General features: G+C 69.0%; 56 protein-coding genes (1 of these 56 cut by a window edge). 27 read left to right on the forward strand and 29 right to left on the reverse strand.

The genetic code is table 11. The features are described 5' to 3' along the window. The 13 genes from H074_RS17715 to rsmD form a co-directional block, all read right to left on the reverse strand. Window positions 1–20 carry the start of a hypothetical protein gene (locus tag H074_RS17715; RefSeq protein ID WP_007031412.1) on the reverse strand. It extends 544 nt beyond the left edge of the window, so the window shows 20 of its 564 coding nt (coding positions 1–20); it begins with the start codon at window positions 18–20; the stop codon falls past the left edge of the window. After that, window positions 21–461, reverse strand: coding sequence for a helix-turn-helix domain-containing protein (locus H074_RS17720; protein WP_007031413.1), 441 nt, complete (start codon window positions 459–461; stop codon window positions 21–23). A 67-nt stretch (window positions 462–528) separates the two neighbouring features. Then, window positions 529–1,389, reverse strand: a complete 861-nt coding sequence (gene mutM, locus H074_RS17725; RefSeq protein WP_007031414.1) for a bifunctional DNA-formamidopyrimidine glycosylase/DNA-(apurinic or apyrimidinic site) lyase — start codon at window positions 1,387–1,389, stop codon at window positions 529–531. A gap of 82 nt (window positions 1,390–1,471) precedes the next feature. After that, window positions 1,472–2,830 (reverse strand): polysaccharide lyase 6 family protein, encoded by a 1,359-nt coding sequence (locus tag H074_RS17730; protein ID WP_039922716.1) that lies wholly within the window; start codon window positions 2,828–2,830, stop codon window positions 1,472–1,474. Window positions 2,831–2,941: 111 nt separating this feature from the next. Further along, window positions 2,942–3,688, reverse strand: coding sequence for a ribonuclease III (gene rnc, locus H074_RS17735; protein WP_007031416.1), 747 nt, complete (start codon window positions 3,686–3,688; stop codon window positions 2,942–2,944). Between the two features lie 15 nt (window positions 3,689–3,703). Then, window positions 3,704–3,886 (reverse strand): 50S ribosomal protein L32, encoded by a 183-nt coding sequence (rpmF, locus tag H074_RS17740; protein ID WP_005160412.1) that lies wholly within the window; start codon window positions 3,884–3,886, stop codon window positions 3,704–3,706. A 72-nt stretch (window positions 3,887–3,958) separates the two neighbouring features. Beyond that, complete coding sequence (locus H074_RS17745) at window positions 3,959–4,576, reverse strand: YceD family protein (RefSeq protein WP_007031417.1); 618 nt, start codon at window positions 4,574–4,576, stop codon at window positions 3,959–3,961. 113 nt (window positions 4,577–4,689) lie between these two features. Continuing rightward, window positions 4,690–5,415: a DivIVA domain-containing protein gene (locus H074_RS17750; protein ID WP_007031418.1), complete on the reverse strand. Its 726-nt coding sequence runs from the start codon at window positions 5,413–5,415 to the stop codon at window positions 4,690–4,692. Window positions 5,416–5,541: 126 nt separating this feature from the next. Further along, complete coding sequence (locus H074_RS17755; protein WP_007031419.1) at window positions 5,542–6,306, reverse strand: hypothetical protein; 765 nt, start codon at window positions 6,304–6,306, stop codon at window positions 5,542–5,544. Beyond that, window positions 6,306–6,821, reverse strand: a complete 516-nt coding sequence (locus H074_RS17760; RefSeq protein ID WP_007031420.1) for a SigE family RNA polymerase sigma factor — start codon at window positions 6,819–6,821, stop codon at window positions 6,306–6,308. Before H074_RS17760 ends, H074_RS17755 begins: the two co-directional genes overlap by 1 nt. 67 nt (window positions 6,822–6,888) lie before the next feature. After that, window positions 6,889–7,587 (reverse strand): ribonuclease domain-containing protein, encoded by a 699-nt coding sequence (locus tag H074_RS17765; RefSeq protein ID WP_039922720.1) that lies wholly within the window; start codon window positions 7,585–7,587, stop codon window positions 6,889–6,891. Window positions 7,588–7,686: 99 nt separating this feature from the next. Then, complete coding sequence (gene coaD, locus H074_RS17770) at window positions 7,687–8,169, reverse strand: pantetheine-phosphate adenylyltransferase (protein ID WP_007031422.1); 483 nt, start codon at window positions 8,167–8,169, stop codon at window positions 7,687–7,689. 62 nt (window positions 8,170–8,231) lie between these two features. Then, window positions 8,232–8,786, reverse strand: a complete 555-nt coding sequence (gene rsmD, locus H074_RS17775) for a 16S rRNA (guanine(966)-N(2))-methyltransferase RsmD (protein WP_007031423.1) — start codon at window positions 8,784–8,786, stop codon at window positions 8,232–8,234. A gap of 122 nt (window positions 8,787–8,908) precedes the next feature. Here rsmD and H074_RS17780 point away from each other — a divergent pair, with 122 nt between their 5' ends. Beyond that, entirely contained in the window at window positions 8,909–11,023 is a 2,115-nt protein-coding gene (locus H074_RS17780; RefSeq protein WP_007031424.1) for a HelD family protein, read from the forward strand. A 265-nt stretch (window positions 11,024–11,288) separates the two neighbouring features. On the opposite strand, the gene H074_RS17785 is transcribed toward H074_RS17780, so the two are convergent. Further along, a complete protein-coding gene (locus H074_RS17785; RefSeq protein WP_476692303.1) occupies window positions 11,289–15,110 on the reverse strand; it encodes an nSTAND1 domain-containing NTPase in 3,822 nt (1,273 codons plus the stop codon). A gap of 174 nt (window positions 15,111–15,284) precedes the next feature. Here H074_RS17785 and H074_RS17790 point away from each other — a divergent pair, with 174 nt between their 5' ends. The 12 genes from H074_RS17790 (at window position 15,285) to H074_RS17845 (ending at window position 26,855) form a co-directional block, all read left to right on the forward strand. Next, window positions 15,285–16,280: an LLM class flavin-dependent oxidoreductase gene (locus tag H074_RS17790; RefSeq protein WP_200865788.1), complete on the forward strand. Its 996-nt coding sequence runs from the start codon at window positions 15,285–15,287 to the stop codon at window positions 16,278–16,280. Window positions 16,281–16,923: 643 nt separating this feature from the next. Further along, on the forward strand, window positions 16,924–17,718 hold the full coding sequence (locus H074_RS17795; protein WP_039922721.1) for an MlaE family ABC transporter permease: 795 nt from the start codon (window positions 16,924–16,926) through the stop codon (window positions 17,716–17,718). Then, window positions 17,718–18,569 carry an MlaE family ABC transporter permease gene (locus tag H074_RS17800; protein ID WP_007031428.1) on the forward strand — a complete coding sequence of 284 codons (852 nt, stop codon included), beginning with the start codon at window positions 17,718–17,720 and terminating at the stop codon, window positions 18,567–18,569. The genes H074_RS17795 and H074_RS17800 overlap by 1 nt, the downstream gene beginning before the upstream one ends. Then, the gene (locus tag H074_RS17805; protein ID WP_039922723.1) at window positions 18,566–19,831 is read left to right on the forward strand and encodes an MCE family protein; all 1,266 of its coding nucleotides are present in this window, start codon (window positions 18,566–18,568) and stop codon (window positions 19,829–19,831) included. The genes H074_RS17800 and H074_RS17805 overlap by 4 nt, the downstream gene beginning before the upstream one ends. After that, window positions 19,828–20,835 carry an MCE family protein gene (locus H074_RS17810; protein ID WP_007031430.1) on the forward strand — a complete coding sequence of 336 codons (1,008 nt, stop codon included), beginning with the start codon at window positions 19,828–19,830 and terminating at the stop codon, window positions 20,833–20,835. The genes H074_RS17805 and H074_RS17810 overlap by 4 nt, the downstream gene beginning before the upstream one ends. Continuing rightward, the gene (locus H074_RS17815) at window positions 20,832–21,821 is read left to right on the forward strand and encodes an MCE family protein (RefSeq protein WP_039922822.1); all 990 of its coding nucleotides are present in this window, start codon (window positions 20,832–20,834) and stop codon (window positions 21,819–21,821) included. Before H074_RS17810 ends, H074_RS17815 begins: the two co-directional genes overlap by 4 nt. Beyond that, complete coding sequence (locus tag H074_RS17820) at window positions 21,818–22,810, forward strand: MCE family protein (protein ID WP_007031432.1); 993 nt, start codon at window positions 21,818–21,820, stop codon at window positions 22,808–22,810. Before H074_RS17815 ends, H074_RS17820 begins: the two co-directional genes overlap by 4 nt. After that, window positions 22,810–23,865, forward strand: coding sequence for an MCE family protein (locus H074_RS17825; protein WP_007031433.1), 1,056 nt, complete (start codon window positions 22,810–22,812; stop codon window positions 23,863–23,865). Before H074_RS17820 ends, H074_RS17825 begins: the two co-directional genes overlap by 1 nt. Next, window positions 23,865–25,058, forward strand: a complete 1,194-nt coding sequence (locus H074_RS17830; protein ID WP_007031434.1) for an MCE family protein — start codon at window positions 23,865–23,867, stop codon at window positions 25,056–25,058. The genes H074_RS17825 and H074_RS17830 overlap by 1 nt, the downstream gene beginning before the upstream one ends. Then, complete coding sequence (locus tag H074_RS17835; RefSeq protein WP_007031435.1) at window positions 25,043–25,546, forward strand: hypothetical protein; 504 nt, start codon at window positions 25,043–25,045, stop codon at window positions 25,544–25,546. The genes H074_RS17830 and H074_RS17835 overlap by 16 nt, the downstream gene beginning before the upstream one ends. Continuing rightward, window positions 25,543–26,133, forward strand: a complete 591-nt coding sequence (locus H074_RS17840) for a hypothetical protein (protein ID WP_007031436.1) — start codon at window positions 25,543–25,545, stop codon at window positions 26,131–26,133. The genes H074_RS17835 and H074_RS17840 overlap by 4 nt, the downstream gene beginning before the upstream one ends. 62 nt (window positions 26,134–26,195) lie before the next feature. Next, window positions 26,196–26,855, forward strand: a complete 660-nt coding sequence (locus H074_RS17845; RefSeq protein WP_007031437.1) for a hypothetical protein — start codon at window positions 26,196–26,198, stop codon at window positions 26,853–26,855. 63 nt (window positions 26,856–26,918) lie between these two features. Here the strand turns inward: H074_RS17845 and H074_RS17850 are convergent, their stop codons facing one another. Continuing rightward, on the reverse strand, window positions 26,919–27,833 hold the full coding sequence (locus H074_RS17850; protein ID WP_007031438.1) for an RCC1 domain-containing protein: 915 nt from the start codon (window positions 27,831–27,833) through the stop codon (window positions 26,919–26,921). 345 nt (window positions 27,834–28,178) lie between these two features. On the opposite strand from H074_RS17850, the gene H074_RS17855 reads away from it, so the two are divergent. Then, window positions 28,179–28,805, forward strand: a complete 627-nt coding sequence (locus H074_RS17855) for a DUF6801 domain-containing protein (protein ID WP_007031439.1) — start codon at window positions 28,179–28,181, stop codon at window positions 28,803–28,805. A gap of 72 nt (window positions 28,806–28,877) precedes the next feature. Then, window positions 28,878–30,254: a DUF6801 domain-containing protein gene (locus H074_RS17860; protein WP_007031440.1), complete on the forward strand. Its 1,377-nt coding sequence runs from the start codon at window positions 28,878–28,880 to the stop codon at window positions 30,252–30,254. Between the two features lie 67 nt (window positions 30,255–30,321). Here the strand turns inward: H074_RS17860 and H074_RS17865 are convergent, their stop codons facing one another. From H074_RS17865 to H074_RS17885, 5 genes are all read right to left on the reverse strand, one after another. Further along, window positions 30,322–31,605, reverse strand: a complete 1,284-nt coding sequence (locus H074_RS17865) for a PucR family transcriptional regulator (RefSeq protein WP_007031441.1) — start codon at window positions 31,603–31,605, stop codon at window positions 30,322–30,324. 231 nt (window positions 31,606–31,836) lie between these two features. Further along, window positions 31,837–32,631, reverse strand: coding sequence for an arginase family protein (locus H074_RS17870; protein ID WP_007031442.1), 795 nt, complete (start codon window positions 32,629–32,631; stop codon window positions 31,837–31,839). 93 nt (window positions 32,632–32,724) lie between these two features. Next, on the reverse strand, window positions 32,725–36,102 hold the full coding sequence (locus H074_RS17875) for a pyruvate carboxylase (RefSeq protein WP_007031443.1): 3,378 nt from the start codon (window positions 36,100–36,102) through the stop codon (window positions 32,725–32,727). 88 nt (window positions 36,103–36,190) lie between these two features. Next, the gene (locus tag H074_RS17880) at window positions 36,191–37,114 is read right to left on the reverse strand and encodes a S8 family peptidase (protein WP_007031444.1); all 924 of its coding nucleotides are present in this window, start codon (window positions 37,112–37,114) and stop codon (window positions 36,191–36,193) included. A 45-nt stretch (window positions 37,115–37,159) separates the two neighbouring features. Continuing rightward, window positions 37,160–38,320, reverse strand: a complete 1,161-nt coding sequence (locus H074_RS17885; RefSeq protein ID WP_007031445.1) for an erythromycin esterase family protein — start codon at window positions 38,318–38,320, stop codon at window positions 37,160–37,162. Window positions 38,321–38,351: 31 nt separating this feature from the next. Between H074_RS17885 and H074_RS17890 the strand changes: the two genes are divergently transcribed. Both H074_RS17890 and H074_RS17895 read left to right on the forward strand, forming a co-directional pair. Then, complete coding sequence (locus H074_RS17890; RefSeq protein ID WP_007031446.1) at window positions 38,352–38,960, forward strand: TetR/AcrR family transcriptional regulator; 609 nt, start codon at window positions 38,352–38,354, stop codon at window positions 38,958–38,960. Window positions 38,961–39,067: 107 nt separating this feature from the next. Further along, complete coding sequence (locus tag H074_RS17895; protein ID WP_007031447.1) at window positions 39,068–39,475, forward strand: hypothetical protein; 408 nt, start codon at window positions 39,068–39,070, stop codon at window positions 39,473–39,475. A 75-nt stretch (window positions 39,476–39,550) separates the two neighbouring features. Here H074_RS17895 and recG read toward each other — a convergent pair whose 3' ends face one another. Continuing rightward, window positions 39,551–41,704 carry an ATP-dependent DNA helicase RecG gene (recG, locus tag H074_RS17900; protein ID WP_007031448.1) on the reverse strand — a complete coding sequence of 718 codons (2,154 nt, stop codon included), beginning with the start codon at window positions 41,702–41,704 and terminating at the stop codon, window positions 39,551–39,553. A gap of 4 nt (window positions 41,705–41,708) precedes the next feature. Further along, window positions 41,709–43,292, reverse strand: a complete 1,584-nt coding sequence (locus H074_RS17905) for a DAK2 domain-containing protein (RefSeq protein ID WP_007031449.1) — start codon at window positions 43,290–43,292, stop codon at window positions 41,709–41,711. A gap of 132 nt (window positions 43,293–43,424) precedes the next feature. Here H074_RS17905 and rpmB point away from each other — a divergent pair, with 132 nt between their 5' ends. After that, window positions 43,425–43,616 carry a 50S ribosomal protein L28 gene (gene rpmB / locus H074_RS17910; RefSeq protein WP_007031450.1) on the forward strand — a complete coding sequence of 64 codons (192 nt, stop codon included), beginning with the start codon at window positions 43,425–43,427 and terminating at the stop codon, window positions 43,614–43,616. A 276-nt stretch (window positions 43,617–43,892) separates the two neighbouring features. On the opposite strand, the gene H074_RS17915 is transcribed toward rpmB, so the two are convergent. From H074_RS17915 to H074_RS17925, 3 genes are all read right to left on the reverse strand, one after another. Then, window positions 43,893–44,570, reverse strand: a complete 678-nt coding sequence (locus tag H074_RS17915; RefSeq protein ID WP_007031451.1) for a uracil-DNA glycosylase — start codon at window positions 44,568–44,570, stop codon at window positions 43,893–43,895. A 256-nt stretch (window positions 44,571–44,826) separates the two neighbouring features. Next, entirely contained in the window at window positions 44,827–45,348 is a 522-nt protein-coding gene (locus H074_RS17920) for a gamma carbonic anhydrase family protein (RefSeq protein ID WP_007031452.1), read from the reverse strand. Between the two features lie 8 nt (window positions 45,349–45,356). Next, window positions 45,357–45,827: a GNAT family N-acetyltransferase gene (locus H074_RS17925; RefSeq protein ID WP_039922725.1), complete on the reverse strand. Its 471-nt coding sequence runs from the start codon at window positions 45,825–45,827 to the stop codon at window positions 45,357–45,359. Between the two features lie 110 nt (window positions 45,828–45,937). On the opposite strand from H074_RS17925, the gene H074_RS17930 reads away from it, so the two are divergent. Further along, window positions 45,938–46,681, forward strand: coding sequence for a GNAT family N-acetyltransferase (locus H074_RS17930; RefSeq protein ID WP_007031454.1), 744 nt, complete (start codon window positions 45,938–45,940; stop codon window positions 46,679–46,681). A 6-nt stretch (window positions 46,682–46,687) separates the two neighbouring features. Here the strand turns inward: H074_RS17930 and H074_RS17935 are convergent, their stop codons facing one another. Next, window positions 46,688–47,644: a thiamine-phosphate kinase gene (locus tag H074_RS17935; protein WP_007031455.1), complete on the reverse strand. Its 957-nt coding sequence runs from the start codon at window positions 47,642–47,644 to the stop codon at window positions 46,688–46,690. Window positions 47,645–47,777: 133 nt separating this feature from the next. Here H074_RS17935 and H074_RS17940 point away from each other — a divergent pair, with 133 nt between their 5' ends. Both H074_RS17940 and H074_RS17945 read left to right on the forward strand, forming a co-directional pair. After that, a complete protein-coding gene (locus H074_RS17940) occupies window positions 47,778–48,011 on the forward strand; it encodes an Lrp/AsnC family transcriptional regulator (RefSeq protein ID WP_007031456.1) in 234 nt (77 codons plus the stop codon). A gap of 19 nt (window positions 48,012–48,030) precedes the next feature. Further along, complete coding sequence (locus tag H074_RS17945) at window positions 48,031–48,576, forward strand: DUF3515 domain-containing protein (protein ID WP_007031457.1); 546 nt, start codon at window positions 48,031–48,033, stop codon at window positions 48,574–48,576. Between the two features lie 48 nt (window positions 48,577–48,624). Here the strand turns inward: H074_RS17945 and pdxR are convergent, their stop codons facing one another. Further along, the gene (pdxR, locus tag H074_RS17950; protein ID WP_007031458.1) at window positions 48,625–49,983 is read right to left on the reverse strand and encodes a MocR-like pyridoxine biosynthesis transcription factor PdxR; all 1,359 of its coding nucleotides are present in this window, start codon (window positions 49,981–49,983) and stop codon (window positions 48,625–48,627) included. A 90-nt stretch (window positions 49,984–50,073) separates the two neighbouring features. Here pdxR and H074_RS17955 point away from each other — a divergent pair, with 90 nt between their 5' ends. After that, complete coding sequence (locus H074_RS17955; protein WP_007031459.1) at window positions 50,074–50,727, forward strand: pyridoxamine 5'-phosphate oxidase family protein; 654 nt, start codon at window positions 50,074–50,076, stop codon at window positions 50,725–50,727. 44 nt (window positions 50,728–50,771) lie between these two features. On the opposite strand, the gene H074_RS17960 is transcribed toward H074_RS17955, so the two are convergent. After that, window positions 50,772–52,208 carry a sensor histidine kinase gene (locus H074_RS17960; protein WP_007031460.1) on the reverse strand — a complete coding sequence of 479 codons (1,437 nt, stop codon included), beginning with the start codon at window positions 52,206–52,208 and terminating at the stop codon, window positions 50,772–50,774. After that, window positions 52,205–52,900 (reverse strand): response regulator transcription factor, encoded by a 696-nt coding sequence (locus H074_RS17965; protein WP_007031461.1) that lies wholly within the window; start codon window positions 52,898–52,900, stop codon window positions 52,205–52,207. The genes H074_RS17960 and H074_RS17965 overlap by 4 nt, the downstream gene beginning before the upstream one ends. 182 nt (window positions 52,901–53,082) lie before the next feature. Between H074_RS17965 and H074_RS17970 the strand changes: the two genes are divergently transcribed. Genes H074_RS17970 through H074_RS17990 form a run of 5 tightly spaced genes read left to right on the forward strand, consistent with a single transcriptional unit; the run spans window position 53,083 to window position 56,868 of the window. After that, on the forward strand, window positions 53,083–54,438 hold the full coding sequence (locus H074_RS17970; RefSeq protein WP_007031462.1) for a ferredoxin reductase family protein: 1,356 nt from the start codon (window positions 53,083–53,085) through the stop codon (window positions 54,436–54,438). A 17-nt stretch (window positions 54,439–54,455) separates the two neighbouring features. Beyond that, complete coding sequence (locus H074_RS17975) at window positions 54,456–54,884, forward strand: FMN-binding protein (RefSeq protein ID WP_007031463.1); 429 nt, start codon at window positions 54,456–54,458, stop codon at window positions 54,882–54,884. Further along, window positions 54,881–55,618, forward strand: a complete 738-nt coding sequence (locus H074_RS17980) for an FAD:protein FMN transferase (protein ID WP_007031464.1) — start codon at window positions 54,881–54,883, stop codon at window positions 55,616–55,618. The genes H074_RS17975 and H074_RS17980 overlap by 4 nt, the downstream gene beginning before the upstream one ends. A 42-nt stretch (window positions 55,619–55,660) precedes the next feature. Beyond that, the gene (locus H074_RS17985; protein WP_007031465.1) at window positions 55,661–56,041 is read left to right on the forward strand and encodes a VOC family protein; all 381 of its coding nucleotides are present in this window, start codon (window positions 55,661–55,663) and stop codon (window positions 56,039–56,041) included. After that, the gene (locus H074_RS17990) at window positions 56,038–56,868 is read left to right on the forward strand and encodes a class I SAM-dependent methyltransferase (protein WP_007031466.1); all 831 of its coding nucleotides are present in this window, start codon (window positions 56,038–56,040) and stop codon (window positions 56,866–56,868) included. The genes H074_RS17985 and H074_RS17990 overlap by 4 nt, the downstream gene beginning before the upstream one ends. The last annotated feature ends 33 nt before the right edge of the window (window positions 56,869–56,901 follow it).

Below are 56,901 nucleotides of genomic sequence, written 5' to 3' on the forward strand. Positions count from 1 at the left end.
TCCTTATGGCGGCGGTCCACTCACGCCTCCTTCTTCGGTCCGCCCCGTCCGGATTCCCTGCGGGCGATCGCGTCGATCATGTCGCTGATGGTGTCGAGTCCGTCGGGGGAAAGCGTTACGGCCCGCAGCGCGACGTCGCGGACACCGGCGTCGCGGAGGGCACCGAGGAGCGCGAGTTCCTCGGCGATCTTGGCGCTCTGCTCGTCGTCGAAGAAGTATGCGGGCGAGACGCCGAAGAACTGGGCGAGCGCCTCGAGGTGGCGTTTCGTCGGATTGTCGCGACGACCGGTGCGCAACTGCCACAGGTACGTCGTCGAGAAGCTTTCGCCGGTGGCCTCACGGCAGGCCTTGGCGACCTCTTCATGGCTGTACGGCTCGCGATCGGGTCTCAGCACGATCTGGAACAGCTTGTCGATCTTCTCGGCGAGCGTCGTCTTACCGGGCTCGGTCGCGGCCACCATCCCACTCCCTACATGTCGTGCCCGTTCATGCTAGTTGACGCGACGCCCGCGTCGTACACGACAGTTTTCACCTCGCGCGCGGCTTCGGCTGACAGCGCGGGCAGGAGAACGACGAACGGTTCATGAACGGGTCGCGCCGGATGGCCGTCCCGCACCTGCCGCAGGGCAGTCCTTCCTGACCGTAGGCGTCGAGCGAGCGGTCGAAGTACCCGGACTGGCCGTTGATGTTGACGTAAAGCGCGTCGAACGAGGTCCCGCCGGCGACCAGCGCCTCGGCCATCACCTCGCTGGCGGCGGTGAGCACGGTGCGGCCGTGGGCCGCGGTGAGCCTGTCGGTCGGGCGGGCCCAGTGGAGCTTGGACCGCCAGAGGGCTTCGTCGGCGTAGATGTTGCCGATACCGGAGACGAGGGTCTGGTCGAGCAGGGCGCGTTTGATCTCGGTCCGCCTCGACCGCAGCGCGCGGACGGCCTGGTCGAGGTCGAACCGCGGGTCCATCGGGTCGCGGGCGATATGCGCGATGGTGCCCGGCAACGCCGTCCCGTCGACCTCGGTGAGTTCCGCGAGCGCGAGCCCGCCGAAGGTCCGCTGGTCGACGAAGCGCAGCTCCGGTCCGTTGTCTGCGAAGCGGAACCGCACGCGAAGGTGCTTCTCGTCGGGCGCGTCGTCGGGCTGGACGAGCATCTGACCGCTCATGCCGAGATGCGCGAGCATGGCCTGACCGTCGGAAAGCTCCAGCCACAGGTACTTACCGCGGCGGCGGGCGGCGGTGATCTTGACACCGGAGAGCCGTCCGCTGAAGTCCTCGGCGCCGAGTTCGTGGCGGCGGATCGCGCGGGCGTGGAGAACTTCGACCTCGGTGATCGTCCGGCCGGAGACATGCGCCTCGAGCCCGGCACGGACCACCTCGACCTCGGGGAGTTCGGGCATGACGTCGATTCTCCCACTGGACGGCGGACGCCCTCGTGAGTGGTGAGGACGGTTCTAACCGTCCTCACCACTCACGAGGTGCTCAGGGCGCGAGCGGCCCGACATCCGCCTTCGTCAAGGCTTTCCGCGCCCCGCCCGGCAGCAGTTCGTCGGCCCCGACGTCGTACTTCCCGGACCGCGTCTGCAGATCGAAGTCGGTTCCCGCGTACGGGTAGGAGCCGACACCGGCGTCGACCGCCGGGCTTCCGGAGGACAGCCGGTACAACCCGTCCTGAACCAGCTTCGGATCGACGGCTTTGTAGCCACCGGACGGCATTCCCGCGGGTCCGCCCCAAGCGATGTTCCCCTCGTACTTCACGTCCGAACCGCCCGGCATGCTCACGAGCTTTCCCGTCCCCTGCAGGATGTTGTTCGCGAGCACGCAGTCCTTGGGCTTGAAGTCACCGCCGTCGCCGTGGATCGCGTCGGTGGTCCCCACGACGGTGTTGTACGCGACCACGACCCGGTCGGGCCGGTCGTGGAGTTTGCTGTCCGGCCCGCTGTCCGCCTCGTTGCCCGAGCCGAACACGATCCCGCGGTTCGCCGTGGTGTGCACGTAGTTGTTGACGATCTTGTGATCGTTGCCGTGGAAGCGGATCCCGGACCTGCCCAGCAGGATGTTCCCCTCCACCACGCTGCGATCCCCGTGGCGCAGCACGATGAAGCCGCGGCTGTCGCGGATCGTGTTGTACCGGATGACGTTGTCCGACGACTTCACGGAGATCGCCTCGGAATCCCCGTCGGCCTTCTCGAACAGGTTGTACTCGACGACGCCGCCCGCCGAATACTTCTGGTGGTGGCTCAGCCCGAACCGGATCGACTCGCCGCCGTTCGAACCGGTGAACCCGTGGTTCGAGAAGTAGTTGTGGTGCACCTTGACCCGCTTCGCCATGTCCTTCGCCGGGCCGAGCACCTGGAGGAAGACACCCTGGGTGGTGCGGTTCTGCAGCACGTTGTGGTCGAACTCGGTGTCGTCCCCGTTGAGCGTGACCCAGTTGCCGCCGCCGGTGAGCTGGACGTCGAGCCGGGTCAGCCGGTTGTGCGTGCCGCCCACCGGCACGCTCAGCGAACCACCGTGCCGGAGTTTGAACCCGCGCAGCACGACATGCGAGGCCCCGGAGGAGAACGAGAACCCCGTCGATCCCTTGATCTCGGCCTTGCCGACGTGTTCCGCGGTGATCGTGATCGGCGCGTTCGCCGTTCCCGACCGTTTGATCGCGATGGCCGAGCCCGCCGAGTAGCTTCCGTCGGCCAGCCGGATTTCGTCGCCGGGACCGGCCTTGTCGATCGCGGACTGCAACGCGCTCAACGACGTCACCCGGACGACCTGGGCACCCGAAGCAGTGGCAGGACCTGTCACCAACGCCAAAACCGTTGCTGTGACAAGGCAGAAATGACGCATCCGCCGACCTCTCGACAGGCGACCTGAACGGTCGCGTCAGTGGCGGCGGACTGCGATGACGTTACTGATTCACCGACTCCTGCGTCAACGAACCGTCCCGCTGAAGAGGACTCAGGTCGTCTTCGGCGGCTGTTCGATGTCGAGTTCGGCCGAAAGCTGTCGCCAGGCCGTCTCGGCGGCCTTCTGCTCGGCTTCCTTCTTGGTCGTTCCCGAGCCGTAACCGAGTTCACGTCCGCCCACGAGGACGGTGGCGCTGAACTCCTTGCGGTGATCGGGGCCGGTGTCCTCGACCTTGTACTCGGGCACGCCGAGCCCGGCCGACGCCGTCAGCTCCTGGAGGCTGGTCTTCCAGTCCAGGCCGGCACCACGCAGCGGCGCCTCGGCGAGCAGGTCGTCGAACAGATGGTGCACGAGCCCGCGCGCGACGTCGATGCCGTGCTGCTGGTACGCGGCGCCGATGACGGCTTCGAGCCCGTCGGCGAGGATGCTCGCCTTGTCACGGCCGCCGGTGAGCTCTTCGCCCTTGCCCAGCAACAGGTGCCTGCCCAGCCCGCCTTCGCCGAGACCGCGCGCGACCCTGGCCAGCGCGTGCATGTTGACCACGCTGGCACGGAGTTTCGCGAGCTGACCTTCGGCCAGTTCGGGATGGGTGTTGTAGAGGTGGTCGGTGACGACCAGGCCCAGCACCGCGTCCCCGAGGAACTCCAAACGCTCGTTCGGCGGCAACCCACCGTTCTCATAGGCATAAGAACGGTGGGTCAGCGACAGCGTCAGCAGCTCGGGTTCGATCGTGATCCCGAGTGCTTCGAGCAGTGGTGCGGGGTCCGCGGGTGGTCCACCGGCCGACTTGCCCCCCATGTCGTCAGCTGCCGATCAGGCGGGCTCGACGACCTGGCGACCGTTGTGCTGGCCGCAGGCCGGGCACGCGATGTGCTGGAGCTTCGGCTGCTTGCAGGCGCGGTTGGAGCAGGGCACCAGCTGAACCGGAGCCGCCTTCCACTGGCTGCGGCGCGCGCGGGTGTTGGATCGCGACATCTTCCGCTTCGGGACGGCCACGAGTAGATCTCCTTCAGACGGTCTGCCCGCGGTCGCGAGCGAACTTGCTTCTCCGGAACGAGCTGGTGCTCGTCAGGCTTGCTTTCCGGGGCCATCGGCCTGGTCATCGCCCGTTTCGTTGTCGAAACGATCGACCAGCGCGGCCCACCGAGGGTCTATCTTCTCATGCCCGTGTCCGGGCGGGAGATCGGCCCACTTGACACCGCATTCGATGCACAGACCCTGGCAGTCCTCGGTGCACAGCGGGGCCAGCGGCAGCGCCAGCACCACCGCGTCGCGGACCGTCGGTTCGAGGTCGATCCGGTCGTCCACCAGACGCGGGATCTCGTCCTCGTCGGTGGTCTCCTCGGTCGCGGAGCCGGGGTAGGCGAAGAGCTCGGTCAGGTCGACCTCGACGTCCTCGGTGATCGGGTCGAGGCACCGCGAGCAGTGCCCCGTCGCGACGGCGGACGCCGTGCCGCTGACGAGTACGCCCTCGACGACGGACTCGAGCATCAGGTCGAGTTCGAGGCTGGAGCCGGCGTCGATGGTGATGACGTCGGGCACACCGAGCGCGGTCTCGACGGGGATCGAGCGTTGGACGGCCTTGCTCAGGCCGGCATGACGGCCGAGTTCGCGGGTGTCGAGCACCCACGGGTTCCGGTCGTCCAGTTGCGCAGGCCTGGCCTGCGGCGACTTGTTCTCAGACATCGGTCATCAGGGTACGCAGGCCCCGCCACTCACTTTCGGGCACGGTCCGCCATCGGTCCGTGAAGGCCTCCTTGAGGGACTCTGGGTCCCTCAAGGAGGCCTTCACGGACTTGTCAGGACTGGTAGTCGTACAGCGACGTCCGGCTGTTGCCCGGCAGGTTGACCGGGGACCGCAGGTGGTTGCGCCCTGAATCGACCGTCCGCAGCGTGGTCGCCAGCAGTTCGGAGAACTCGGCCAGCTTTCCGTCGACGTAGGCGTCGCAGTCGCCGCGCTGCTTGTCGGCCTCGACGTGCGCCTCGTCGACGATCCGTGCCGCCTCGCCGTGCGCGGCCTGGACGACCTCGGTCTGGGCGACGAGCCGGGCCTGTTCGGCGCGGCCGTCCTCGATGGCGCGCTCGTAGGCGTCGCGGCCCGCCTGGATCATCCGCTCCGACTCGGCACGGGAGCGGTCGGTGAGGTTCTGGAACTCGGCCTGTCCGGCGGCGACCATGCGCTCGGCTTCGGCGTGCGCGTCGCTCATCATCTGCTCGGCGCGGGCGCGGGCGTCGGCGAGGATGCGCTCGGCCTCGGCCTGCGCGTCGGCGACCGTGCGGTCGGCCTCGGCGTTCGCCGTGGTGACCGTCTCCGCGGCTTCGGTGCGGGCGGTCTGGATCAGCTGGTCACGCTTGTCGAGGACGTCCTGCGCGTCGTCCACTTCACCCGGAAGGGCGTCGCGGATGTCGTCGAGCAGTTCGAGCGTGTCCCCGCGCGGGACTACGCAACTGGAGGTCATCGGCACGCCGCGGGCTTCCTCCACGATGGTGACGAGCTCGTCGAGCGCCTCGAAAACCCGGTACACGGCCCACTCCCTACCTACTGCTACAGCGATCCCCACATTCCCTGAGTCCAGTTTGCCCTCATCGGCGCGGTAAGGGGTGAAAGCGCGCGGTACCGGGCGTGTCCCGCCCGGTACCGCGCGCCATGATCACCGCGGGACGAACGCCGGATCCAGGATCAGCGCCAGCAGCTGCTGGTCGCTCAGGGAGGGGCCACCGCGGGGGCCGTCGTCCAGCGTGCCGAGGTCGAAGATGTTGACCGAACCACCGCCGGACGGGAAGGCGATCGCGTTGCGGGTGGCGACCTTCCCGGTCGAGAAACCCTGGCCGACGATGATGTCGCCTTCCCATTCGTCCACCGACTTCGGGGCGGTTTCGGAGATCACGGCGAAGCTTCCGCCCGGTTGGGGAAGTTCCACGCACCGCATCGGCTTGCCGTCCGGCCCGATCCCGTCGGCGACGGTCTCCGGCTTGCACCGGCCTTCGCGCGGATACGCGTCCTTCGTGCTCACCGGACCGGCGATCGTGAGGTTGATGCCCCGCGGCCGCCCTTCGGCGTCGGTGTACCTGACTTCCGCGGTCTTCAGGTCCCCGTACCCCGAGAAGTCGCCGACCGCGATGTTCTTCGCGCCGGTGATCACCTGCGGCACCACGTCCTTCAGGTGCTGGAGGTCGTCCTTCGGCGTGGGCGGGGCCTGCCGCGACGCCGCCGGCGCGAGTGGCGCGGGGCCTTCTCCCGGCACCACGAACACCACCGCCGCCGCGATCACCGCCAGCGTGGCGGCCCCCGTCGACGCCGCCGCCCGCCGGTTTCGCACCTTCTTCGCGGCGGTCCCGGCGACCTCGTCCGGGTCGAAGCCGAGCGGCGGCTCGGCCAGTGTGATCCCGCGCAGCCTGTTTTCGAGTTCGTCCATCACGCGCTCCTCCCGGAGACAGCCTCGTCGTCCTGTCTCTGCAGGGCCGCGCGGAGGACGTCGAGTCCTCGCGCGGCCTGGCTCCTGACCGTCCCTTCCGAACAACGCAGCGCGACGGCGACCTCCGCGACCGGGAGATCGGCGCAGTAGCGCAGCACGACGGCGGCGCGCTGTTTCGGGGGAACTTCGGCGAGGGCGCGAAGCAGCGAATCCGAGATCCCGGCATCGGCCGGGGCAGCGGGCTCTTCGGGGACGACGCCGTCGCGGTTCTCTCTGCTCCGCCAAGGTCGCCGCCGCTCGTCGAGCCAGCAGCGCATCAGGATCTGCCTCGTGTAGTTGTCGACGGGCCCTTTCCGGCGGACCTTCGGCCAGACCCGGTAGAGCCTGATGAGCGCGGTTTGGACCAGATCCTCCGCGAGATGCCAGTCGCCGCAGAGCAGGTACGCCGTCCGCCTGAGCGGCAGCGCCTTGTCCCTGGCGAACTCCCTGAAGCTCGCATCGTCCCCAGACCGCATCGTGCCTCCTCGTCCGTGTTCCGGTGTATCTCACGGACGAGGAGGCACGAAATGTTGCACGGGCGGGTCAGGCGCCGGGATTCACCAGCTTGAAGGTCGCGTAGCGGTCCGGCGTGTAGACGATCTCGCCGCCCTTGCCTGAGATCACGCGGTCGCTCGTTCCCACCGGGAACAGCTGGTAGTAGCCGGCGGCGCACGACGGCAGCACACCTTCGCGGTTCTCGTAGACCGTGCCGGTCGCGCCGCCACGAGCCTTGTCCACCACGGACTTCGCCGCGGACGACAGCGTCGAGTAGCCGATCTTCGTCAGCTTCGAGGTGTCACCACAGGACGGCGCCGGGGTGCCGTCGACGTCGATCACGGAGAAGGTCTTGTAGTGGTCGCCGGTGTAGAAGAACTCGCCGCCGTCACCGGTGACGATACGGCGCGCACCGCGGTCCGGCGAGCCGGGCGTGGGGACCGTGTACTCGTGGTAGTAGGCCGAAGCGCACTTCGGGAGGATGTTCTCCCGGTTCGAGAAGACCGTGCCGTCCTTGTCCGGGTACGGGAACGGCCCGCCCTTCTTGATGAGGTCATACGTCGTCGTCGCCTCGGCGGGCAGCGACGAGAGCGACGAGTGCTTGAACCCGGTGAGATCCCCACAAGGGTTCTGCTGGACGGAGACGGGCGCGGCCTGGGCGGCACCTAGCCCGCCACTGATCCCGCTGAAAAGAGTGACGAGCAGAACGAGCAGCGCGGCGGCGATCCGCGATCGTTTGTTGGTCATTTTCGGACCGTAACCCGATCGCGTGTTCACCAGAAGGCGTCGAGATGAACTCTCCACCGCCGCTCACGACTGCCCGACCAACGGCTTCCGCCGTTCGGGTCAACCTCGTTCGGAGTACTTCTCCGTGAGGCGTTTGAACACTACGGGCGGCACCAGGTGCTCGATGTCGCCACCGAGCGCGGTGACCTCCTTGACCAGCGAACTCGACACGAAACCGTACGCCGGATTGTTGGCCATCAGCAGGGTTTCGAGCCCGGTCAGCTCGCGGTTCATCTGCGCCATCTGCAGTTCGTAGTCGAAGTCGCTGACCGAACGCAGCCCCTTCGCGACCGCGACGATGTCGTTCTCGCGGCAGTAGTCGACCAGGAGGCCCTGCCAGGAGTCGACGCGCACGTTCGGCAGCTTCGCGGTGATCTCGCGCAGCATGTCCATCCGCTCCTCGGTGGTGAACAGGCCTTTCTTGCTCTTGTTCACCCCCACCGCGACGACGACCTCGTCGAACAGCTTGGCCGCCCGCTCGATGATGTCGAGATGTCCATTGGTGGCCGGGTCGTAGGACCCGGGACAGACCGCACGCCGCATGGCGCGGACGCTACCAAGGCAGAGGGCCTGCTGCGCGTCCTGTGCGCTTTCTCGGTGCGGCGTCACACCTGATATTCGGCCCAGTAGAGCGCGGTGTCGCCGTAGCGCTTCGTCCGCGTCGGCTCGAAGCCCGGCGGCCAGTCCGGCTCGCCGTCCCGCGCGGCCCGCTCGATCACCAGCAGCGCCCCGTCGGTGATCCACCGGCCCGCCGCGAGCGCGGCCATGACCTCCCCCAGACGGGTGGAATCCACCGCGTAGGGCGGATCGGCGAGGACGATGTCGAACGTTTCCGGTGCCGGTGCGGCGACGACGGACTCGACGGCTCCAGCCCGGACCGCGCCGCCGAGCCCCAGCGCGGCGACGTTGCCCTTGAGCACTTCGACCGCGCGCCGGTCCGACTCGACGAACAGCGCGCCCGACGCGCCGCGGGACAACGCCTCAAGCCCGAGCGCGCCCGAACCGGCGTAAAGATCGAGGACCTGGGCTCCCCGCAGCTCGCCGGCGACCTCCAGCGCGTTGAACAACGCCTCGCGCACGCGTTCCGACGTGGGCCTCGTGCCTTTCGGCGGGACCTTCAGCCGCCTGCCGCCCGCGGTCCCCGCCACGATCCTGGTCATGGGAGCATCGTGCCTCAACGCCTTCCGCCGTGACGTTGGCCGGGACTTGGTGAAGCCACCGCCCAGCTCGCGTAGAGTCGTCCTTCGCCCTCGGAGGCGATAGAAGCGTTTAGGAGCGTTGCGTGTCCGAACCTCGGGTCAGACGGGCCGAGATCGCCATCGAGCAAGCCCATGTGGACACCGTCTACACCCGGCTCGCCGAACTGCGAGCCCAGGCTGAGGCCATGCGTACCAAGGGCTATGAGATCGGCCATGGCGCCGGGCGGGAAGCCATCTTCGAGCAGGCGTCGATGCTGTTCGAACGGGACATGATGGTGTACCACGCCAATCAGACCCTCCAGACCCTCGACGCTGAGTACGAGGGACTGGTGTTCGGCAGGCTCGACCACCTCGACAACGAGCACATCTACGTCGGCCGTCTCGGCATCCGCGACGCCGAGTTCGACAACCTCGTCACCGACTGGCGAGCGCCCGCGGCCGCGGCGTTCTACCAGGCGACGGCCGAGGAGCCGATGGACGTCGTCCGGCGCCGGGTGATCCGGTGCTCCGGCCAGAACGTGCTCGACGTCGACGACGACGTCCTGATCGCCGACGCGGTCCCCGAGAACATGCAGATCGTGGGCGAGGGCGCGCTGATGGCCGCGCTCGGCCGGTCGCGTGGCGAGAAGATGCGGGACATCGTCGCGACCATCCAGAAGGAGCAGGACGAGGTCATCCGCGCGCCGTGGCGCGGTGTCACGGAGATCACCGGCGGCCCAGGCACCGGTAAGACCGCGGTCGCGCTGCACCGCGCGGCGTACCTGCTCTACCGCCATCGCCGCCAGCTCGGCGGCGCGGGCGTGCTGGTGATCGGCCCGTCCGGGGTGTTCACCAGCTACATCTCGCGGGTGCTGCCGTCGATGGGTGAGACGAACGTCGAACTGCGCGCGCTCGGCGAGGTCCTCGACGGCCTCGAAGCGACCCGGCAGGACCCGGCTCCCCTGGCGGCGATCAAGGGATCGCTGCGGATGCGCAAGATCCTGCTGCGCGCGCTGCGGGACACGCCGGAAGAGGCGCCCGAGGACATGAAGATCGTCTACCGCGGCGAGGTGCTGCGGCTGAACGCGCGCGAACTCGACAAGGTACGCCGCAAGGTGCACACCGCGGGCGGACCGCCGAACCGGTCGCGGATCCGCGCCGCCGAACTGCTGCTCGACGCGCTCGCCGCGAAGGCCGAGCAGCACGCGAAGGACGACGGCCGTCAGATCGACAAGGCCGAGCTGATCACCGAGCTCGGCGAGCGCATCGAGTTCCACCGGTTCCTGGTGGTCTGGTGGCCGATCCTGTACCCGGCGCAGATCCTGCGGTGGCTCGGCACCGAGAAGCGGCTCGCCTCCGCGGCGAAGGGCCTGCTCAACCGCAACGAGATCAGCATGCTCGCGGCCGACTTCGCCGACCGCTCACGCGGCTGGACCATCGCGGACGTCGCCCTCCTCGACGAGCTGCGCGTCCTGATCGGCTCGCCGCCCAAGAGCCGCCGTGCCCGCCAGAACGTCGAGGTCAACCCGGAGCGCGGCGGCGCCCCGACCCGGCCCGAGCACTACGACGAGTACTCGCACGTGGTCGTCGACGAGTCGCAGGACCTCTCGCCGATGCAGTGGCGGATGGTCGGGCGGCGCGGCAAGTACGCGAGCTGGACCGTGGTCGGCGACCCGGTGCAGAGTTCGTGGCCGGATCCGGCCGAGGCCGCGATGGCGCGGGATCAGGCCTTCGGGCTCAAGACGACGCGACGCCGGTTCACCCTGCGCACCAACTACCGGAACTCGGCGGAGATCTTCGACCTGGCCGCGAAGGTCGTCGCAGGGCACGCCGAGGCCGACGAGCTTCCGCGCGCGGTGCGGCAGACCGGCATCACCCCGGAGGTCCGGCCCGTCGAGGCTTCCGGGCTGGAGGCGGCGACACAGGCCGCGGTGAAGGAACTGATGGGGACCGTCGAAGGCACCGTCGGCGTGATCACCGCCATGGACCGGGTTCCCGAGGTCGAGGGCTGGCTCGCCGAGCTTTCGGACGAGCGGCTCAAGGTCGTCGGCAGCCTCGACTCCAAGGGCCTCGAGTACGACGCCGTCGTACTGGTGGAGCCCAACGACCTCATCACGGAGTCGACCACCGGACGCCGGGTGCTGTACGTCGCGCTGACCCGCGCGACCCAGCAGCTGACCGTCCTGGCTTCCAACCCCGATTGGATCCCCGCGGCCTGACCCCCCGCAATTCGGCACCAGGTTGCGATGGTTCGCATTACCGACCATCGCAACCTGGTGCCGAATTGCGTGAGGGGCGGGCGCGAAAAAGCTGAAGGGCTCCTTCAGGACACTGGTGAATGCCCTGAAGGAGCCCTTCAGACCCCCGGTGAGTGAACGATGTGGGGACGCATCTCACGTCCAGGGGTATTTCTAGCGCCTCTTCGTTGTTCGGTGTCACGGCGTTTTCACCGAACAACAACGCCGAACAACGAATCGGCCGTGGTCACGGGCACGGAGGCCGGTAATCGAGCCCCGGCAGGTGTTGTTCCCACTCGCCTGCCGTGATCCGCGGGTACACGGTCGCGCAGATGCGTTCGGCGGCCCGTTCGGGGCTGGTCTCCCACAACCGCACGCTGCCGTCCGCGACCGAACCCGCGAGGGTGTGCCCATCGGGGGCGAACGCCACGGCGTTGACCCGGTCGACATCGTCGGTCAGGTTCGCCGACTCGCGGACCGATCCCGGATCGGAGACATCCCATAGTCGCACGGACCGGTCGTAGCTGCCGGTCGAGAAGGTCTTCCTGTCCCCGCTGAACGCGACCGAGATGACGTTGTCGGTGTGCCCCGCCAGCAGCGCGACCTCCCTGGGAGCCGCCGGGTCCGTCACGTCCCAAAGCCGGCCGGTGCGGTCGGCGCTGCCGGTGGCGGCGAGTTTGCCGTCCGGGCTGAAGGCCACGGAGAACACCGTGTCGGAGTGCCCCTTCAGTACCGAAAGCGGCTTCGGCGCCTTCGCCATGGAGACGTCCCACAACCGCGCGGTGTGGTCCCAGCCGCCGCTGAGCAGGGTGCGGCCGTCCGGGCTGAACGCGAGCGAATGGACGTCGTCCTCGTGCCCGGTGAGGGTCGCGAGCTCGACGGGTCGCCGGATGTCGGCCACGTCCCACAGCTTCACCGTGTGCCCCGAGCCCGCGGTCGCGAGCGTCCGCCCGTCCGGGCTGAACGCGACGGGGTCGATCTCCTCCTCCGGCCGGTAGAAGACGCCCGTGTCGACCGGCTGGCGCGGATCGGTGACGTCGATCAGCCGCATCGTGTGATCCCAGGAGCCGGCGGCGAGCGTCCGGCCGTCCGGGCTGAACGCGAGACCGCAGACACCTTGCCCGAAGCCCGTGACCTTGCTCAGCTCGCGCGGGTTCCGGGTGTCGGCTACGTCGACCAGGCGCACCGCCCCGTCCTGGCTGCCGGTGGCCAGCAGTTTCCCGTCGGAGCTGAACACCGCCCGGCAGGCCGACCTCGCCGGACCGCTGATCGCGGGCCCCGGCAGATCCCACAGCCGCACCGTCTGGTCGTCGCTCGCGGTCACCAGCGTGCGGCCGTCCGGGGAGAACACCGCCCAGACCACGGCCGCGGTGTGCCCGATGAGGGCCGGTTTCTCTCGTGGCTTCGCCGGATCGGTGACGTCCCACAGTCGCGCGGCGCGGTCGAAACCGGTCGTGGCCAGGGTCGTCCCGTCGGGGCTGAACGCCACGGAACGCACGATGGTCTTGTGCGCGGCCATCGTGCCCAGCGGCGACGGCGCCATCGGGTCGGCGACGTTCCACAGGCGCGCGGTCTGGTCGATGCTCGCGGTGGCCAGCGTCCGGCCGTCCGGGCTGAACACCGCGGAGTGGACACCGGCGGTGTGTCCGTTCACCACTCCGAGTGGCCTGGCCTTGAGCGGGTCGGCGACGTCCCACAGCCTCGCGGTCTTGTCGGCGCCGGTCGAGACGAGTGTCCGCCCGTCGGGGGCATAGGCGAGACCGTTGATGTTGCCGGTGTGCCCGGTGAGGGTGGCCACCGGCACCGGTTTCGCGAGATCCCGGACGTCGAACAGGCGCACCGTGCCGTCGCCGTCCGCGGTGGCGAGCACCGCCGCCTTCGGGCTGAACGCCACCGCGTTGACCCGGCTCGGATGCTCCCCGGCCACCACCCCCGGCCGGGGTTTCGCCGGATCGGCGACGTTCCACAGCCGCGCGGTCTTGTCCCAGCCCGCCGTCGCGACCGCGGCGCCGTCTGCGCTGAACGCCACCGAGTTGACGTTCGCGGTGTGACCGGACAGCGTGGCCAGTTCGGTCGGGCGGTGGGGGTCCTTGACGTCCCACAGCTTCGCGGTCTGGTCCCAGCTGCCGGTCACCATCACCTGACCGTCGCCGCGCAAGGCGGTCGCGTTGACCCGGTGTCCGTGCCCGCGGACACCGGTCGAGTACGGCGACTCGAACATCCCGAGCACGCTGCCGCGCGTGTCCACGCTCGGATCGACGCGGTACGCCGCCAGCGCGAGCTGCGCGGCCAGCGCCGGGTTCGTCGTCCGCATCTCGATGGCCTGCCCTGCGACCTTCTGCGCGAGCGCGCTGTTGCGCTGGCCGGTCGCGGTCTGCTCGGCCCGGACGGCGTACACCATCGCCGCCGTCGCCAGCACCAGCAGGACGGCCAGGAGCGCGACCAGCTGGCGCAGCCGCCGGGTGCGGCGCCGCGCGACGGTCTGCTCGTGGTTCTCGATCGCCTCGCTCGCCTCGAGGAACCGGCGTTCACGCTGGGACAGCGCGCTGTCGTGCTCCCCCGCCCACTCCCTGGCGATGGACAGCCGTGCGCCGCGGTAGAGCCAGCCGTCGTCACGGCCGACCGATTCCCACGCGTCGGTCGCCTCGGTGAGCTGGCGGTGCACGCGCAGCCCCTCACGATCCTCGGCGAGCCATTCACGCAGGCGCGGCCAGCCACGGATCAGCGCCTCGTGCGCGATCTCGATCCCGTTGTCGTCGAGGGTGACCAGCCGCGAAGACGCGAGCCTGTCCAACACGACGGCGACGTCCGGGTCGTCGGCGTCCACCTCGTCGCGGGTGATGCGGCGTTTGGTGTCCTCGGTGCCTTCGCCGAGCGCGGTCATCCGCAGGAAGATTTGGTTCGCCAGCCGCTGCTGGTGTTCGCTCAGCGCGGTGAAGGTGTGCTCGGAGGTCTGCGCGACCGACCGTTCGATCCCGCCGGTGGACTCGTAGCCGGTGAGGGTGAGGGTGTTGCCGTGGCGGCGGCGCCAGGTCTCCAGCAGCGCGTGCGAAAGCAACGGCAGCACGCCGGGCTGCCCGGTCGCGTCGGCGACGAGCCGCGAGACCAGCGCGTTCTCGACGCGGTACCCGGCGTCGATCGCCGGCCGCGAGATGGCCTGCCGCAGCTCCTCGGTGCTCATCGGGCCGACGAGGACCTGCGCGTCCTGCATGGCCTCGACCAGCTCGGGATGCCGCGCGCAGTGCGTGTAGAAGTCGGTGCGGATGCCGAGGACGACCCGGATCCGGCTCTCCGGCTCGGTCGTAGCGGTGACCAGCGCGGACAGGAAGGCCGCCCGCTCGTCGGCGTCCTGGCAGAGCGTGAAGACCTCTTCGAACTGGTCGACGACCAGCACGACGTCGCCCTCGCGGTCGGCGACCAGCCGACGGGCGGCGAGGCCGAGGTCGCGCGGATGCCCGGTGAACTCGGTGAGCGGCCCGCCGGACGCGGCGCCGAACTGGACTGCGCACTCGTGCAGCGGCCGTGAACCGGGGGTCATCAGCAAGGTCACGGAGGTCACTGAGGTCACCGAGGTCACTGCGAGCGCCGGGAGCAGACCCGCCCGGAGCAAGGACGACTTACCGGAACCGGAAGCCCCCAGAACCGCCAAGAATCGTTGACCCGAAAGCCTCGTGACGAGTTTTCCGACAAGTCGTTCGCGACCGAAGAATCGGCTCGCGTCATCCGGTCCGAATGCGGTCAGTCCGATATAAGGGGCCGGTTCCCCATTCAGTGGGGCAACCGGTGAATCATCGGCCCCGTCGCGTGTCCGCTCGGTCACGTCGTGCCATCGGGCCTGCCACTCCTCTTCGGAACCGTCGCACGCCCGGACGTAGGCCAACGTGACCGCCAAGCTGGGCATTTTCTTCCCGCCGGCGGCTTCGGAGAGAGTGCCCGCGGAGTAGTGGGCGCGCCTGCCCAACTCCCGATACGTCGGGTTCCCCGCCTTCTCCCGCAGGCGCCGGAGATCGGCGGCGAACCCCAGCAACGGATCGTCACCGGGGTCCAAAGGTCGCTCCGGACGCGGCACCCTCAATCCTTTCTTTTCAGTGGTTTTCCCACGGTCGCATTCGGGGGCAACCGTACCGTGGAAACGGGGATCCCCACCGAGTACCGGGCACGTCGCAGCGGTTGATTTCGATCGATTGACAGGTGCAGTGATGTCACGGGAAGGGATCGGTGGCCCGCCGCGTTGTACCAGGGCGTGACCTCTTTGCCTGACATCCCGCTGTCCGTGCTCGACCTCTCGCCCGTCGTGGCCGGGGGCGGTGTGGCCGATTCGCTGCGCAACACCCTCGACCTCGCCCGCCGGACCGAAGCCCTCGGCTACCACCGGTACTGGCTCGCCGAGCACCACAACATGCCCGGGATCGCGAGTTCCGCGACCGCCGTGATGATCGGCCAGGTCGCGGCCGCCACCGAACGCATCCGGGTCGGTTCCGGCGGGATCATGCTGCCGAACCACGCGCCGCTGGTGGTGGCCGAGCAGTTCGGCACGCTGGAGGCGTTCCACCCCGGCCGGATCGACCTCGGCATCGGGCGCGCCCCGGGCACCGACCAGCGGACCGCGCTGGCGCTGCGCGGCCCCGGCGGGCTCACCGCGGAGAACTTCCCGCAGCAGTTCGCCGAACTGCTGGCCTACTTCGAGCACTCCGACCAGCGCGCCGTCAACGCCGTGACCGCCGAAGGCAACAAGCCGCCGGTATGGCTGCTCGGGTCGAGCGGCTTCAGCGCGCGGATGGCGGGCGAACTGGGCCTGCCGTTCTCGTTCGCGCACCACTTCAGCGCCGAGAACACGCTTCCCGCCGTGGCGCTCTACCGCGATTCGTTCAAACCGTCGGACGTCCTCGACGAGCCGTACGTGATGCTCGGCGTCTCCGTGGTGGCCGCCGAAACCGACGAACGGGCCCAGTACCTGGCCGCCCCCAGCGGCCTCACGTTCCTCAGCCTGCGCAAAGGCCGCCCCATCCCGCTGCCGACGCCGGAAGAGGCCGCGGCCTACCCGTACACCGACATCGAGCGCGTGTTCATCGAGGACCGGGCTTCGAGCAGCGTCATCGGTTCACCCGAGACGGTCCACAAGGGACTCGAGACCTTGCTGGCCGACACGGGGGCGAACGAGCTGATGATCACGACCATGGTGCACGACCAGGCGGACCGGGTGCGGTCCTACGAACTGGTGGCCGAACTGGCTCGCTGACCGGACCAGGCGCGCTGCGAAGGCCTCCTTCCCTACCTTGAGAGTAGGGAAGGAGGCCTTCACGTACTTCAGGTGACCTAAGCGGCGGACCGTGGTGGGGCTCGTGAGTGGTAAGGACGGCTCTAACCGTCCTTACCACTCACGAGCCCACCACCACGACACGCCCCGTTTGCCTTACCGCCCTCAATAACCCCACTTGCCACTCACGACCCTCAGACATGTCCTGAAAGCCACAGGACACTCGACACCCGCTCCGGCCGCCGTTTCCGTGAAGGCCTCCTTGAGGGACCCTGGGTCCCTCAAGGAGGCCTTCACGGACAGCAGTCCAAGCGGGTCGCCGCCCCGGCCCGCAGCCACCCCCGCCCCGAACGGCCCATCGCGCCGCCGAACACGAAAGAACGGACAAGATCCCCGTCCGCCTTTGTCAGGAAAAGACAAGAATTCTCCGGTTACCAGGACGTGACGTCTTGATCACACCGAAGTTCTTGTCACCAGGCAGGCGCGTGATTAGCGTACCGACCAGTAGCAAACAGCACGGTAACACCCCGTTGATCCTATTCAACGATTCCGTTCCGCCATTCGGAGCAAAGGAATTGCGCAAGCTGGGGTGTATTCGCCGTGCCCGGAAAACGGGAGGGTCGGCGTGGGCGTGAAGACTGGCGCACCCTCATTCCCCGGCGCGGGTGCGATCCGGGAGACCGGCAGGCTCTACTCACTCGGTCTCGACGTCGTCCGCCTGACTTTCCGGCGGCCGTTCCAGGCGCGCGAGCTGATCCAGCAGTTCTGGTTCATCGCGAGTGTGTCGATCCTGCCGACGGCGCTGGTGGCGATCCCGTTCGGCGCGGTGATCGCGCTGCACATCGGCTCACTGACCGCGCAGATCGGCGCGCAGTCCTTCACCGGCGCGGCCAGTGTGCTGGCGATCATCCAGCAGGCCAGCCCGATCGTGACCGCGTTGCTGATCGCGGGCGCCGGCGGATCGGCGATGTGCGCGGACCTCGGATCCCGCACGATCCGCGAGGAGATCGACGCGATGGAGGTGCTCGGGGTCTCCCCCATCCAGCGCCTGATCGTGCCGCGCGTGCTCGCCGCGATGGGTGTCGCCGCATTCCTCAATGGAATGGTCAGCGTGGTCGGCGTCCTCGGCGGTTATTTCTTCAACGTCATCATGCAGAACGGGACACCGGGTGCGTATCTGGCCAGTTTCTCCGCTCTCGCGCAGCTTCCGGACCTCTGGATCAGCGAGATCAAAGCGGTCATCTTCGGTTTCGTCGCGGCGATCGTCGCCTCTTATCGCGGGCTCAATCCGAAAGGCGGCCCGAAAGGCGTCGGTGACGCGGTGAACCAATCAGTGGTGATCACGTTCCTGCTCCTGTTCCTGTTGAACCTCGTGCTGACGACGCTTTACCTGCAGCTCGTCCCGGCGAAGGGCAGCTGATGGTCACGTCGACACCCACCCGCGCGACGCGGGTCCGCGAAGCCGTGGACCGCCGGTTCGGGTTCCTGGACACGCTCGGCGACCAGATCCTCTTCTTCCTCAAGGCGCTCGCCTGGGTGCCGCGCGCGGTGCGCCGCTATCTCCGCGAGATCACCCGGCTGCTGGCCGAAGTCAGCTTCGGCAGCGGCGCGCTGGCGGTCATCGGCGGCACGATCGGCGTGATGATCGGGATGACCGTGTTCACCGGCACGGTCGTCGGGCTCCAGGGGTACTCGGCGCTCAACCAGGTCGGCACGTCGGCCTTCGCCGGGTTCGTCTCCGCGTACTTCAACACCCGCGAGATCGCGCCGCTCGTGGCCGGGCTGGCGTTGTCCGCCACCGTCGGCTGCGGCTTCACCGCGCAGCTCGGCGCGATGCGCATCTCCGAGGAGATCGACGCACTCGAAGTGATGGGCATCCCCAGCGTCCCGTACCTGGTGACCACCCGGATCATCGCGGGCTTCCTCGCGGTCATCCCGTTGTACGCGATCGGCCTGCTGACCTCGTATCTCGCGTCACGCCAGATCACCGTCTGGTTCTACGGCCAGTCCGCGGGCACCTACGACCACTACTTCCTGCTGTTCCTGCCGCCGGGCGACGTGCTGTGGTCGTTCGGCAAGGTGCTGGTGTTCAGCGTCGTGATCGTGCTCGCCCACTGCTACTACGGCTTCCGCGCGAGCGGCGGCCCGGCCGGCGTCGGGGTCGCCGTCGGCCGCGGGGTGCGGACCGCGATCGTGGCGGTCAGCGTGCTGGACTTCTTCCTCAGCCTCGCGATCTGGGGCGCGACCACGACGGTGCAGGTGGCCGGATGAGCCGGCGTGGGCTGCGCAAAGCCGGGGTCAGGACGGCCGGGGTGCTTTTCCTCGTGGTGATGTCCGCCCTCGTGCTGCTGTCGATCAAGATCTACCGGAAGGACTTCGTCACGTCGGTCCCGGTGACGCTGCAGGCGGACCGGGTCGGCAACCAGTTGCGCGCGGGCGGGCAGGTCAAGGCGCGCGGCGTGGTGGTCGGTGAGATCCGTGACGTCCGGGCGACGCCGGGAGGCGCGGAGATCGACCTGGCCATGGAGCCCGGCAAGGTCTCCCGGCTGCCGAAGAACGTGTCCGCGCTCCTCGTGCCGAAGACGCTGTTCGGCGAGCGATACGTACAACTGTCCATTCCGGACGGATCGGCGGCGGGGCCGCTGGCTTCGGGCGACGTGATCACCCAGGACCGTTCGGCCAACGCGATCGAACTGGAGCGGGTCTTCGACAATCTCCTGCCGCTGCTCAAGGCGGTGCAACCGCAGAAGCTGGCGACCACGCTGACCACGGTCGCGACCGCGCTGGAAGGCCGCGGCGACCAGATCGGCGACACGCTCGCCACCGCGGCCGCCTACCTCCAGAAGTTCAACCCGAACCTCCCGGAACTGAACGACAACATCCGTGATCTGGCCACGGTTTCGAAGCTGTACGGAGACATCGCGCCGGATCTGCTCGACGCGCTGAGCGCCTCGGCCGTCACCCTCGACACGGTCAAGGAGAAACGCGCCGAACTGGCGACGGTGTACCAGCAGGTGACGTCGTCCTCCCAGCAGGTGACGACCTTCCTCGCCAACAACCGCGCCAACATCATCGCGCTCGCCGCCGACAGCCGGGCACCACTCGAAGTCGCCGCGAAGTACTCGCCGAGTTTCGCCTGCACGATCGACGCGCTGGCCAAGCTGAAGCCGCAGATGGACAAGGTGCTGGGCAAGGGCACCGACGAACCCGGCCTGCACGCCGAGATCGTCGTGACCCAGCCCCGTGGCAAATACGTGCCCGGCAAGGACGACCCGGTCTACAACGCCACCGGTGAACCGCGCTGCTATCCGTCGAACGGCCTGATGAGCCAAGGGATCGCCGCGACCGGCAAGGAGACCGCCGCGCTGCCGGGCGTACAGGGCGACCTCGGCCTGGCGAACTCGCCGCAGGAACGGGAACTGATCTCCACGCTGGTCGCGCCGTCCATCGGCGTTCCGGCCGGTCAGGTCCCCGCCTGGGGCAGTGTGCTCGTCGGCCCGCTCTACCGGGGCACGGAGGTGACCGTGCGATGAGGAACTTCGTGAGCCCGCTGATCAAGGGGCTGATCTTCGTCGTCGTCACGACGCTGGCCACGGTGCTGCTGGCGGTGTCCATCACGAACACCGGCCTCGGCGACACCAAGACCTACAGCGCCAAATTCCTCGACGCGACGTCGCTGAACGTCGGCGACGACGTCCGGATCTCCGGGGTTCGGGTCGGCCAGATCGAGGAACTCGAAATCGCCGACCACAGCCTGGCCCGCGTCAGGTTCTCCCTCGACTCCCAGCGCAGCCTGCCCGCCGACGTGAACGCGGTGATCAAGTACCGCAACATGGTCGGCCAGCGCTACATCGCACTCGAACGCGGCAAGGGCACCCGGGAACTCCTGGAGCCCGGCGCGGAGATCCCGCTGGAGCGCACCACTCCCGCGCTGGATCTCACGGAACTGTTCAACGGCTTCAAACCGCTGTTCCAGGCGCTGTCCCCCAAGGACGTCAACCAGCTCTCCGGCGAGATCGTCCAGGTGCTCCAGGGCGAAGGCGGCACGGTGGAAAGCCTGCTGGCACACACCGGTTCGCTGACCACCACGCTCGCCGGCCGCGACAAGGTGATCGGCGATGTCATCACGAACCTGGACACGGTGCTGAAGAGCATCAACGGCAAGGGCGACGCACTGTCCACTTTGGTCTCCACACTGAAGGAGCTCGTGGCGGGCCTCGCCGGCGACCGCACCGAGATCGGGGAGGCCGTTTCCGGGCTCGCGGACCTCACCACCGCCACGGCCGGGCTGCTCGAACAGGGCAGGAAGCCGCTCAAGGACAGCATCGAAGGCCTCGGCCTGCTCTCCGGCCAGCTGACTACCGACACGGCCAAGCCCCAGGTCGAACAGTTCCTCACCGTGCTTCCCGGGAAGTTGAACGACCTGGGGCGCATCAGCTCGTACGGATCGTGGATGAACTTCTATCTGTGCTCGGCCGTCCTCCAGACCAAGCCTCCCCGCGGGGTCCCGGCGACGGCGGAGAGGTGCGCGTCGTGAAACCCTTCAAGGAGCGGAACCCGATCGTCATCGGTCTCGTCGGCAGTGCCGTCGCGGCCGCGCTGCTGACCGCGACGCTCAACTACGAGGAGCTCCCGATCATCGGCTCGGGAACCACCTACCAGGCCGAATTCTCCGAAGCGGCCGGGCTGCAGGAGGACGACGAAGTCCGCATCGCCGGGATCAAGGTCGGCGAGGTGAGCGACGTCCGGCTCGCCGAAGACCACGTGGTGGTGAGCTTCCGGGTCAAGGACGCCTGGGTCGGCGACAAGACCGCCGCCGAGATCAAGATCAAGACCCTGCTGGGCCGGAAGTTCCTCGCCCTGCGCCCGACCGGCGAGACGGTGCAGAACCCGAAGCAGATCATCCCGCGCACCAGGACCGTGACGCCCTACGACGTCACCGAGGCGTTCAACGGGCTGGCCGACACCGCGGGCGCGATCGACACCGGCCGGCTCGCGGAGAGTTTCACCACGCTCAGCGACACGTTCAAGAACTCGCCCGAGCACATCAAGAAGGCGCTCGACGGGCTGACGTCGCTGTCGAAGACCGTGTCCTCCAGGGACAGTGAACTCGCCAGCCTGCTCTCCAACGCGCACGGCCTCACCACGACGCTCGCGAACTCGAACGACGACTTCGCCAAGCTCCTCTCGGACGGCAACCTGCTGCTGACCGAACTGGACAACCGGCGACAGGCGATCCACGACCTGCTGACCGGCTCGCAGGACCTCGCCACTCAGCTTTCGGGTCTGGTGAAGGACAACAAGGACCAGCTCGGCGGAGCGCTCAGGCAGCTCGGAGAGGTGACGGACATCCTGCAGCGGCAGAACGACAATCTCGCCAAGAGCCTCGACCTCGCCGCGCCGTACTTCCGCGTGGTGAACAACTCGCTCGGCAACGGGCGCTGGGTGGACGGCTACCTGTGCGGGCTCATTCCGGAGAACCGGGACCCCTGCACCCCGCGGATCCCGGGAGGTGGCCGGTGATCAGCAGGTTCGTCACTCTCGCGCTCGTGCTCGCGCTGGCCGTCGTCGGTGGCCTCTGGTGGATCTTCTCCGGCAGCGGGCTCGACCGCGTCACCGTGTACTTCTCACGCGCGGTCGGTGTCTACAGTGGATCGGACGTGCGCGTGCTCGGCGTCCGGGTCGGCCAGGTGGAATCGGTGGCCCCGGAGGGGGAACGGGTCAAGGTCGTCCTGACCGTCGACGGGTCGACGCCCATCGCGGCCGACACCAACGTCCTGGTCGTGGCGCCCAGCGTGGTCGCCGACCGGTACGTCCAGTTCACCAAGCTCACCCGCACCGGGAACCGGCTGGACGACGGCGCGGTGATCCCGGTCGAGCGCACCGGCACGCCGGTGGAACTCGACCAGCTCTACTCCAGCCTCGACACCCTCGCCAAGGCGCTCGGCCCCCAGGGGGCGAACGCCGACGGCGCGCTTTCGGAGCTGCTGCGCACCGGCGCGAAGAACCTGCAGGGCAACGGCAAGCCGTTCAACGAGTCGGTGCGCAACTTCGCCGACCTCGCCAGGACCTTGTCCGGGAACTCGCAGAACCTGTTCGCCACCGTCGACGAACTGCAGCGGTTCACCTCGATGCTGGCGACCAACGACCGGAACGTCAGCGAGGTCAACAAGCAGCTCGCCTCGGTGACCGGCACGCTGGCGCGGAACAAGGACGAACTCGCCCGCGCGCTCAACGGGCTCGGCGGCGCGCTCGCGGAGATCCAGCAGTTCATCAAGGACAACCGCGCGCTGATCAAGTCCAATGTGGACAAGCTCGCGGTGACCACCGGGACGCTCGTCGACAAACGCGCCGCGCTGGCCGAAACCCTCGACACGATCCCGCTGGCGGTGACGAACGTGCTCGAAGCCGTCGATCCGAAGACCGGCAAACTGCAGAGCCGCGGCAACATGCTCGAATACGCCCCGCTCCCGCTGCCCGTCGCCGGCGACACCTACACCGGGGGGCGCTGATGGCCACGAAACGGGCGATCGCCGCACTCGCCGCGTGCTGTGTCGCGCTCACCGCCTGTTCGTCGGATTTCAAGGGCGTCTACGACCTGCCGCTGCCCGGCGGCGCGGACATCGGCGACCATCCGTACCGGGTGACCGTGCAATTCGCCGACGTGCTCGACCTGGTGCCGCAGGCCGCGGTGAAGGTCGGTGACGTCCCGGTCGGCCGGGTGGAGACGATCAAGCTCGGCGAGGACGGCTGGACGGCCGAGACCGTCCTGGCGGTCAACGGCGACGTCCACCTGCCCGCCAACGCCATCGCCCGGCTGCGGCAGTCCAGCCTGCTCGGCGAGAAGTTCATCGAACTCGCCCCGAGCGCGGCGACGGCCGAGGGCAGGCTGGGCGACGGCGCGGTGATCCCCGTCGCGAGCACGAACCGCAACCCGGAGTTCGAGGAGATCTTCGGCGCGCTGTCCCTGCTGCTCAACGGCGGCGGGATCGGCCAGCTCCAGACCATCAACCGCGAGCTGTCGAAGGTGATGGACGGCAACGAGGAGGAGATCCGCTCCTTCCTGTCCACCGTGGAGCAGCTGGTGTCCAACCTGGACTCCCATCGCTCCGACATCACCTCGGCGCTCGACGGGCTCAACCAGCTCTCGGCCACACTGGCGAACCGGAAGAAGCAGGTCGAAGGCGCCCTCACCGACCTCACCCCCGGCCTCCAGAGCCTCTCCGATCAGCGCACCCAGCTCGTCTCGATGCTGCAAGCGCTGGACCGGCTCTCCGGGGTCGGCGTCGACGTGATCAAGAAGAGCCGGGCCGATCTCGTCGCGGACCTCACCGCGCTCGCGCCGATCCTCAAACGGCTGGCCGACGCCGGCGAGAGCCTGCCCGAGTCGCTGGAGATCCTGCCGACGTTCCCGTTCACCGACGCCGTCCGCGACGGGATCAAGGGCGACTACCTGAACGTCTACGCCTCGATGATCCCCGCACCGGGCGTCGAACTCCCTCCCCCGGGCGAAGGGGTCCCGCCGGGACTCCCGACCTTGCCGCTGCCGTCCTCCGGAGGTAGCTGATGCTCACCACCCGTGTCCGGATCCAGGTGCTCGCGTTCGTCATCCTCGCGCTGGCGACGACGGCGTTCGTCGGGGCGAACTACGCGGGGCTCGACCGGCTCTTCGGGGCGAGCGGGTACACCGTGAAGCTCGCGCTGACCGACGGCGGAGGCCTGTTCACCAACGGCGAGGTGACGTACCGAGGCGTCGCCGTCGGCCGGGTCGGCGAACTGCGGCTCACCGACGGCGGCATGGAGGCGGATCTGCTGATCGACGACGACGCGCCTCCGATCCCCGCGAATTCGCGGGCTGTCGTGGCGAACCGGTCCGCGGTCGGCGAGCAGTTCGTCGACCTGCAGCCACGGACCGGGGACGGGCCGTTCCTCGCCGAAGGTTCGGTCATCCCGCGCGAGGCGACGAGTGTCCCGCTGCCGGTGCAGCATCTGCTGACCGACCTGGACTCGCTGACCGCTTCCGTGCCGACCGAGGATCTGCGGACCGTGGTCGACGAACTCGACAACGCCCTGCGTGGTTCCGGCGCGAACCTGCAGGTGCTGCTGGACTCCACCACCGACTTCACCAAAGAGGCCGCGAACCATCTGCCGCAGACGGAGAAACTGATCACCGACGGCTCGACCGTGCTGAAGACCCAGGTCGACTCGTCGCTGGCTTGGCGGCGGTTCAGCGGCAACGCCAAGCAGTTCGCCGAGCAGCTGTCCCGTTCGGACGGTGACCTGCGACGGCTGATCGCGACCGCGCCCGAAGCCGCGACCCAGCTCTCCGGGCTGGTGCGGGACAACGAGCCGGGCCTGCCGATCCTGCTGGCGAACCTGCTCACCACGTCGCACGTGTTCTCCGCGCGCACCGACGGCCTCCGCCAGCTGCTGATCAACACCCCGAAGGCGGTGTCCGCGGTCGACGCGGCCGTCGACGATCAGTCCGGGAAGATCGGGCTGGTCCTGACCTTCTTCGACCCGATGCCGTGCACCAAGGGCTACGAGGGCACGAAGATCCGCAGCAGCGCGGAACTCTCGCCGCTGCCGTTCGACACCGGTGCCGCGTGCACGCTCGAAAGGGGCAACCCGAGTTCGGTCCGCGGCTCGCAGAACGCGCCGAAGGGCGGCGTCCCGCCCGCCGCGATCCCCGGCGGCTTCGGCGCCGACGGCCAGCCGACGTCCACCAGCCTCGAGGAGATGTTGTGGCTGCGCAACTGAAGATCGCGATCGCCGTGTTCGCCGCGGCCTGCGCGTTCGCGGGATGGGCCGGGTACACCTGGTTCACCGCGACGGGTTCCGAGGCCGTGGCCTACGGGAACTCGCGCGACGAAGCGCTGAAGACCGGGCGCGAACTCGTCGCCCGGCTGACCAGCCTCGACCATCACCGCGTCGACCAGGGCATCGCCGACTGGCTCGCCGCGTCGACCGGTCCGCTGCGCGATCAGCTCGGCAAGACCGACGACGCGACGAAGCAGACGCTCACCAAGGACGCGACGGTCTCGACGGGCAAGGTGCTCGACGCGGCGATCAGCGAACTGGACGACCACGCGGGAACGGCCAAGATGCTGGCTTCGGTGGAGATCACGATGGCGAAGGAAGGCGCGGCGCCGACGACGAAACGCAACCGGTTCGCCGCGGGGCTGACCAGGACGGACGAGGGCTGGAAGCTCAGCGCTCTCGACCAGCTCCCGGTGGGTGCGCGATGACCGCCACGGCCGACACCGATGCCGAGACCGAGCCCGAGGCCACGGCCGAAGAGACCACCGAAGAGACCTCCGAACAGCCGTCCCGGCGGCCGAAGCTGTCGCTGATCCTGCTGGTCACGGCTGCCGTGCTGGTGGCGGCGGGCGTGTGGTTCACGCTGGAGGCGAGGGCCATCTCGGCGACGCCGTCGGCGGCCAACACAGCGCTCACCGACGTGGGAGCGACCGCCGAGGTGAACTCCGCGGTGACGGTGGCGCTCAACAAGGTCTTCTCCTATTCCTACGACCGGACCGACGTCACCGAAAAGGCCGCGGCTTCGGTGCTCAGAGGCAAGGCTCTGGAGTCGTACAACCAGTTGTTCGCCCAAGTCAGGGAAAAAGCCCCGGCGCAGAAACTCGTCCTCACCACCCGCGTCTCCTCGTCCGCCGTGCAGGAGCTCGTGGGCGGTAAAGCGAGGCTGCTGGTATTCCTCGATCAAGCGGCGACTCGGGCCGACAACAATTCTTCGACGACGGCGGCCGCGCAGCTTTCGGTCACCGCGGAACGCGAAGGCGACAACTGGGTCATCACCGACCTTGCCCCCCGGTGACAAACAGTCTTTCCACTATTCAGTCCGCTTTGTAAAGCAGGAGAGAAAACGAGGAGAAACCCATGTTTGGTCGAACGCGCCCGAAAACCGCCCGTCGCCGTCTCGGCACGGTCGTCGCGCTCACCTCCGCGATCGCCGTGGCGGGCAGCCTCGCCGCGACCCCCGCCCTCGCGGACGATCCGGTCGAGATCCCGGTGTCCTACACCGTCACCGGGAAGACCACGGTGAAGAAGACCGGCGGCACCCTCGATCTCGGCCCCGGCCAGCTCGACGGCGCACTGGTCATCGACGGCGACAACGTCGGCATCCGCGGCGATCTGGCCCTGCCTCCCTCGACGGCGAACATCTCGCTGGTCTCGGGTGTCTTCAAGATCAAGGCCCGCGTGCGGATCGAGCCGACCGGCCCGGTCACCGGCACGCTGGCCAACGGCGACCTGACCACCCACTCGCAGGCCAACATGCTGATCGACAACATCGTGGTCGGCCTGTTCTGGCCGGTCATCCCACTCCCCACGGTGCCGAACGCCTGCAAGACGGTCAAACCGCTCGACCTGACCCTGGTGTCGAAGAACGTCGACCTGTTCGCCGAGACGATCCCGTCTTCGGGGACGTTCACCATCCCGGAGTTCAAGGACTGCTTCATCAACGACCTCGCGCTGGGCGCGTTGATCTCGGGGCCGGACAACACGATCAACCTGAGCATGAAGTCCAACCTGTCGTAAACCTCGTGAGTGGTAAGGACGGTTAGAACCGTCCTTACCACTCACGAGACCGACTTCGCAGACTCAGCAGAAGTACGGCGCCGTCGGGTCCACCAGCGCGACCCCGGTGCTGTCACCCGCGGAAACGGCATAGACCGGAGTGCACACGCCGGAGAACTTCCAGAAGTCCGTCGGCGGTTCCGTGCTGGTGTCCCGGCTTTCCTGCTTCACGTTGCTGCCCCAGGCGAAGACACTCCCGTCGGACTTCAGCGCGACGTTGTGGTTGAAACCCGCGTCGATGGCGACCACGTCGGACTGCGCCTCCGGCGGAACCGTGGCCTGGCCGTAGAAGTTGTCGCCCCAGGCGATGACGCCGCCGTTCTTCAGCGCGATGCTGTGCCGGAAGCCCGCCGAGATCGCCGACACCCCGGACGTGGCCGCCGCGGGCACGGTGATCTGACCTTTCCCGTTGCTGCCCCAGGCGACGACGCCGCCGTTCTTGAGCGCGAGCCCGTGGTCGCCCCCCGCCGAGATCGCGGTGACACCGGACGAAACCGTTGTGGGCACGACGGTCCGCGATCCCCAGCTCAGCACGCTGCCGTTCGACTTGAGCGCCAGGTTGAAATACGCGCTGGTGGAGATCGCGGTGACCCCCGACGCCGCGGCCGCCGGTACCACGTTCTGACCGTAGAAACCGTTGCCCCAGGCGATGACGCCACCGTTCTTCAGCGCGAGTTCGTGCGCCCAGCCGGCGGCGATCGCCGAAACCCCGGACGTGGCCGCGGGCGGAACGGTCAATTGGCCGTAACTGTCGTTCCCCCAGGCGATCACGCCGCCGTCCTTGAGTGCGAGGTGGGTGATCGCGCCCGCGGAGACCGCGCTGGCACCGAGCGCCGAGGCCGGTATGGTCCCCTGCCCGTAGTCGTTGCTCCCCCATGGCCGCGCTTCGCCGGTCGGCGCGGCACCTGCCGTACCGGAAAGGGAAACCGTTGCGATCATTACGGTAATCGCGACGCTCGCTACGCGCCGTGATGCCGATCGTCGATTCTCTGAAGGCATGCGCGGAATGTTAACCCGGTTCCGCCGATCGGCTGCTTCTTTGTCATCCACGGACAAACTTCATAATCGCATTCAGCGCGCGTTGACAAGAAAGAACGGGCTCCTCACCCACTCCGAAACATGTCGACATGAATCCTTGTTACGTACATAACTCGCGGGTAACCTCGGTTTACCCCACCACCGAGAAAGTCGCTCGAGTCGAGCATATTTGATCAGAAAAATCCGCCGAAAGGCGCATGGGGAAAGCCGCCCGAGACGTAAACTGGATCAAAGGAGATGACAGGTATGTCCCGCAGACTTGGCAAGTTGTCAGCCGGCGTCGCCACCACCGGCATCGTGTTCGGCGCCGTCGCCGTGCTCACCGCCGGCACGGCCGCCGCCGCGACCACCTACGCCACCGGCACCGTCGCCTACATGTGCAACTTCCCCGGCATCGGCCAGCAGCAGCTGGACGTGAAGGCCAGCTTCGTCGGGCCGGACTCGGTCGCCTCCGGCGCCACCGCCACTCCGTCGAGTGTCGGCGGCACGGCGACGATCAACGCGACCATCAACGCGCTGCTCAACGCCGCCAACTACGACGGTGTCCGCGGCAAGGCCAACATGCCGATCACCGCCACCAACGCCACCCCGACGTCGGCGACGGTGTCCAACCTGGACGTTCCGACCCAGATCAACCCGTACGTGCCCGGCCCCCGGACCTTCAACATCGTCCAGGACGCCGGCACCAGCGTTCCGACGCTGACCGCGGGCGCTCCCGGTTCGGGCGTGATCTCCCTCGGCACCACGATCAACGCGCCGCTGGACTTCCACAAGAAAGACGGTTCCTGGACCACCTGGAACTTCAACTGCACCGTGAAGAACACCAACCCGGCGCAGAACCGCGCGTTCAGCCCGGCGATCCCGATCACCTGATGAACCCTCCGTGCGGGGCGGGGACGCCCGTCCCGCACGGTCTCCACCGGACATCGCACGAGAGGAACACCCATGACGCAGCAGGTTCGCCGGGCACTCGGGAGGTTTCCCGTTCTGGCGGGCGTCATCCTGCTCGCGGGGGTGAGCGGTGCACTGTCCTCTTCGGCCGCGACCGATCCGGCCACACCACCGCCGGCGCCGTCGCAGGGCGCCACGGCCGCACACCTGAGTCTCGTGAACACCTGCGTCTTCCCGGACCCTGCCGGGGAAAGGCAGGTCACGATGGACGTCCAGGCAACGCTGCCGAAGGTCGTCCAAACCGGAAAACCGGTGCAGTTGAAGGACTTCTCGCTGACTTTCACGATCAGCGAGGGATCACTCGGATCCGTGGCCGAGGTCGCGGGTGGCGCGACCGTCGAGCTCACGGCCGCGAACGGGGACAAGAAGACCCCGATACCGGTGTCCCTGACGATCCCCGCGACCAAGGTGCCCGCCACCGGCGAACTGAAGCTGGTGGCGACGGGCAAGGTCTCCGACATCCAGTTGAACGTGCCGTCCGAACTGCGGCTGAGCACCGGCGCGCCGTCACTGGCGCTGACCGCCGCCGAAACACCGCTCAAGCCGATCACCTGCACCCAGGCGCCGGACCAGGCCACGCTGCTCGGCAGTGTCGCGTTGCTGCCACTCGGGAAGCCGAAGCCGCAGTCCGGCAAGCCGGGCGAACAGAAGAAGCCCGGGGCCGACGCGCGGGCGGCGGACGACGTCCACGCCAGCGGCCTGTACCCCATCGCGCTGCAGCCGTTCGAGCTGCAGGGCACGTCGTCGATCAGCAAGCTCGGCGCGTTCGCCCGGTTGAAGCCCGCGTTCATGGTCAACGCGGTGTGGCACGTCGACCTGGAGAACACGGAAGGTCCCGGCAAGATCACCGGCTCCGTCATCATGCCGCCGAGCACGATGACCTTCCTCGGTTTCGGCTTCGTCCCGATCACCGCGACCATGGAACTGCTGCCCGAGGACCACGCGACCGGCAACCACATCATCGACGTCGACGGCGTGTCGATCCCGGAACCGGAGGGCAGCTCGACCGTCCTCACCCCGCTCAAGGTCTACGGGAAACTGAGCGGGGTCACGATCAACGGGGTCGGCCTGGACGTCGGCGACCACTGCCTCACCGCCGAGCCGATCAAGATCAATCTCCGCGGGGAGAAGTATGGGATGTTCACCGGCGGCGTCGTGCGCACCGATCCGAAGTGGGCGGACCCCGCGTACCGGGACTTCACCCTGCCCGCGTTCTCCGGCTGCGGCGTGAAGGAGGATCTCGACTCGCTGTTGAGCGGAATGGCGTCGGGGCCGGGCAACCAGGCGTGCGTCGGGGTCAACCAGGTCGGGCTGCCCTGGGACCCGGAACGTAAATGTCCCAACGTGGATCCGCCGGTGGCGCGCCGCTGACGACGGTCAGGAAAGGGTCGTTCAGGACGTTTTCGCCCTGAACGACCCTTCCCGGCATCCGGGTGCCCTAAGACCCGCTCGACGTCCACTGTGGACTATTGCGAGGCGCGGGAAGCACCTCCGGCAGCGCGTATCCTTCGGGCGCCGCGGAAGGGCTGACACCGGCCCGCAGCGCGAGTTCCATCTCGAACCGGGCCCCCGGGTCGCGCAGGTGCTCGCCGAAAGTCGCCTGCAACTGCCGCATCCGGTACCGCACGGTCTGCGGGTGTACCTGGAGCCGCTCGGCGATGTCGACGACGTTGCCCTGGCTGTCGAGCCAGGCGCGCAGGGTCTCGAGCAGCCGTTCCCGCTGTTTCCCGGTCATCTCGGCGAGCGGGGCGAACAGGCGGTCGCGCAGCTGGCAGGTCAGCGCGGCGTCGGCGTTCACGAGCAGGGTGGCGAGATGTTCTTCGGCGCGGATCACCCGGCGGGCCTGGACGATGCCGCGTTCGGAGAGGTGCAGGGCTTCGCGCGCCCAGCGGAGGGAATCGGCGACGGAGTCCAGCGGACGGCACGGGCCGATCGACAGCCGATAGTCCGGCAGCGCGGCCTGCAGGGTGGCCAGACGGGCGCCGGTGATCTCGCCGGGGACGAGCAGACGCGGCTCAGCGCAGTCGAGTTCGACGAGGACGTCCGAATCCACCGCGTTGTGCCGCCGGGGTCTGACGCTCTCACCGATCGGCTGCAGCACCACCGGCGTCGCGCGCTCGGGCACCGTCCAGCCGGTCAGCTGCGCGAGTTCCGCGATCGCCTTCGTCGGCGCGGGCGGGGTTTCCAGCACCAGGTGCAGCAGTTTGCGGCGCCACGTGTCCAGTGCGCCGGCGGTGCGCGCCTTCGCTTCGAGGTACCCGTCCAGCGCGACGGACGCGAGTTCGTCCATGAACGCGAGCATCGCGTCGGCCAGTTGCGACATCACCGCGGACGAGAGACCGCTGCGGCGGCCGACGCGCATGATGCGCCGCCACGAGACCCGCGCACCGACCCGGTACGCAGACTGGAGGGTGTCGAGGCTGCGGCCTTCCCTCATCTCGTTCTGCCCGAGCCGGTGGTGGACCTCGTGCGACTGTTCCTTGGAGACGCTGGGATCCGCGATCTGGGCGACGAACAGCGTGATCGCGTATTCGACGCCCGCGCGGATCGACTTGCCGTAGGGCCCGTCGAGCGGTCGCGCGTACGCGGGGATGGTCGCCCGGATCTCGTCGACGATCTCGTTGGCGAGACTGCCCAGTTCCGGTCGCAAAATGTCGGCGAGCTTGCGAGGAAGCGCCGCAGGGGGCTGCGCAGCGTGTTCGATTCCGCGCTCCACCGACATCGCAGCTCCTTTGCTCCGCCCAGCGTCCCGACATCCCACGATCGTCGTGGGGTGACAACGAACACATCGCAAAGTCGCTCGTGAATGTGTCACCTTTCGCAGAAGAAACCGATTTCTTGTCACCGTCGTGACAAAATCACGGGTCATCCCTGAATTTTGATGACAAGTGCCCGGCAAACGCCTCGCGCGGTACGTACGAACGGCCGAAGTGGATGCGACCGTGACGGAGCGTCACCGCTTTCCGGTGAGCAATTCACCGAGTACTTCGAGCACCGGCGCCAGCACGCGCACCTCGGTGCCGGCGCATTCGGTGATCCCCGCGCCGACGACCTCGAAACCGCTCAGCCCGCGAAGCATCGCCACCAGGCGCTCGATCGTCAAGCCACCGGGCTCCGGACAGTTCAGCCCGTCGAACTCGCGCGGGTCGAGCACGTCGAGGTCGAGATGGACGTACACCTTGTCCGCGCCGGCCAGCCCCGCGGCGACGTCGGCCGCTTCGACGGCGAGCCCGCGATCGACCACGGCCCGCTCGGCGTCGTCGAAGGCCCTCGTCCCGGCGAGGACGACACGTCCGGGTTCGACCGGCGGGTTCGCGGCGAACTCCGGGTCACCCTCGCCGAGCAGCGACCGCAGCACCATTCCGTGGAACGCGCCCGACGGCGACGTCTCCGCGGTGTTGAGATCGGAATGCGCGTCGAACCAGGCGACGCCGAGCGCGGGCCCGAAGCGGTAACGCGCGACCCCGATCGGGATCAGTTCGACGCCGCAGTCCCCGCCGATGGTGAGCACCGGCCCGCCCGGCGCCTCCAGCGCGGCGAGCTGCGCGGCCCGGTTCGCGCCGGTGAGCACCACACGGTTGGCGATGCCGTTGACCACGGGCGAGGTCTCGCGGGTCTGCCGGATGTGGTGCACCGGCACGCCCAGCACGTGACCCGCCAGCTCTGCGAGCGCGACGCAGCCTTCGGGCAACTCCGGCGCGCGCTCGGTCAGTGCGCCCTGAAACTGGGGTACGGCGTTGATCAGCACCGGTCCACGTTAGCGGCGGCCGCAAGTCCGTGAAGGCCCCCTTGAGGGACCCTGGGTCTCTCAAGGGGGCCTTCACGGACAGCTCGGCTCAGGTCACTCCAGGACGAGAAGCAGGTCCCCGCCCTCGACCTGCTGGACGGCGTTGATCGCGCGCCGCGACACCTTGCCGCCGGCGGAAGCGGTGATCGACGCCTCCATCTTCATCGCCTCGATGGTCGCGACCGTCGCACCGGCCTCGACCTCGTCGCCCTCGGACACCTGCAGCGTCACCACGCCCGCGAACGGCGCGGCGATCTGCTTCGGGTCGCCCTTGTCGGCCTTCTCCGTCGCCGGGATGTCCGACGCGATCGAGGTGTCGCGGACCTGGATCGGGCGCAGCTGGCCGTTGAGCGTGGACATCACCGTGCGCAGCCCGCGCTCGTCGGCCTCGCCGATGGCCTCCAGCTCGATCAGCAGCCGGACACCCTGCTCCAGGTCGACCGAGTACTCCTCTCCCGGGCGCAGGCCGTAGAAGAAGTCCTTGGACGGCAGGACGGAGGTGTCACCGTACTGCTCGCGGTGCGCCTCGAAGTCCTTCGTGGGCCCGGGGAACAGCAGCCGGTTCAGCGTCGCGCGCCGGTTCTCCGCCAGTCCTTTGTGGTCCTCTTCGGACAGTTCCTGCACCGGCTTCGGCTGCGCGCGGCCTTCGAGGGCCTTGGTGCGGAACGGCTCCGGCCAGCCACCGGGCGGGTCGCCCAGTTCGCCGCGCAGGAAGCCGATCACCGAGTCGGGGATGTCGAACTTGTTCGGCTCCGCCTCGAAGTCCTCCGGCGAGACGCCGGCGCCGACGAGGTGCAGCGCGAGGTCACCGACCACTTTGGACGAGGGCGTGACCTTGACCAGATGCCCGAGGATCCGGTCCGCGGCCGCGTACATCGCCTCGATGTCCTCGAACCGCTCGCCGAGACCGAGCGCGATCGCCTGCGTGCGCAGGTTCGACAGCTGCCCACCGGGGATCTCGTGGTGGTACACACGCCCGGTCGGCGACGCGAGACCTGCCTCGAACGGCGCGTAGATCTTGCGCACGCTCTCCCAGTACGGCTCCAGGTCGCCGATCGCCTGCAGGTCCAGCCCGGTCGGCCGGTCCGAGTGGTCGGTGGCCGCGACGAGCGCGGAAAGCGACGGCTGCGACGTCGTGCCCGCCATGGACGCGACGGCACCGTCGACGGCGTCCGCCCCGGCCTGGATCGCGGCGAGGTACGTCGCCAGCTGGCCACCCGCCGTGTCGTGCGTGTGGATGTGCACCGGCAGGTCGAATTCCTTGCGCAACGCGGAAACCAGCCGCACCGCCGCGGGTGCCCGCAGCAGTCCCGCCATGTCCTTGATGGCCAGGACGTGCGCCCCCGCGCCGACGATCTGCTCCGCCAGCTTGAGGTAGTAGTCCAGGGTGTACAGCTTCTCGGCCGGATCCGACAGGTCCGAGGTGTAGCAGAGCGCCACCTCGGCGACGGCGGATCCGGTCTCGCGGACGGCTTCGATCGCCGGGCGCATCTGCTCGACGTCGTTGAGCGCGTCGAAGATCCGGAAGATGTCGATCCCGGTAGCCGTCGCCTCCTCGACGAAGGCGTTGGTCACCTCGGTGGGGTACGGCGTGTAGCCGACCGTGTTGCGGCCGCGCAGCAGCATCTGCAGACAGATGTTCGGCACCGCTTCCCGCAGCTTCGCCAGCCGCTCCCACGGATCTTCGGCGAGGAAGCGGAGGGCTACGTCGTAGGTCGCGCCGCCCCAGCATTCCAGCGAAAGCAGCTGCGGCGTGGTCCGCGCGACGATCGGCGCGACGGCGAGCAGGTCCTTCGTCCGCACCCGGGTGGCGAGCAGCGACTGGTGCGCGTCGCGGAAGGTGGTGTCGGTGACGCCGATGGTCGGCGACTCCCGCAGCCAGCGGGCGAAGCCCTCCGGCCCCAGTTCGGTGAGCTTCTGCTTCGAGCCGGGCGCCGGTTCGAGGCCCGTGGGCAGCTTCGGCAGTTTGACCTGGGGGTCGAGGGTGCGAGGACGTTCACCGTGCGGCTTGTTGACCGTCTTGTCGGCGAGGTAGGTCAGCAGCCTGGTCCCGCGGTCGGCCGAATGGCGCGCGGTGAGCAGATGCGGGCGCTCCTCGATGAACGAGGTCGTGACGCGGCCTTCGCGGAAGTCCGGGTCGTCGAGGACGGCCTGCAGGAACGGGATGTTCGTGGCCACGCCGCGGATCCGGAACTCCGCGACCGCGCGGCGGGCGCGGCCGACGGCGGTCTTGAAGTCGCGGCCGCGGCAGGTGAGCTTCACCAGCAGCGAGTCGAAGTGCGCGCTGATCTCGGTGCCGGAGAACGCCGTCCCGCCGTCGAGGCGGATGCCGGAACCGCCGGGCGAACGGTACGCGCTGATCATCCCGGTGTCCGGGCGGAAGCCGTTGGCGGGATCCTCGGTGGTGATGCGGCACTGCAGGGCGGCGCCGCGCAGGTACACCTTGTCCTGCGAGAGCCCGAGGTCGTCGAGCGTCTCGCCGGAGGCGATGCGCAGCTGCGACTGGACGAGGTCGACGTCGGTGACCTCCTCGGTCACCGTGTGCTCGACCTGGATGCGCGGGTTCATCTCGATGAAGACGTGGTTGCCGTCCCGGTCGAGCAGGAACTCGACGGTGCCGGCGTTGCGATAGCCGATCTGGCGGGCGAACTTCACCGCGTCGGAGCAGATCCGGTCCCGCAGTTCGGACGGCAGGTTCGGCGCCGGGGCCAGCTCGACGACCTTCTGATGCCGCCGCTGGACCGAGCAGTCGCGCTCGAAGAGGTGGATCACGTTGCCCTCGCCGTCGGCGAGGATCTGGACCTCGATGTGGCGAGGCTCGACGACGGCCTTCTCGATGAACACAGTCGGGTCGCCGAAGGCGGATTCGGCCTCGCGCGCGGCGGCCTCGATGGACTCGCGCAGCTGCGCGGGGTCCTGGACGCGGCGCATACCGCGCCCGCCACCGCCGGCGACGGCCTTGACGAAGACCGGGAAGCCGATCTCTTCGGCGGCGGCGATCAGCGCGTCGACGTCGGAGGACGGTTCCGACGAGCCCAGCACCGGCACCCCGGCCTCGCGCGCGGCCTTGACCGCGCGAGCCTTGTTCCCGGTCAGCTCGAGGATGTCCGCGCTCGGTCCGACGAAGGTGATGCCTTCGTCCTCGCACGCGCGCGCGAGGTCCGGGTTCTCGGAGAGGAAGCCGTAGCCGGGGTAAACGGCGTCCGCCCCCGCCTTCTTGGCGGCGGCCACGATTTCCTCGACCGACAGATAGGCCCGCACCGGGTGACCGGGTTCGCCGATCTCGTAGGCCTCGTCGGCCTTCAGCCGGTGGAGCGAATTGCGGTCTTCGTGCGGGAACACAGCCACCGTGCCCGCGCCGAGCTCGAATCCGGCGCGGAACGCGCGAATGGCGATCTCACCCCGGTTGGCGACCAGTACCTTGCGGAACATGCCGGTCCTTCCCATCATCGGATCGGTAGGTGAGGCACGTTACCTGCTCGCTCCCGCAGGACGGGAGTTGTTGCCCAGGTGATGGACGTCATCCCCGCCTGAGTTGCGCCCCCGGGCTCTGGAGCAACCGGTTCGCGGTGCCCTCGTGGACACCGGTCAGCACGTCGACCGAAGCGAGGTCCACGAGCGCCTTCGTGACGTCCGCGGCGGAGACCGCCGGGTGCAGGGCCCGGTACAGCGCGGCCACCCCGGCGACGTGCGCGGCGGCCGACGACGTCCCGCTGAGCATCCTGCCGCCGCTCCCCCCGGCGTTGGGTCCCGGCACGTCCACGCCGGGCGCGAAGAGGTCGACGACCTCGCCGTAGTTCGACGTCGACCCGACCTGATCGCTCGCGTCGGTCGAGCCGACGGTGAGCGCTTCGGCCACCCGGCCGGGTGAGAACTTCCCCGCGTCGGTGGCCTCGCCGCCCGCCGGGAGGGCGACCGGGACGACCGCCGCGAGCGCGCGGACGGCGGCGTCGAGCTGGTCGTTGGCCGCGCCGCCGATGCCGAGGACGGCGACGGCGGGCTGTTGCGCGTTCTGCGTCACCCAGTCGATTCCCGCGATGATCTTGTCCGTCGCGCCGCCGCCCTGTGCGTCGATCACCCGGACCGGGACGATCTGCGCGGCCTTCGCGACACCGAAGGTCTTCGACGCGGCGACACCGGCCAGGTATGTGCCGTGCCCGTTGGTGTCGGAGGTGTCGGTGCCGCCGTTGAGGAAGTCCTTACCGGGTTTCACCCGGCCGCCGAAGTCCGGATGCGCCGCGTCGACACCGCTGTCGATCACGTAGACCGTGACGTCCTTGGCGTCGGTCTCGTAGTGGTAGAGCTGGTCGAGGCCCGTTCGCTGGTCGATCCGGTCCAGTCCCCAGTTCGGCGGGTTCTGCTGGACTTCCGTCGCGGAGGCGGGCTGCGCCACGAGTACCAGGAGCGCCAGCGCGGCCATGATCCGTACCAGTCGAATGATCATGTCTTGGCTCTACGCCTGTACCCCGGGGGCGGCAACCCCGGACTGTCACCCGTTCGACTGGTCTTGGCCGATGTGACCACTGACCGTCGACTTCGGGAAGCAGACCAGTGCGTCGAAGGCAATGACGACGTCGACGGGGTTGAACAGGTGCGCGTGCCGGATGCTCCGGGGTCCCTCGGTTCCGCGCCGCGCGCGGAGGTCCACCAGCCCCGGGCCCTCGGCTTCGACGCTGCCGTCCGCCGGTGCCTCCAGTTCCTGGCGGTACACGGTGAAACCGAGCCGCGCGGCCGGATCCGGCCTGAGCCCGGTGGTCTCGCCCTCGACCGCGGTGAGTCCCAGCGCGAAGTAGTCGTCGCCGAACTCGGCGGCCAGATGCGTGCCCGCCGAAGGGGAGGTGAGCCCGGGGAACGGCGAGAACGGCACGCGCTGGAGGTGTCCGTTGTGGAGCATCACGACGATCTTCGTGTCGTCGCCCCTGCGCCGGCGGATCAGCCGGACGGTCTCGGCCATGTACGCGTCGCGCGAACCGCTCTGCAGGGCGGGCGCGTCGCCGGACATCATCGCGGCGACCTCGGCGAGGTACGCGTCGACGCGCAAGGCGCCTTCGACGTGGTGCTCCGCGACGGCGGTGTTCCCGTAGACGGGACGCAACGAGGTGAGGTGCGTCTTGAGCCGGGTGAGCGCCGCGGTCGCCGTGTCCTTGGCGGCGGCGTCGAGGGCGGCGTACTTGGCGGGCGCGTCCGCGCTGCTGACCGACGCGTACCCCTTGGTCGCCTCGATCGCCGCGTCGACGAGGCCCACCGCGGGCTCGTCCACAGTGGACAGGTAGGCGCGGACCGCGTCGAGCGACGGCACGGGCGAGCCCGCGGAACTCGGCACGTCGAGGCCGTAGTACCGGATGTCGCCCCGTTCGCGGAGCCACGTCAGCATTTCGTGTGCCTCGGGCGACTCCCCGAGCGAGAAGGTGAAGCCGTCGCGGCCGATGTCGGCGAGGTCCCCCGGGGCGCCCTTCAGCCAGTCGTCGACGAGTTTTCCCTCGGCGAAACCGGATTCGAACGCGACGACCCGGAAGCCACGCTGTTCGACGAGGTGGCGGAGCAAACGATTGCGCAGGTCCCCGAACTCGTGGATGTGGTGGTTGTTCTCACCGATGGCGACAATCCTGGCGTCCCCGATGAGTTCGGCGATCTTCGCTGGGTCTGACATACTGACCACACTAACGCAACAGGAGTAGCAATTGGCAACCTCCGGTACCCAGCGGCCCGGTGGCCGGACCGAACGCACCCGTCAGGCCGTCCTGCACGCCACCCTCGACCTGCTGGCCGAACGCGGGTTCGGCGAACTGACCGTGGACGCGGTCGCCGAGCGGTCCGGGGTGCACAAGACCACGGTGTACCGGCGCTGGTCCTCACCGGACGGTCTCGTCGCCGCCGCGCTGCAGATGGGCGCGGAGGACGACTGGACGGCGCCCGACACCGGGTCGCTCGAGGACGATCTGTACGAGGTCGCGGCCGAGGTGGTGCGGTACTTCACCGAGCCCGAGCTGAAGGAACTGCCGACGGCGTCGGTGCTGGCGGCCTTCCAGTCGCCGCAGGCGGCCGAGGCGCTGCACGACTTCTACCAGGACAGGCACGTGCGCATGGCGCCGATCGCGGAGCGGGCCGTCGCGCGGGGCGAGATCCCTTCCGGTACGGATGGCGACGAGCTGGTGCGGGCGGTGTGCGGGCCGATGTTCTACCGGCTTTTCCTGTCGAGGGAAAGCGTCACGGTGGCGGACGCGCGAGCCACGGCGCGGGCGGTGGCGGTCGCGGCCGCGTCGGGAACCTATGTCCGCTCTCGCAATTAGTCACCTACTTGCGAGAGTTGGTCACCCGCTGAGGACAGTTTTACCGTCAACACCAAGGACTTCCGGGGCCCACACTGGTCTCTCCGTGCCGAGAGAGGGAGCCCGTCATGACCGAGGAAATCCGGAACCGGCCGCTGGAGATGCCACGCGGGCTCAAGTTCGTCCGCGGTTTCCTCTGGCTGCAGGCGGTCCTCAACATCCTCGTCAGCGCGCTCGTGACCTCGCTCGCGATCAACGAGCTCGACCACGGCAACGAGGAAGCGGGCCTCGCCCTGGCGCTGGCGATCCTCGGTTTCGTGGTCGCCGTCGTGCTGATCGCCTGCGCGACAAGGATCTCCCGCGGTTCGGCCTGGGTGCGGCCGACGGTCATCGCCGTGGAAGGGCTGGCCGTGGTCATGGGGCTGATCAGCCTGGTCAGCGGCGGGGCGATCACCCAGCTGATCGGGATGGGCATCGCCGTCGGCATCATCGTCATCCTCAACAAACCCGAGGAACGCGCCTGGTTCACCCGCTGACGAGGTCGCTCCGGTAGCGCACTTCGGAAAGCGGGACGTCTGACGGCAAGGTCCGATCGGGCAGAGATGTTCACGTCAGCTTTTTTCCAGATACTCGACGCGATCTTCGTCGACGACGTCGGCGATCATATGCGCCAGCCCCAGGTGATTCCCCAAAGCCGGGTCCTTTTCGACGATTTCCGACGCGCGGGCCCTCGCCTCGGCGATGACCTCCTCGTCCTGCAGCAGCGACAGCAGTTTCAGGGTCGACTTCTTCCCCGACTGCGCGGCGCCGAGGATGTCGCCCTCGCGGCGCAGTTCCAAGTCCATTCGGGACAGTTCGAACCCGTCCGTCGTGGACTCGACGGCGGCGAGCCGCTCGCGGGTGGTCGTCCCGTCCAGGGTTTCGGTGACCAGCAGGCACAGTCCCGGAACGCTGCCCCGGCCGACCCGGCCGCGCAGCTGGTGCAGCTGGCTGATGCCGAAGCGGTCGGCGTCCATGATCACCATCGCTGTCGCGTTCGGCACGTTCACGCCGACCTCGATCACAGTGGTCGCGACGAGCACGTCCAGGTCACCCTTGGAGAACGCCTGCATCACGGCGTCCTTGTCGTCGGCGGGCATCCTGCCGTGCAGGGCCCCGATCTTGAGCCCCTTCAACGGCCCTTCGGCCAGCTCGGGCGCCACGTCGAGGACGGCGAGCGCCGGCCGTTTGTCGCCCTTGTCCGACGCCGGTTCGTCGCCGATGCGCGGGCAGACGATGTAGGCCTGATGTCCCTTGCCGCATTCCTCGCGGACCCGCTGCCAGGCCCTGTCCAGCCACGCGGGCCGTTCCGCGACCGGCACCACCGACGTCTTGATCGGCGACCGGCCGGCGGGCATCACGCGCAGCGCGGACGTCTCCAGGTCGCCGTAGACGGTCATCGCGACCGTGCGCGGGATGGGCGTCGCCGTCATGACCAGGACGTGCGGGCTCGTCTCGTCGGAACCGCGGGAGCGCAGCGCGTCCCGCTGCTCCACCCCGAAGCGGTGCTGCTCGTCGACCACGACCAGGCCGAGGTCCGCGAAGGACACCGTGTCCTGGATGAGCGCGTGCGTGCCGACGACGATCCCGGCCTCGCCGCTGACCGTCTCCAGCAACGCCTTCTTGCGTTCCTTGGCGCCCATCGAACCGGTCAGCAGGGTCACCCGCGTCGCGTTCTCCGCGCCGCCGAGCTCACCCGCCTGCCCGAGGTCGCCGAGCATCTCGCGCAGCGACCGGGCGTGCTGCGCGGCGAGGACCTCCGTCGGCGCGAGCATCGCCGCCTGCCGCCCGGAATCGACGACCTGCAACATGGCGCGCAGCGCGACCACCGTCTTGCCGGAACCGACCTCGCCCTGCAGCAACCGGTTCATCGGATGCTCGGTGGACAGGTCACGGGCGATCTCGTCGCCGATCTCCTGCTGGCCGGAGGTCAGCGCGAACGGGAGCCGCTTGTCGAAGGCGTCGAGGATGCCGCCGTCCTTGTGCGGACAGGCTTTCGCGGGCCGCGAGACCAGGGAATGCCTTCGCTGCGCGAAAATCAGCTGCACCGCCATGGCTTCGTCCCATTTGAGCCTGCGGCGCGCGGAGTTCAGCGCGTCCCAGCCCGACGGGCGGTGGATGCCGCGCAACGCGCTTTCCAGGCTGGGCAGGCCGTACCGGGCCAGCAGTTCCGTCGGCATCGGGTCTTCTTCGACCTCCAGCACGTCCAGCACCTGCCGCACGCTCTTGGCGATCACCCACGTCGGGATCCCCTGCGCCGCCGGGTACACCGGGATGATCTCGGCGAGGAAATCGTCCAGCGCCTCGGCTTCCCGGTCCGCCTCGAACAGTTCGTACTCGGGGTTCGCCAGCTGCAGGACGTCGCGGAAGGCGGTGACCTTGCCAGCGAAGAGCCCGTTCTTGCCTGGCACGAGCTCCTTTTCGCGCCAGGCCTGGTTGAAGAAGGTGCACTGCAGGCGGCGTTTGCCGTCGGTGATCACCATTTCGAGCAAGGTGCCGTTGCGCGCCTTCATCCGGCGCTTGTTGACCCGCTCGATCCGCGCCATCACGGTCGCGTGCTCACCGAGTTCGAGCCCGGCGATGTCGGTGAGCTGACCGCGTTCGGCGTAACGGCGGGGGTAGTGGCGCAGGAGGTCGCTGACCGTCTCGATCTTGAGGCCCTTGGCGAGGGCCTTCGCCGTCGCCGCGCCCACGACCAGCTTGAGGTCCGCGCGCAGGTTGGTCATGCGGTCACTCCACCCCCATCAGCAGCACGGCGTCGGACTGGCCGCCGGCGTAACTCGTCACTTCGACCTCGGGATGCTCCAGGCGGAGCCGGTCGGCCAGCTCACCGGGCAGCCGGACCGGCACGTCCACGCCGGTCAGCACGGTGACCAGTTCGCCGCCGAGGGCCAGCATCCGGTTCAGCACACCGACCGCCGCCGCGACCAGGCTCGTCTCCGAGGCGGGCGCGGGCTCGATCAGCACGACCTCGCCGTCGACGAGGCCGACGACGTCACCGGCCTGCGCCCGGCCCACCCAGGTTAGCGACTCCTCCTGCGCGATCCGCAGTTCGCCACGCCTGGTGGCGGCGGCCGCTTCGGCCATCGCGACCACGTCGTCGTTGGTGCGGCGGTCCTTGTCGTGGACGGCCAGCGCGGCGAGCACCTGGACGGGTGACACGCACGGGATGACGACGACGTCGCGGTCCGCGGCCATCGCGTGCCCCGCCGCCGCGTCGGCCGCCGCGGTCAGCTCCTGACCGCCCGGAAGAACGGTGACGTGGTGCCCGGCCGCCTCGTTGATCAGGCCCAGCATCTCTTCGACCGTCGGCGACACCCCCGGCGGCACGGACAGCACCGCGACGCCCTCGGCCCGCAACAGCTCGGCCAGCGGTCCGCCGTGGACCACGGCGACCACCGACCGGTCGATCCCGCCGCCGACCTCGACCGGGGTCGGCGTGATCAGCGGCTCGACCCTTACCTTGCGGGGACGGCCGAGCTCGATCCCGGCCTCCAGCGCCGCGCCGATGTCCGCGCAGTGCACGTGGACGGCGTACGCGCCGGCGCCGTCCCCGGCGACCGTGACGCTGTCGCCGAGGCCGCTGAGGGTCTTGCGAAGCCCGGGAAGACTGCCCTCGTCGACGCCGTCGAGCAGGTACATGACCTCCCAGGCCGTCGGCGCGTCGATCGTGTGATGGTGATGTGCCTCGAGCGGATGCTCCGGCTCGGTGAGGCCGCCGGAGATCACGCCGGAAAGGGCGTCGAGAACCGCGACCAGGCCGCGGGCGCCGGCGTCGACCACACCGGCCACCGCCAGGACGGGCAGCTGCTTCGGGGTCTCTTCGAGGGCTTCGGCGGCGACGCTCGCCGCCGCGGCGGCCACCTCTTCGAGTGACCCTGTCGCGTCGCGGACGGCCGCGGCGACGGTGTGGAGCACGGTCAGGATGGTTCCGGCCACCGGGCGGCTCACCGCCCCCGTGGCGGCCCTGTCCGCGCACCCGAGCGCCTCCGCGAGACCGGGCCCGTCGAGCTCCCTGGCGCTCGCCGACTCGGCGATCCCGCGCACGACCTGCGACATGATCACGCCCGAATTGCCCTTGGCCGCGGCGACCGCGCCCTTCGCGAACGCCGCCAGCGCCTCGGCGGTCGTCGCTGGGTCGGCCTCCGCCAGCGCGTCGCGGGCCGCGGTCATGGTGAACAGCAGATTGGAGCCGGTGTCGGAGTCGGCGACCGGGTAGACGTTGATGCCGTCGATCGCCGGCCGCAGCACCGCCAAGCTGTGCACACAGGCCGCAGACCAGGCCGACACCGCCGCCACGTCCAGCACCCGCACCCCGTAACCTCCTACCTGTTCCAGCGAGGGTATCGACCCGGTGCCGGAGGGCTCTGAGCCACTGGTTACTATGGTCGAGTTGCCCAGCGTGCTGGGCACCATTCTTTCGTCCCAGATCCAGAGGAGTTCGACGTGGCTGCCGTGTGCGACGTCTGTGGCAAGGGACCGGGCTTTGGCAAGTCGGTCTCGCACTCCCACCGGCGTACCAACCGCCGGTGGAACCCGAACATCCAGACCGTTCACGCCAAGATCGGTCTGTCCCAGCGCAAGCGCCTGAACGCCTGCACCTCGTGCATCAAGGCGGGCAAGGTCGTTCGCGGCTGAACCGGGTTTTTGGGGAATGGCGGGTGCTCTTCGGAGCACCCGCCATTTTTTATGGGCGCGTGGGCGTGGGTCCAGGTGGTCTCTGCCGGACTTTCCCCGCTCTCGCAAGTCCGTGAAGGCCTCCTTGAGGGACCCTGAGTCCCTCAAGGAGGCCTTCACGGACAGCAGCGTCGCCTCAGGAGTCACACCGGTCACTACTTCCTCCCGAAGTACATGAAGGCCCCCTTCCTTGCGCCTAGCGCAAGGAAGGGGGCCTTCATGTACTTCAAGCGACGCTCAGGGCAGCTTCCAGTCCACGGGGTCGGCGCCCTGGTCGGCGAGCAGCTGGTTCGCCCGGCTGAAGGGCCGCGAGCCGAAGAAGCCGGAGTGCGCCGAAAGCGGGCTCGGGTGCGCCGACTCGATGCACGGCACCTTTCCCAGCATCGGCTTCAGGTTCCGCGCGTTGCGGCCCCACAGGATCGCCACCATCGGCTCGTCCCGCGCGGAGAGGGCCTTGATGGCCTGCTCGGTGACCTCTTCCCAGCCCTTGCCCTGGTGCGAGTTCGACTTGCCCGGCTGCACCGTCAGCGCCCTGTTGAGCAGCAGAACCCCCTGGTCGGCCCACGGCGTCAGGTCGCCGTTCGACGGCAGCGGGTGCCCGAGGTCCTCGCAGTACTCCTTGTAGATGTTGATCAGGCTCTTCGGGATCGGCCGGACGTCCGGCGCCACCGAGAAGCTCAGCCCGACCGCGTGCCCGGGCGTCGGGTACGGGTCCTGGCCGACGATCAGCACCCGCACGTCGTGGAACGGCTGCTGGAAGGCCCGCAGCACGTGCTCCCCGGCCGGGAGGTAGGTCCGGCCGGCGGCGATCTCCGCGCGGAGGAACTCCCCCATCGCGGCGACCTGCGGCGCCACCGGTTCGAGGGCCTTCGCCCAGCCTGCTTCGACGATGTCCTGCAGCGGTCGTGCGGTCACGGCGTGCGAGCTTACTCAGGCCGGTCGAGGCCTGTTTTTCCGCCTGCCTGAGACACCCGTCACAAGCGGGGGTGACACGTCGTGGACAGCGCTTAGGGCGTGTTTCATAAGCCTGTTCGATGGGCTTCGTGATCCAGGTGGTTCCTGACGGTGCGGGCGGATCGGCCTCGTACCGGGTCGTACTCGGCCGCATCCGCCCGTGCCGTCAGGGACCGCCTGGGCGCGAAGACCGCGAACTTGGCTTATGAAACACGCCCTAGTCCAATCGCCGGAGTTCGGCCCGGAACCGGGCCGCACGCTCGACATAGCCGTCGACGACCAGTTTGATCATGTCCGGCCCGAACGACGTGTTCGGCCGCGTCTTCGCCGGGACACCGAGCGCGATCCACCCACTGTCCACATGGGACCCGTAGGAGAGGACCGCGCCGGCGCCGACCATCCCGCCGTCCTCGACGACGGTTCCGTTCAGCACCACCGATCCCGACGCGATCAGGCAGCCCTCGCCGATCCGCGCGCCCTCGATGTGCACCGAATGCCCGACGGCGGAGGACTTCCCGATCACCGTCGGCTCCTTGCGGGTGCAGTGCAGGACGCAGCCGTCCTGGACGTTGGACCGCTCGCCGATTTCGATGTGCCCGTGGTCGCCGCGCAGCACGGTCTGCGGCCACACCGACGCGAACGCCGCGATCCGGACGTCCCCGATCACCGTCGCGTCGGGGTGGACGTAGGCGTCCGGGTGGATCGAGGGTTCGAGGTCGCCCAGCGCGTAGATCGGCATGCGTTCTCCTATACCAGCGACTTGCCGAAGCAGATGCTTTCCGGCTCGTCCTTGTAGTACCCGAAACCCGGTATCTCCCGGTAACCCGCCGACAGGTACAGCGCGATGGCTTCCGGTTGCTTGTCGCCGGTCTCGAGCACCATGCGCAGCCGTCCGGCCTCGGCGGCCGTCCGCTCCAGGTCGGCGAGGATCGCCCGCGCGAGGCCCCTGCCCCGCGCCGAAGCCATCACGAACATGCGTTTGATCTCGGCGTCACCGGGCAGCAAGGGGTCCGGCCCGTCGTGCGCCCGCCAAGCACCACACGCGACCGGGACGTCGTCGAGGTAGGCGGCCAGGAAAAGTCCCCTCGGCGAGGCGAACTGCGCCGCGTCCATCGGCGTCTCGTCTTCGCCGCCGTACCGGGCGGCCAGCTCGAGCTGGGCCTCGGCCAACAGTTTCACCGCGTCGGGGTGGTCGTAGGCCAGCACACGAAGATCCATGAGCGCGACACTAGCGATCGGCCGTGTCGCGGGGGAACGGGATTGGCCCAAGCGGATGCCACGTGATCGGCACTGTCCCCGAAACCGTTCGCCGGCTTAGGTTCTTGCCCATGTCGATCGAAACCGGCCTCGCCGGGGCGCCACTGCGCCAGGCCCGCAACTCCGCCGCGTTCTGGGCCGCGACCGGCCGGTCCCGCGGCCACGAGGTGATCCGTCGTCGCGGTTTTCTCGCCGTCGCCGGTGACGAGCGCGCGGGACTGCGCGTCCTGATCCAGGAGCCCGGCCTCACCGACGGCGAGCTGGCGGAGATCACCGAACTGGCCGCGCGGGCGACGGGCCCGGTGGACGCGGAGGATCCCTTCAGCCTCACCGATCTGAACCATCTCGGGGATATGCGCAGCTGGCGGATGCCCGTCATGCTGCGCCCGCCCGCCCCCGTCACCGAACCCTCGATGGAGGTGGTCCGGGTACACGGGGAGGCGGACTTGCGAGCGGCCGAACGCGCGGTGATCGCGGGTTTCGAGCTCACCCGGTTCGAGCCCTACCGCGCGGGTGAGATGTTCCCCACGGCCTTGCTCGGGCAGCCGGGCGTCGAGGTGTTCATCGCGCGGCTCGACGGCGAGGTCGCCGGGGCGTGCGTCACCGTCGTCGAGAACGGCTTCGGCAGCCACTACTGGGTCGGCACGCCGGACGCCTTCCGCTCCCGCGGCGTGGGAAGAGCTGTGATGCTCGGCTCCCTCGCCCCCTTGGCCGGGCTGCCGGTCACCCTCACCGCTTCCCGGCTGGGCAGGCCACTGTACGAATCCCTCGGTTTCACCGTCGCCGCCGAGTCGACCTGGTGGGCCTCCCGCTGACCGCGGCTAGCGCCAGTGCTGCCAGCCGCTGTCGTGGCCGTACCGCTTCCCGTCCACCGTCACCCCCGAATCCGGCATGGTGACGACGCCGATCTCGGTCCAGCCTTCCGGCAGATCGGCGAACGAGGGGAAGGTGGCCGCGAAAGCGTGGTCCTCGCCGCCGGTGAGCACCCATTTCAGCGGGTCGGCGCCGAGCGCGGTCCCGACCTCGGTCAGCCTGCTCGACACGTCGAGATCCGCCGTCCGCACGTCGATCCCCACGCCGGAGGCCGCGGCGATGTGGCCGAGGTCGGACAGGAGCCCGTCGGACACGTCGATCATCGACGTCGCGCCGCCGTCGGCGGCCCGGATGCCCGCCTCGTAGTCCGGTTCGGGGCAGCGCTGCGCGTTGACCACGCTGACCGGTGAGCGGAAACCCCGGCCGAGCACGGCGAGCCCGGCGGCCGCCCAGCCGAGCCGCCCGCAGACCGCGACGACGTCGCCGGGACGCGCGCCGGACCTTGTCACCGGTTCCCGGCCGCCGAGGTCGCCGAGGGCGGTGACACTGATCACGATCTGGTCGGCGCGCACCATGTCGCCGCCGACGATCCCGATGCCCGCGCGTTCGGCTTCGACCCACATCCCCTGGGTGAGCTCGGTGACGAGCGAGGTCGGGGTGTCCGACGGACACGCGAATCCCATGAGGACGGACGTCGGACGCGCGCCCATGGCGGCGATGTCGGTGAGGTTCACCGCGACCGCCTTGCGTCCCACTTGTTCGGCGCTGGACCAGTCGAGGCGGAAGTGGACGCCCTGCACGAGGACGTCGGTGGAGACCACCGTCCGGCCGTCCGGGGTGGCCACGACGGCCGCGTCGTCCCCCGGTCCGAGCAGTGTCGTCTCCGGCTGTTTCCGGCCGTCGGTCACCGCCTCGATCAACCGGAATTCACCGGTCCCGGCGACCGTGCCGTCGTTCGGTGACACCCGTCACCTCCACTTTCCCTTGTCCGGACAAATGTCGATCACCGATAGTCGGAACCCCTAGGTTTTTCCTGGGGCTGGCGATACGTTGCTACAACGTTCCTACCTTGAGCCGACTTTTACGAAGGGGCGCGCCGTGGTCCACGCATACATCCTCATCCAGACCGAGGTCGGCAAAGCCGCCGCGGTCGCCGCGGAGATCTCCACCATCCCCGGCGTCACCAGTTCGGAGGATGTCACCGGCCCCTACGACGTCATCGTCAAGGCCGCGGCCGACACCGTCGATCAGCTCGGTCAGCTCGTGGTCGCCAAGGTGCAGAACGTGGAGGGCATCACGCGTACGCTGACCTGCCCGGTCGTGCATCTGTAAGAGGTGGTGTAGTTGTCCGGTGGCTGACACGGACACCGGCGCTCCCCCGAAGCCCCTGCTGATCGCGGCCGCCTGCCTGGCGATCCTGCTCGTCGCGGGCGCGGCCGTCTTCGGGCTGACCCGCGGCGCGGAATCCGGCGCCCCGGCCGCCGACGGCCCGCTCCCGCTCGTCCCGGTCCCGGCACCGCAGTCGGGGTCACCCGAATGCGCGAAACTCATCGGCGCGCTCCCGCACGAGCTCACGTCGTCCGGGAACACGCTGGTCCGGCGGACGCTGGCCGATCCCGCCCCTGAGGCGACGATCGGCTGGGGCACCGGCGACCCGGTGGTCCTGCGGTGCGGTCTCGGCAAACCGCCGGAGCTCACCCGGACCTCGCAGCTGCGGACGATCAACACCGTCCAGTGGCTGCAGGTCGAGGGTGAGGGCACCGCGACGTGGTTCGTGGTGGACCGTCCCGTCTACACGGCGCTCACCGTGCCGGACACCGCCGGGACCGGGCCGCTCCAGACCGTTTCGGACGTCATCGCCGCCAACCTCCCCGCGGTCCCGCTGCGTTTCTCGTGAGTGGCGAGGACGGTTAGAACCGTCCTTACCACTCACGAGACCGGACGCTCAGCCGAGCACGGGGATCAGCGGTTTGAGCGCGGATCGGAGCGCTTCCCGCGAACAGCCCGCGTAACCGATGAGGTTCCCGAACACCGTCGGCGTCCCGGCGAAGTGCCGGGCCAGCCCGTCGAGCCGGATCCCGGCGCGTTCCGCCGCCGCCATCCGCGCCGTCTCCTCGGCCGCCGATCCACACGGGACGACCAGATGCGCGCCCGCGTCGTCGCCGAGCACCGGGATCCCCGCCGACGTCAGCGCGGCCGAAACCAGGGACCGGCGCTCCGACAGTTCCCGCCGGAGCTTCCGCAGATGCCGCCCCAGATCGCCGTGCCGCGCCAGTTCGGCGAGGACCCGCTGCCCGGCGGGCGAAGGCCGCGTTCCGGTTCCTTCGCGGTACTCCAGCACCGCGGCCGCGACCTGGGACGGCGCGACCATCCAGCCCGCGCCCAGCGCCGGGGTGAGGATCTTGCTCGTGGTCCCGAGATGCGCGACGACATCGGGCGCGAGCGCGGCCAGCAGCGGCAATGGCGCTACGTCGAACCGCAGCTCGCCGTCGTAATCGTCCTCGATCACCAGCATGCCCTGTGCGCGGGCGAGTTCGACCAGGTCGACGCGACGGGACGCGCTCATCCGGCTGCCGAGCGGATATTGGTGCGCGGGCGAGCAGTACACGGCGCGCACGTCGGCGGGGACGGCGTCCGGGCGCAGGCCCTCTTCGTCGACCGGGACGGGCACGACCTCCATCCCCGCCCGCCGGAACGCCTGCACAGCGCGCTGATAACCCGGCTCTTCGATCGCGACCCGGTCACCGCGTGAGAGCACCGCGCCCGCGAGTTCGATCACCGCGGCCGTCGTCCCGCCGGTCGCGAGCACCGTTCCGGCCGCGAGGCCGCGGTGCCGCAGCAGATGCTCGGACACGGCGTCCCGGTACGTGGGCAGACCGGCCCTGTCCTCGCGATAGGTAGGGCGCGGGTCGGCGGCGGCCCGCCACGCGCGGCGCCAGGCGGCCTTCTCGATGCCGTCGGCCCACGGGACGCCCGGGGTGAGGTCGACCAGCGTGGGCGGCGCGGCGGGGGTGCCGGGCGCAGGGCCTTTCGACGGCCTGTCCGCGGGCGGTGTCGTGGTGACATACGTGCCGGAGCCGTGGCGGCCGGCGATCCAGCCTTCCGCGTGGAGCTGCTCGTACGCCGCCGACGTCACCGTGCGGCTGACGCCGAGACGGCTCGCCAGCGCCCTGGTCGAGGGCAGCCTGTCGCCGCCGCGGAGATGCCCGTCGCCGGCGGCCGCGCGCAACGCGTCGGCCAGCTGGACCGCGAGCGGGACGAGCGAATCGCGGTCGAGGCTGACCGGCAGAGCGGTGTCGGACATGCTGTACTCCGCTCGTCGCGTAAGTGGCCTTCTCAAGTATAGGAGAATTGGCCGTTATTACAGGCCACTCGCGTGGGTGAGACTGCTCGCATGCCCACACCGCTGTCTCCCACCGACAGGACCACTCTCAACCGCAAGAAGAACCGCGCGCTCACCGACCGCTCGGCGCTGTACTCCGTGCTCGACGAAGGCCTGATCTGCCATCTCGGCGTCGTGCGCGACGGCGTTCCGCTGGTCATCCCGACCGGCTACGGCCGCGACGGGAACACGCTCTACCTGCACGGGTCAACCGGGGCGAGGAGTATGCGGGACTCCGATGGCGTCGAGGTCTGCGTCACGGTGACCCTGCTCGACGGCATCGTCTACGCGCGCTCGGTCAACAACCACTCGATGAACTACCGCAGCGCGGTGATCCTGGGCAAGGCGGCCGCGGTCACCGATCGCGACCGGAAGATGCACGGGCTCCACGTGCTGACCGACCACCTCGCGCCCGGTTCGTGGGAGCACGCGCGCGACATCAACGCGAAGGAGTTCGCGTCCGTTTCGGTGCTGGAACTGGACCTCACCGAGGCGTCGGTGAAGATGCGCGGCGAAGGTCCCGACGATCCCGAGGACGAGGTCGCGGCCGATCTCTCGTGGGCGGGGGTGCTGCCGGTGCGGACAGTGTTCGGGGAGCCGGAGCCGTCGGCCGACCTGGTTTCGGAGTGGGTGGTTCCGGACCACGTGAAAACGCGCGTCGGGTAGTGGGTCTCGTGAGTGGTTAGGACGGTTCTAACCGTCCTAACCACTCACGAGCGGCGTCGCGGAAGCCGCACGGTGAACGTCGTCGCCCCCGGCGCGCTTTCGACGTCGATCGTCCCGCCGTGCGCGGAGACCAGCGAGAGCACCACCGAAAGCCCGAGCCCGGTCCCGCCGTTGCCGCGCGTGCGAGCGGTGTCGACCCGGTAGAACCGGTCGAAGATCCGTTCCCGCGCTTCCGGCGGGATACCGGGCCCGGCGTCGCTCACCCGAAGGACGACCTCGGAATCCGAAGCGGCGGCGGACAACGTGACCGCCGTCCCGGGCGGCGTGTGCACCGCGGCGTTGGCGAGCAGGTTGTCCAGCACTTGCCGCAGTCGCACCGGATCCGCTTGCAGGACAACACCTTCCGGCAGCGCACTGATGCTCAGCGGATGCTCCGGGCGGCCGGCGGCGAAGGCCTCCCCGGCGTCGGTGATCAGCTCGGCGAGGTCGACGTCGACCAGCCGCAGCGGCGCCTCGGTCTCCGGCGCGTCGAGGCGCGCGAGGAGCAGGAGGTCGTCGACGAGCACGCTCATCCGCTGGGTCTCTTCCCGGATCTTCGACAGGTGTGCCTCGCGTTCCGCGGGTTCGTTCGCCTCGGCGTAGCGGAAAAGCTCGGCGTAGCCCCGGATCGACGTCAGCGGCGTGCGCAGTTCGTGGGAGGCGTCGGCGATGAACCGGCGCAGCCGTTCGTTCGCCTTCCGCCGCGCGACCAGTGACGAATCGAGGTGCGCCAGCATCAGGTTGAACGCCGTCCGCAGTTCCTCGACCTCGGCGCCACCGCCGTTCGCCCGCGCGCGCACCGGGAGATCGGCGTTCGTGGTCAGGTCGTGCGACGCGATGTCGTGCGCCGTCCCGGCCATGTCGCTCAGCGGCCGCAGCCCGCGCCGCAGCACCAGCCGTCCCACGATCACCAGCACCGCCAGCGCCAGCAGGAACGCGACGACCTCGACCATGATCAGCCTGCTGACCGTCCGGTCGAGATCCGCCTGCGGCGCGGCGCTGACCAGGACGATGTTCCTCGCCGGTTCGATCGGGCAGGCCCGGACCCGGTAGGTGCCCTTGTCGTCGATGTGGACGGTGCGCAGCACCTCGGTCCGTGTCGCGTCCTCCGCCACCTCTTCGAGGGCTTTGCTGTCCGGCGGCAGGGAACCGCCCGCCTGCGGCAGTGCCTCGCCGTTCTGGACCGAGAAGACAGCGGAATACCAGCCGTAGGTCTGCTGGGGATTCCCGCCGTGCGTGGTGCGCAGCGACGGCACCTGGCTGATCTGGGTCTTGGCGAGCTGTTCGTCCAGCCTGCTGTTCAGATAGCCCTTCATGATGCCGACCATCACGGTGCCGACGACGGCGAACACGACCAGCGCCAGCGCGCCGAGCCCGAGCGCCAGCCGGGTCCCGAGCCTCGACCGGCGCCAGGCCTCGAACCACCGGCACAGCATTTTCATCTCGCCGCCTGCCGGACGACGTAGCCCACACCGCGCACGGTGTGGATCAGCGGTTCGTTGCCCGCGTCGAGTTTGCGGCGCAGATGCGAGATGACGAGTTCGACCACATTGGACCGGCCGCCGAAGTCGTACTCCCAGACGTGGTCGAGGATCTGTGCCTTGGTCATCACCGACGGCGAACGCCGCATGAGATAGCGCAGCAGTTCGTACTCGGTCGGCGTCAGCTCGGCGGGCTTGCCGTCGCGGGCGACCTCCCGGGTTTCCTCGTTCAGGGTCAGATCGCCGACCCGCAGCACCGCCGCCTTGGCCTGGTTGGTGCTTCGCCGCAGCACCGCGCGCAGCCGCGCCATCAGTTCCTCGACGGAGAACGGCTTGACGAGGTAGTCGTCGCCGCCCCGGGTGAGCCCGGCGACACGGTCCGCGGTCGCGTCCTTCGCGGTGAGGAAGACCACGGGCACCGCCGTCCCGGCCTCACGGAGCTTGTCCAGCACGGTGAACCCGTCGATCCCGGGCAGCATCAGGTCGAGCACGACGATGTCGGGCCCGAATTCGGCGGCGCGTTCGAGCGCGGCCTCGCCCGATCCGGCGGTGACGGCCTGCCAGCCCTCGTAGCGGGCGACGGTGGCCACCAGATCGGCGATATGCGGCTCGTCGTCCACCACCAGCAGGCGGACGGGGTTCTCGGTGTTCACGAACGCCATCCTCCGTTAACGCGCGCACGAGGGCGAGGCGGGAGCGCAGACGACAGCAAGCCGACAGGTTCCACCAAGAAAGGTCACAGGTTGGCACAGCAGGCTGGGCAGTGTCCCTCAAAGCGAGCTCTCGAATTCCCGCATTGTTCTAGGCAGCTGAACCGGACCAGAAGGGACCACGTGTGACCACCATGACGCAGACCGCCGTGAGACCGCGCGCGGCGATCCGTCCCAGGATCGCCGCTCGCGCCGGGCTCTTCCTCTTCCTCGGGGCCAACGTGGCCGCCGTGACCACGCTCTTCTTCGCCGCCGGGCCGTCGGACAACGTCCTCGTCAGCATCGGCAGGCTCGCCGGGCTGTACGGGGCGCTGGCGATGGCGTTCCAGCTGCTGCTGGTCGCCCGGCTGCCGTGGCTCGACCGCCGCCTCGGCATGGACCGGCTCACCGGCTGGCACCGCTGGACCGGGTTCGGCCTGCTGTGGACGCTGCTCGCCCACTTCGTGTTCATCGTCTTCGGCTACGCGCAGGTCGAGGACAACGGCGTGGCGGACGAGTTCGTCACGATGGTGACCAAGCTGGAGGGGATCCTGCGCGCGGTCGTCGCGTTCGCGCTGATCCTCCTCGTCGGCGCGGTTTCCGCGCGGTTCGCCCGCCGCCGTCTGGCGTACGAGACCTGGCATTTCCTCCACCTCTACACCTACGCCGCGGTCGTACTGGCGTTCAGCCATCAGATCGCGCTGGGTGGATCGTTCGCGTCGTCGCCGGGGGCGCGGGTCTACTGGTGGGCGGTGTGGGGTGTCGCGCTCGGCTCGGTCTTCGCCGGCCGCGTGGTGCTGCCGCTGGCGCGGAATCTTCGGCACCAGCTGAAAGTCGTCGCCGTGGTCCCCGAATCGCACGACGCCGTCTCGGTGTACATCTCCGGCCGGCACCTCGACAAGATGCCCGCGAGGGCGGGCCAGTTCTTCCTGTGGCGCTTCATGACCCGGGATCGCTGGTGGCAGGCCAATCCGTTCTCGCTCTCGGCCGCGCCGGACGGCCGCACCCTGCGGCTGACCGCGAAAGCCGCCGGCGACGGCAGCGCGTCCTTGCGATCGCTGAAGGTCGGCACCCGAGTGTTCGCCGAAGGCCCGTACGGCGCGTTCACCACGATGCACCAACAGAAATCGGACGCGCTGCTGGTCGCGGGCGGCGTCGGGATCACCCCGATCCGCGCGCTGCTCGAGGAGATCTCCGGACATGTCGTGGTGCTCTACCGCGTCCGCGACGAACGCGACGCCGTCCTGCTGCCGGAGCTGATCGGACTGGCGCGGGCACGCGGCGTCGTCGTCCACGTCCTCAGTGGACCGTCCGCTCCGGCCGGTCCGCACGGCCCGGTGCTCGGCGCGCACAACCTGCGGCGGATGGTGCCGGACATCGAGAACCGGGACGTCTTCGTCTGCGGCCCGCCCGGGATGACCTCGGCGACGTTGCGCAGCCTGCGGGAACTGCGGGTGCCGAACCAGCAGGTCCACGCCGAACGCTTCAGCCTCGCCGCCTGAGTCAGGGAGTCCCGATCATGAAGAAGACCATCGTCGCCGCCACGGTCGCCCTTTCGGCCGCGGGCTTCCTCGGTGTCTGGCTGTACGAACCGGGTCCGCTCGGCTCGGAGACCGTGGCCGTCGCGGCGCCCGCGCCGCCCACTGCTTCCACTGTGCCCTATTCGGACGGTGGCGCGTCCGAAGGCGCCGAACGCACCATCGACGGCTCGGTGGAGAGCAACCGGTACGGCACCGTCCAAGTGCGGCTGGTGATCTCGGCCGGGGACAAGATCTCCGAAGTCCGCCTGCTGCAACGGCCGGCCAGCGGCCGCGGGGTCGCCGCGATCCCGATCCTGCAGGAGGAGACGCTGACCGCGCAGAGCGCCGACATCGACACCGTCTCCGGGGCGACATCGACGAGCGAGTCGTACATCGACTCGCTGCAGGCGGCGCTGGACGCCAGATGAACCGCGTCGAACAGGTGATGGGACTGCCGGTCTCGGTCGACGTCCGGGCGGGCGGTGGCCTCGTCGACCACGCCATCGACGGGGTCTTCGGCTGGCTGCGGGAAGTCGACGCGAGGTTCAGCCCGTTCAAGGCCGACAGTGAGGTCTGCCGCCACGACCGCGGCGAACTCGCTCCCTCGGAGCTGAGCGACGACCTCCTGGAAGTGCTTTCGCTGTGCGATCACTACGAACGGCTGTCCGGCGGGGCGTTCACCGCCCGGCTCCCCGGACGGCGGCTCGACCCGAACGCCGTGGTCAAGGGCTGGGCGGTGCGACGGGCGGCGTCCCTGTTGCTGGCCGAGGGCTTGGACGTGTTCTGCCTCAACGCCGGCGGGGACGTCGTCACCTCCGGCGAACCGGAACCCGGCCGTGCCTGGCGGGTCGGGATCCGGCATCCCGAACGGCCCGACGCGGTCTGCGCCGTGGTGGAATCGTCCGGTGGCGCCGTCGCGACCTCGGCGGAATACGAACGCGGCGCGCACATCCTCGACGGACGGACCGGGCGCCCGCCCGTCGGGCTGCTGAGCGTCACAGTCACCGCCGACGACCTCGTCACCGCGGATTCCCTCGCCACGGCCGCCTTCGCGATGGGGGCCGAGGGGATCGCCTGGGTCGCGTCGCAGCCGGGTTGCCAGGTGCTGGTCATCGACGCGGAACGGCGGGTGCACCGGTCGCCGGGGTTGCGGCTGGCTTAAACCGTTGGCCGGGCTTCGCGGGCTCAGGCAGACTGCGGCGTCATGACCTCTGTCGTACAGAACTTCTTCTTCGACTGCGCAGACGCCTACGAACTGGGACGTTTCTGGAGTGGCGTGGTCGGCAAGCCGATGGCCGACGACGACCGGCCCGGCGACCCCGAGACGATCATCGTGATGGACAACGGTGTCACGCTGTTCTTCGGGCAGGTGCCCGAGCCGAAGACGGTGAAGAACCGGATCCACCTCTGCCTCCAGCCCGACATCCCGCGCGACGAGGAGGTGGAGCGCCTGCTGAAACTCGGCGCGACCCTCCTGCACGACCGGCGCAACCCGGACGGCACCGGCTGGGCCGTTCTCGGTGACCCCGAGGGCAACGAATTCTGCGTGCTGCGCAGCGCCGCGGAAAAGGCCGCGACGTCGTGACGGACTACCTGACCGTCAACCGCGCGAACTGGGACGAACGCGCTCCGGCACACGCCGCTTCGGCGGACTACGGCTACGAAAAGTTCCTCGCGGACCCCACGCACCTCAGCGGCGTGGTCACCTTCGACCGGCCACTGCTCGGCGACGTCTCCGGCGCGCGCGGAGTGCACCTGCAATGCCACATCGGCACCGACACGCTTTCCCTGTCCCGCCTCGGCGCGCGGATGACCGGTCTCGACTTTTCCGCACCGGCGCTGGAGATCGCGCGACGGCTGGCCGCCGAGACCGGCGCGGGAATCGACTACCGCGAGTCCGATGTGTACAGTGCCGCCGACGTGCTGGGCGCCGGGGAATTCGACCTCGTCTACACGGGAATCGGCGCGCTCTGCTGGCTGCCGGACATCGCCCGCTGGGGACAGGTCGTCGGAAAGCTGCTGCGGCCGGGCGGGCGGCTGTTCATCCGGGACATGCACCCGATGCTGGGCACCCTCGACGAGACGCAGCCGATGATCACGCCGCGCTACCCGTACTTCGAGCAGGCCGAACCGCTGGTGTTCGACGAACCGGGGACCTATGTGGACACCGACGTCGCGTTCGAGAACAACCGGACGCACGAGTGGAACCACGGGCTGGGCGAGATCGTCACGTCGCTGCTCGACGCGGGACTGACGCTGACGCGGCTGGTGGAACACGACAGCGTGCCGTGGAACGCGCTGCCCGGGTTCATGACCCTGAACGAGGCGACCGAGGAATGGCGGCTGACGGAGGATCCGCGGCGGCTGGCGGCGAGTTTCACGATCGAGGCCGTGAAGACCCGCCGCAAGTAGGTGACTACTTGCGACAGGACCTGCGGGGTTTGA

It is taken from the genome of Amycolatopsis decaplanina DSM 44594, from assembly GCF_000342005.1.
Lineage (GTDB): Bacteria > Actinomycetota > Actinomycetes > Mycobacteriales > Pseudonocardiaceae > Amycolatopsis > Amycolatopsis decaplanina.

Excerpts from the sequence above, each read along its gene's own strand:
- H074_RS17720 (WP_007031413.1), bottom strand. The coding sequence starts at position 461 with ATGGTGGCCGCGACCGAGCCCGGTAAGACGACGCTCGCCGAGAAGATC.
- mutM (WP_007031414.1), bottom strand. The coding sequence starts at position 1,389 with ATGCCCGAACTCCCCGAGGTCGAGGTGGTCCGTGCCGGGCTCGAGGCG.
- H074_RS17730 (WP_039922716.1), bottom strand. The coding sequence starts at position 2,830 with ATGCGTCATTTCTGCCTTGTCACAGCAACGGTTTTGGCGTTGGTGACA.
- rnc (WP_007031416.1), bottom strand. The coding sequence starts at position 3,688 with ATGGGGGGCAAGTCGGCCGGTGGACCACCCGCGGACCCCGCACCACTG.
- H074_RS17745 (WP_007031417.1), bottom strand. The coding sequence starts at position 4,576 with ATGTCTGAGAACAAGTCGCCGCAGGCCAGGCCTGCGCAACTGGACGAC.
- H074_RS17755 (WP_007031419.1), bottom strand. The coding sequence starts at position 6,306 with ATGGACGAACTCGAAAACAGGCTGCGCGGGATCACACTGGCCGAGCCG.
- H074_RS17760 (WP_007031420.1), bottom strand. The coding sequence starts at position 6,821 with ATGCGGTCTGGGGACGATGCGAGCTTCAGGGAGTTCGCCAGGGACAAG.
- H074_RS17765 (WP_039922720.1), bottom strand. The coding sequence starts at position 7,587 with ATGACCAACAAACGATCGCGGATCGCCGCCGCGCTGCTCGTTCTGCTC.
- coaD (WP_007031422.1), bottom strand. The coding sequence starts at position 8,169 with ATGCGGCGTGCGGTCTGTCCCGGGTCCTACGACCCGGCCACCAATGGA.
- rsmD (WP_007031423.1), bottom strand. The coding sequence starts at position 8,786 with ATGACCAGGATCGTGGCGGGGACCGCGGGCGGCAGGCGGCTGAAGGTC.
- H074_RS17800 (WP_007031428.1), top strand. The coding sequence starts at position 17,718 with ATGGTCACGTCGACACCCACCCGCGCGACGCGGGTCCGCGAAGCCGTG.
- H074_RS17805 (WP_039922723.1), top strand. The coding sequence starts at position 18,566 with ATGAGCCGGCGTGGGCTGCGCAAAGCCGGGGTCAGGACGGCCGGGGTG.
- H074_RS17810 (WP_007031430.1), top strand. The coding sequence starts at position 19,828 with ATGAGGAACTTCGTGAGCCCGCTGATCAAGGGGCTGATCTTCGTCGTC.
- H074_RS17825 (WP_007031433.1), top strand. The coding sequence starts at position 22,810 with ATGGCCACGAAACGGGCGATCGCCGCACTCGCCGCGTGCTGTGTCGCG.
- H074_RS17830 (WP_007031434.1), top strand. The coding sequence starts at position 23,865 with ATGCTCACCACCCGTGTCCGGATCCAGGTGCTCGCGTTCGTCATCCTC.
- H074_RS17840 (WP_007031436.1), top strand. The coding sequence starts at position 25,543 with ATGACCGCCACGGCCGACACCGATGCCGAGACCGAGCCCGAGGCCACG.
- H074_RS17845 (WP_007031437.1), top strand. The coding sequence starts at position 26,196 with ATGTTTGGTCGAACGCGCCCGAAAACCGCCCGTCGCCGTCTCGGCACG.
- H074_RS17850 (WP_007031438.1), bottom strand. The coding sequence starts at position 27,833 with ATGATCGCAACGGTTTCCCTTTCCGGTACGGCAGGTGCCGCGCCGACC.
- H074_RS17855 (WP_007031439.1), top strand. The coding sequence starts at position 28,179 with ATGTCCCGCAGACTTGGCAAGTTGTCAGCCGGCGTCGCCACCACCGGC.
- H074_RS17860 (WP_007031440.1), top strand. The coding sequence starts at position 28,878 with ATGACGCAGCAGGTTCGCCGGGCACTCGGGAGGTTTCCCGTTCTGGCG.
- H074_RS17865 (WP_007031441.1), bottom strand. The coding sequence starts at position 31,605 with ATGTCGGTGGAGCGCGGAATCGAACACGCTGCGCAGCCCCCTGCGGCG.
- H074_RS17875 (WP_007031443.1), bottom strand. The coding sequence starts at position 36,102 with ATGTTCCGCAAGGTACTGGTCGCCAACCGGGGTGAGATCGCCATTCGC.
- H074_RS17880 (WP_007031444.1), bottom strand. The coding sequence starts at position 37,114 with ATGATCATTCGACTGGTACGGATCATGGCCGCGCTGGCGCTCCTGGTA.
- H074_RS17885 (WP_007031445.1), bottom strand. The coding sequence starts at position 38,320 with ATGTCAGACCCAGCGAAGATCGCCGAACTCATCGGGGACGCCAGGATT.
- H074_RS17895 (WP_007031447.1), top strand. The coding sequence starts at position 39,068 with ATGACCGAGGAAATCCGGAACCGGCCGCTGGAGATGCCACGCGGGCTC.
- recG (WP_007031448.1), bottom strand. The coding sequence starts at position 41,704 with ATGACCAACCTGCGCGCGGACCTCAAGCTGGTCGTGGGCGCGGCGACG.
- H074_RS17920 (WP_007031452.1), bottom strand. The coding sequence starts at position 45,348 with ATGCCGATCTACGCGCTGGGCGACCTCGAACCCTCGATCCACCCGGAC.
- H074_RS17925 (WP_039922725.1), bottom strand. The coding sequence starts at position 45,827 with ATGGATCTTCGTGTGCTGGCCTACGACCACCCCGACGCGGTGAAACTG.
- H074_RS17930 (WP_007031454.1), top strand. The coding sequence starts at position 45,938 with ATGTCGATCGAAACCGGCCTCGCCGGGGCGCCACTGCGCCAGGCCCGC.
- pdxR (WP_007031458.1), bottom strand. The coding sequence starts at position 49,983 with ATGTCCGACACCGCTCTGCCGGTCAGCCTCGACCGCGATTCGCTCGTC.
- H074_RS17955 (WP_007031459.1), top strand. The coding sequence starts at position 50,074 with ATGCCCACACCGCTGTCTCCCACCGACAGGACCACTCTCAACCGCAAG.
- H074_RS17960 (WP_007031460.1), bottom strand. The coding sequence starts at position 52,208 with ATGAAAATGCTGTGCCGGTGGTTCGAGGCCTGGCGCCGGTCGAGGCTC.
- H074_RS17975 (WP_007031463.1), top strand. The coding sequence starts at position 54,456 with ATGAAGAAGACCATCGTCGCCGCCACGGTCGCCCTTTCGGCCGCGGGC.
- H074_RS17980 (WP_007031464.1), top strand. The coding sequence starts at position 54,881 with ATGAACCGCGTCGAACAGGTGATGGGACTGCCGGTCTCGGTCGACGTC.
- H074_RS17985 (WP_007031465.1), top strand. The coding sequence starts at position 55,661 with ATGACCTCTGTCGTACAGAACTTCTTCTTCGACTGCGCAGACGCCTAC.